General features: G+C 55.8%; 56 protein-coding genes, 2 tRNA genes and 1 pseudogene (1 of these 59 cut by a window edge). 19 read left to right on the forward strand and 40 right to left on the reverse strand.

What is annotated here, in order from left to right; translation table 11 throughout:
- Positions 1-217 precede the first annotated feature (217 nt).
- The 3 genes from LKO31_RS07175 to LKO31_RS07185 form a co-directional block, all read right to left on the reverse strand.
- A tRNA-Thr gene (locus LKO31_RS07175) sits at positions 218-293 on the reverse strand.
- A 144-nt stretch (positions 294-437) separates the two neighbouring features.
- Positions 438-1,988 (reverse strand): hypothetical protein, encoded by a 1,551-nt coding sequence (locus tag LKO31_RS07180; RefSeq protein WP_227689617.1) that lies wholly within the window; start codon positions 1,986-1,988, stop codon positions 438-440.
- A 418-nt stretch (positions 1,989-2,406) separates the two neighbouring features.
- The gene (locus tag LKO31_RS07185) at positions 2,407-5,157 is read right to left on the reverse strand and encodes a TonB-dependent receptor plug domain-containing protein (RefSeq protein WP_227689618.1); all 2,751 of its coding nucleotides are present in this window, start codon (positions 5,155-5,157) and stop codon (positions 2,407-2,409) included.
- A 179-nt stretch (positions 5,158-5,336) separates the two neighbouring features.
- Here LKO31_RS07185 and LKO31_RS07190 point away from each other — a divergent pair, with 179 nt between their 5' ends.
- Both LKO31_RS07190 and LKO31_RS07195 read left to right on the forward strand, forming a co-directional pair.
- A complete protein-coding gene (locus LKO31_RS07190) occupies positions 5,337-7,280 on the forward strand; it encodes an isoaspartyl peptidase/L-asparaginase (protein WP_227689619.1) in 1,944 nt (647 codons plus the stop codon).
- Between the two features lie 14 nt (positions 7,281-7,294).
- Positions 7,295-7,726, forward strand: coding sequence for an Lrp/AsnC family transcriptional regulator (locus LKO31_RS07195; protein WP_227689620.1), 432 nt, complete (start codon positions 7,295-7,297; stop codon positions 7,724-7,726).
- 121 nt (positions 7,727-7,847) lie between these two features.
- On the opposite strand, the gene LKO31_RS07200 is transcribed toward LKO31_RS07195, so the two are convergent.
- From LKO31_RS07200 to LKO31_RS07220, 5 genes are all read right to left on the reverse strand, one after another.
- The gene (locus tag LKO31_RS07200) at positions 7,848-8,291 is read right to left on the reverse strand and encodes a VOC family protein (RefSeq protein ID WP_227689621.1); all 444 of its coding nucleotides are present in this window, start codon (positions 8,289-8,291) and stop codon (positions 7,848-7,850) included.
- 21 nt (positions 8,292-8,312) lie between these two features.
- Positions 8,313-9,164, reverse strand: coding sequence for a class I mannose-6-phosphate isomerase (locus tag LKO31_RS07205; RefSeq protein ID WP_227689622.1), 852 nt, complete (start codon positions 9,162-9,164; stop codon positions 8,313-8,315).
- 1,124 nt (positions 9,165-10,288) lie between these two features.
- Entirely contained in the window at positions 10,289-10,492 is a 204-nt protein-coding gene (locus tag LKO31_RS07210) for a hypothetical protein (protein WP_227689623.1), read from the reverse strand.
- A gap of 338 nt (positions 10,493-10,830) precedes the next feature.
- Positions 10,831-11,037, reverse strand: a complete 207-nt coding sequence (locus tag LKO31_RS07215) for a cold-shock protein (protein WP_227689624.1) — start codon at positions 11,035-11,037, stop codon at positions 10,831-10,833.
- Positions 11,038-11,079: 42 nt separating this feature from the next.
- Positions 11,080-11,283, reverse strand: coding sequence for a hypothetical protein (locus LKO31_RS07220; protein WP_227689625.1), 204 nt, complete (start codon positions 11,281-11,283; stop codon positions 11,080-11,082).
- Positions 11,284-11,541: 258 nt separating this feature from the next.
- On the opposite strand from LKO31_RS07220, the gene LKO31_RS07225 reads away from it, so the two are divergent.
- Positions 11,542-12,402 carry a universal stress protein gene (locus tag LKO31_RS07225; protein ID WP_227689626.1) on the forward strand — a complete coding sequence of 287 codons (861 nt, stop codon included), beginning with the start codon at positions 11,542-11,544 and terminating at the stop codon, positions 12,400-12,402.
- 303 nt (positions 12,403-12,705) lie between these two features.
- Here the strand turns inward: LKO31_RS07225 and LKO31_RS07230 are convergent, their stop codons facing one another.
- Positions 12,706-16,182 carry a TonB-dependent receptor domain-containing protein gene (locus LKO31_RS07230; protein ID WP_227689627.1) on the reverse strand — a complete coding sequence of 1,159 codons (3,477 nt, stop codon included), beginning with the start codon at positions 16,180-16,182 and terminating at the stop codon, positions 12,706-12,708.
- Between LKO31_RS07230 and LKO31_RS07235 the strand changes: the two genes are divergently transcribed.
- Both LKO31_RS07235 and LKO31_RS07240 read left to right on the forward strand, forming a co-directional pair.
- Positions 16,168-16,944, forward strand: a complete 777-nt coding sequence (locus LKO31_RS07235; protein ID WP_227689628.1) for an RNA polymerase sigma factor — start codon at positions 16,168-16,170, stop codon at positions 16,942-16,944. The genes LKO31_RS07230 and LKO31_RS07235 overlap by 15 nt on opposite strands.
- Positions 16,941-17,915, forward strand: a complete 975-nt coding sequence (locus LKO31_RS07240; RefSeq protein ID WP_227689629.1) for a FecR family protein — start codon at positions 16,941-16,943, stop codon at positions 17,913-17,915. The genes LKO31_RS07235 and LKO31_RS07240 overlap by 4 nt, the downstream gene beginning before the upstream one ends.
- A 317-nt stretch (positions 17,916-18,232) precedes the next feature.
- On the opposite strand, the gene LKO31_RS07245 is transcribed toward LKO31_RS07240, so the two are convergent.
- The 4 genes from LKO31_RS07245 to LKO31_RS07260 all read right to left on the reverse strand — a co-directional run bounded on the left by LKO31_RS07245 (position 18,233) and on the right by LKO31_RS07260 (position 22,937).
- Complete coding sequence (locus LKO31_RS07245; protein WP_227689630.1) at positions 18,233-19,972, reverse strand: amidohydrolase; 1,740 nt, start codon at positions 19,970-19,972, stop codon at positions 18,233-18,235.
- Between the two features lie 13 nt (positions 19,973-19,985).
- Positions 19,986-21,428, reverse strand: a complete 1,443-nt coding sequence (locus tag LKO31_RS07250) for an alginate export family protein (protein ID WP_227689631.1) — start codon at positions 21,426-21,428, stop codon at positions 19,986-19,988.
- A gap of 1,016 nt (positions 21,429-22,444) precedes the next feature.
- On the reverse strand, positions 22,445-22,621 hold the full coding sequence (locus LKO31_RS07255; protein ID WP_227689632.1) for a helix-turn-helix transcriptional regulator: 177 nt from the start codon (positions 22,619-22,621) through the stop codon (positions 22,445-22,447).
- Between the two features lie 100 nt (positions 22,622-22,721).
- Positions 22,722-22,937: a hypothetical protein gene (locus LKO31_RS07260; protein ID WP_227689633.1), complete on the reverse strand. Its 216-nt coding sequence runs from the start codon at positions 22,935-22,937 to the stop codon at positions 22,722-22,724.
- Between the two features lie 195 nt (positions 22,938-23,132).
- On the opposite strand from LKO31_RS07260, the gene LKO31_RS07265 reads away from it, so the two are divergent.
- Both LKO31_RS07265 and LKO31_RS07270 read left to right on the forward strand, forming a co-directional pair.
- The gene (locus tag LKO31_RS07265) at positions 23,133-23,594 is read left to right on the forward strand and encodes a class I SAM-dependent methyltransferase (RefSeq protein ID WP_227689634.1); all 462 of its coding nucleotides are present in this window, start codon (positions 23,133-23,135) and stop codon (positions 23,592-23,594) included.
- The gene (locus LKO31_RS07270) at positions 23,591-23,863 is read left to right on the forward strand and encodes a hypothetical protein (RefSeq protein WP_227689635.1); all 273 of its coding nucleotides are present in this window, start codon (positions 23,591-23,593) and stop codon (positions 23,861-23,863) included. Before LKO31_RS07265 ends, LKO31_RS07270 begins: the two co-directional genes overlap by 4 nt.
- A 464-nt stretch (positions 23,864-24,327) precedes the next feature.
- Here the strand turns inward: LKO31_RS07270 and LKO31_RS07275 are convergent, their stop codons facing one another.
- Positions 24,328-24,507, reverse strand: a complete 180-nt coding sequence (locus tag LKO31_RS07275; protein ID WP_227689636.1) for a DUF1328 domain-containing protein — start codon at positions 24,505-24,507, stop codon at positions 24,328-24,330.
- Between the two features lie 164 nt (positions 24,508-24,671).
- On the opposite strand from LKO31_RS07275, the gene LKO31_RS07280 reads away from it, so the two are divergent.
- Both LKO31_RS07280 and LKO31_RS07285 read left to right on the forward strand, forming a co-directional pair.
- On the forward strand, positions 24,672-24,956 hold the full coding sequence (locus LKO31_RS07280; RefSeq protein WP_227689637.1) for a hypothetical protein: 285 nt from the start codon (positions 24,672-24,674) through the stop codon (positions 24,954-24,956).
- Between the two features lie 58 nt (positions 24,957-25,014).
- Positions 25,015-25,413: a hypothetical protein gene (locus LKO31_RS07285; RefSeq protein WP_227689638.1), complete on the forward strand. Its 399-nt coding sequence runs from the start codon at positions 25,015-25,017 to the stop codon at positions 25,411-25,413.
- Between the two features lie 405 nt (positions 25,414-25,818).
- On the opposite strand, the gene LKO31_RS07290 is transcribed toward LKO31_RS07285, so the two are convergent.
- Positions 25,819-26,433 (reverse strand): hypothetical protein, encoded by a 615-nt coding sequence (locus tag LKO31_RS07290; RefSeq protein WP_227689639.1) that lies wholly within the window; start codon positions 26,431-26,433, stop codon positions 25,819-25,821.
- Between the two features lie 356 nt (positions 26,434-26,789).
- Between LKO31_RS07290 and LKO31_RS07295 the strand changes: the two genes are divergently transcribed.
- On the forward strand, positions 26,790-27,206 hold the full coding sequence (locus tag LKO31_RS07295) for a hypothetical protein (RefSeq protein WP_227689640.1): 417 nt from the start codon (positions 26,790-26,792) through the stop codon (positions 27,204-27,206).
- 144 nt (positions 27,207-27,350) lie between these two features.
- On the opposite strand, the gene LKO31_RS07300 is transcribed toward LKO31_RS07295, so the two are convergent.
- On the reverse strand, positions 27,351-27,584 hold the full coding sequence (locus LKO31_RS07300) for a hypothetical protein (protein WP_227689641.1): 234 nt from the start codon (positions 27,582-27,584) through the stop codon (positions 27,351-27,353).
- 169 nt (positions 27,585-27,753) lie between these two features.
- Between LKO31_RS07300 and LKO31_RS07305 the strand changes: the two genes are divergently transcribed.
- Positions 27,754-27,927, forward strand: a complete 174-nt coding sequence (locus tag LKO31_RS07305) for a hypothetical protein (RefSeq protein ID WP_227689642.1) — start codon at positions 27,754-27,756, stop codon at positions 27,925-27,927.
- The gene (locus LKO31_RS07310) at positions 27,924-28,193 is read left to right on the forward strand and encodes a hypothetical protein (protein ID WP_227689643.1); all 270 of its coding nucleotides are present in this window, start codon (positions 27,924-27,926) and stop codon (positions 28,191-28,193) included. Before LKO31_RS07305 ends, LKO31_RS07310 begins: the two co-directional genes overlap by 4 nt.
- A 370-nt stretch (positions 28,194-28,563) precedes the next feature.
- Here LKO31_RS07310 and LKO31_RS07315 read toward each other — a convergent pair whose 3' ends face one another.
- The 3 genes and pseudogenes from LKO31_RS07315 to LKO31_RS07325 all read right to left on the reverse strand — a co-directional run bounded on the left by LKO31_RS07315 (position 28,564) and on the right by LKO31_RS07325 (position 30,006).
- On the reverse strand, positions 28,564-29,340 hold the full coding sequence (locus tag LKO31_RS07315) for a tyrosine-type recombinase/integrase (RefSeq protein ID WP_227689644.1): 777 nt from the start codon (positions 29,338-29,340) through the stop codon (positions 28,564-28,566).
- A gap of 3 nt (positions 29,341-29,343) precedes the next feature.
- Positions 29,344-29,664 (reverse strand): annotated as a pseudogene (locus LKO31_RS07320) (integrase arm-type DNA-binding domain-containing protein); the annotation flags it as partial.
- Positions 29,665-29,916: 252 nt separating this feature from the next.
- Positions 29,917-30,006: transfer RNA gene (locus tag LKO31_RS07325), tRNA-Ser, on the reverse strand.
- 235 nt (positions 30,007-30,241) lie between these two features.
- On the opposite strand from LKO31_RS07325, the gene LKO31_RS07330 reads away from it, so the two are divergent.
- Complete coding sequence (locus tag LKO31_RS07330) at positions 30,242-31,018, forward strand: DUF1134 domain-containing protein (RefSeq protein ID WP_227689645.1); 777 nt, start codon at positions 30,242-30,244, stop codon at positions 31,016-31,018.
- 99 nt (positions 31,019-31,117) lie between these two features.
- Here the strand turns inward: LKO31_RS07330 and LKO31_RS07335 are convergent, their stop codons facing one another.
- Genes LKO31_RS07335 through petA form a run of 4 tightly spaced genes read right to left on the reverse strand, consistent with a single transcriptional unit; the run spans position 31,118 to position 34,418 of the window.
- Positions 31,118-31,672: an adenine phosphoribosyltransferase gene (locus LKO31_RS07335; protein WP_227689646.1), complete on the reverse strand. Its 555-nt coding sequence runs from the start codon at positions 31,670-31,672 to the stop codon at positions 31,118-31,120.
- 58 nt (positions 31,673-31,730) lie between these two features.
- Positions 31,731-32,540 carry a cytochrome c1 gene (locus LKO31_RS07340; RefSeq protein ID WP_227689647.1) on the reverse strand — a complete coding sequence of 270 codons (810 nt, stop codon included), beginning with the start codon at positions 32,538-32,540 and terminating at the stop codon, positions 31,731-31,733.
- Between the two features lie 31 nt (positions 32,541-32,571).
- Entirely contained in the window at positions 32,572-33,849 is a 1,278-nt protein-coding gene (locus LKO31_RS07345) for a cytochrome b (protein WP_227689648.1), read from the reverse strand.
- 11 nt (positions 33,850-33,860) lie between these two features.
- On the reverse strand, positions 33,861-34,418 hold the full coding sequence (gene petA / locus LKO31_RS07350) for a ubiquinol-cytochrome c reductase iron-sulfur subunit (RefSeq protein ID WP_227689649.1): 558 nt from the start codon (positions 34,416-34,418) through the stop codon (positions 33,861-33,863).
- Positions 34,419-34,642: 224 nt separating this feature from the next.
- Here petA and LKO31_RS07355 point away from each other — a divergent pair, with 224 nt between their 5' ends.
- Both LKO31_RS07355 and hemF read left to right on the forward strand, forming a co-directional pair.
- Positions 34,643-35,101, forward strand: coding sequence for a tRNA (cytidine(34)-2'-O)-methyltransferase (locus tag LKO31_RS07355; RefSeq protein ID WP_227689650.1), 459 nt, complete (start codon positions 34,643-34,645; stop codon positions 35,099-35,101).
- Positions 35,098-35,958 carry an oxygen-dependent coproporphyrinogen oxidase gene (gene hemF / locus LKO31_RS07360; protein WP_227689651.1) on the forward strand — a complete coding sequence of 287 codons (861 nt, stop codon included), beginning with the start codon at positions 35,098-35,100 and terminating at the stop codon, positions 35,956-35,958. Before LKO31_RS07355 ends, hemF begins: the two co-directional genes overlap by 4 nt.
- A gap of 135 nt (positions 35,959-36,093) precedes the next feature.
- Here hemF and LKO31_RS07365 read toward each other — a convergent pair whose 3' ends face one another.
- The gene (locus tag LKO31_RS07365; protein ID WP_227689652.1) at positions 36,094-36,816 is read right to left on the reverse strand and encodes a hypothetical protein; all 723 of its coding nucleotides are present in this window, start codon (positions 36,814-36,816) and stop codon (positions 36,094-36,096) included.
- Positions 36,817-36,948: 132 nt separating this feature from the next.
- Here LKO31_RS07365 and lipB point away from each other — a divergent pair, with 132 nt between their 5' ends.
- Both lipB and LKO31_RS07375 read left to right on the forward strand, forming a co-directional pair.
- On the forward strand, positions 36,949-37,617 hold the full coding sequence (gene lipB / locus LKO31_RS07370) for a lipoyl(octanoyl) transferase LipB (protein WP_227689653.1): 669 nt from the start codon (positions 36,949-36,951) through the stop codon (positions 37,615-37,617).
- 10 nt (positions 37,618-37,627) lie between these two features.
- Positions 37,628-37,954, forward strand: coding sequence for a hypothetical protein (locus LKO31_RS07375; RefSeq protein WP_227689654.1), 327 nt, complete (start codon positions 37,628-37,630; stop codon positions 37,952-37,954).
- A gap of 111 nt (positions 37,955-38,065) precedes the next feature.
- Here LKO31_RS07375 and queE read toward each other — a convergent pair whose 3' ends face one another.
- The 7 genes from queE to LKO31_RS07410 all read right to left on the reverse strand — a co-directional run bounded on the left by queE (position 38,066) and on the right by LKO31_RS07410 (position 44,453).
- Positions 38,066-38,695, reverse strand: a complete 630-nt coding sequence (gene queE, locus LKO31_RS07380) for a 7-carboxy-7-deazaguanine synthase (RefSeq protein WP_227689655.1) — start codon at positions 38,693-38,695, stop codon at positions 38,066-38,068.
- Complete coding sequence (gene queC / locus LKO31_RS07385) at positions 38,692-39,390, reverse strand: 7-cyano-7-deazaguanine synthase QueC (RefSeq protein ID WP_227689733.1); 699 nt, start codon at positions 39,388-39,390, stop codon at positions 38,692-38,694. Before queC ends, queE begins: the two co-directional genes overlap by 4 nt.
- A gap of 225 nt (positions 39,391-39,615) precedes the next feature.
- Positions 39,616-40,047 carry a hypothetical protein gene (locus tag LKO31_RS07390; protein ID WP_227689656.1) on the reverse strand — a complete coding sequence of 144 codons (432 nt, stop codon included), beginning with the start codon at positions 40,045-40,047 and terminating at the stop codon, positions 39,616-39,618.
- A gap of 161 nt (positions 40,048-40,208) precedes the next feature.
- Positions 40,209-41,123 carry an Hsp33 family molecular chaperone HslO gene (hslO, locus tag LKO31_RS07395; RefSeq protein ID WP_227689657.1) on the reverse strand — a complete coding sequence of 305 codons (915 nt, stop codon included), beginning with the start codon at positions 41,121-41,123 and terminating at the stop codon, positions 40,209-40,211.
- The gene (gene argF / locus LKO31_RS07400) at positions 41,120-42,046 is read right to left on the reverse strand and encodes an ornithine carbamoyltransferase (protein ID WP_227689658.1); all 927 of its coding nucleotides are present in this window, start codon (positions 42,044-42,046) and stop codon (positions 41,120-41,122) included. Before argF ends, hslO begins: the two co-directional genes overlap by 4 nt.
- Entirely contained in the window at positions 42,043-43,230 is a 1,188-nt protein-coding gene (locus LKO31_RS07405) for an aspartate aminotransferase family protein (protein WP_227689659.1), read from the reverse strand. Before LKO31_RS07405 ends, argF begins: the two co-directional genes overlap by 4 nt.
- A 233-nt stretch (positions 43,231-43,463) precedes the next feature.
- Positions 43,464-44,453, reverse strand: coding sequence for an LLM class flavin-dependent oxidoreductase (locus LKO31_RS07410; RefSeq protein ID WP_227689660.1), 990 nt, complete (start codon positions 44,451-44,453; stop codon positions 43,464-43,466).
- Positions 44,454-44,633: 180 nt separating this feature from the next.
- Here LKO31_RS07410 and LKO31_RS07415 point away from each other — a divergent pair, with 180 nt between their 5' ends.
- Complete coding sequence (locus LKO31_RS07415; RefSeq protein WP_227689661.1) at positions 44,634-45,650, forward strand: aldo/keto reductase; 1,017 nt, start codon at positions 44,634-44,636, stop codon at positions 45,648-45,650.
- A gap of 55 nt (positions 45,651-45,705) precedes the next feature.
- Here the strand turns inward: LKO31_RS07415 and LKO31_RS07420 are convergent, their stop codons facing one another.
- The 4 genes from LKO31_RS07420 to glmU form a co-directional block, all read right to left on the reverse strand.
- Positions 45,706-46,584 carry a dienelactone hydrolase family protein gene (locus tag LKO31_RS07420; RefSeq protein ID WP_227689662.1) on the reverse strand — a complete coding sequence of 293 codons (879 nt, stop codon included), beginning with the start codon at positions 46,582-46,584 and terminating at the stop codon, positions 45,706-45,708.
- Positions 46,585-46,653: 69 nt separating this feature from the next.
- The gene (locus LKO31_RS07425) at positions 46,654-47,319 is read right to left on the reverse strand and encodes an HAD family hydrolase (protein ID WP_227689663.1); all 666 of its coding nucleotides are present in this window, start codon (positions 47,317-47,319) and stop codon (positions 46,654-46,656) included.
- A gap of 10 nt (positions 47,320-47,329) precedes the next feature.
- Complete coding sequence (glmS, locus tag LKO31_RS07430; protein WP_227689664.1) at positions 47,330-49,153, reverse strand: glutamine--fructose-6-phosphate transaminase (isomerizing); 1,824 nt, start codon at positions 49,151-49,153, stop codon at positions 47,330-47,332.
- Between the two features lie 192 nt (positions 49,154-49,345).
- A complete protein-coding gene (gene glmU / locus LKO31_RS07435; protein WP_227689665.1) occupies positions 49,346-50,725 on the reverse strand; it encodes a bifunctional UDP-N-acetylglucosamine diphosphorylase/glucosamine-1-phosphate N-acetyltransferase GlmU in 1,380 nt (459 codons plus the stop codon).
- Positions 50,726-50,784: 59 nt separating this feature from the next.
- Here glmU and LKO31_RS07440 point away from each other — a divergent pair, with 59 nt between their 5' ends.
- Positions 50,785-51,507, forward strand: a complete 723-nt coding sequence (locus tag LKO31_RS07440) for an HAD family hydrolase (RefSeq protein WP_227689666.1) — start codon at positions 50,785-50,787, stop codon at positions 51,505-51,507.
- On the opposite strand, the gene LKO31_RS07445 is transcribed toward LKO31_RS07440, so the two are convergent.
- From LKO31_RS07445 to LKO31_RS07465, 5 genes are all read right to left on the reverse strand, one after another.
- A complete protein-coding gene (locus LKO31_RS07445; RefSeq protein ID WP_227689667.1) occupies positions 51,504-51,968 on the reverse strand; it encodes a MarR family winged helix-turn-helix transcriptional regulator in 465 nt (154 codons plus the stop codon). The two genes, LKO31_RS07440 and LKO31_RS07445, sit on opposite strands and share 4 nt — an antisense overlap.
- A gap of 79 nt (positions 51,969-52,047) precedes the next feature.
- Complete coding sequence (locus LKO31_RS07450) at positions 52,048-54,165, reverse strand: TonB-dependent receptor (protein WP_227689668.1); 2,118 nt, start codon at positions 54,163-54,165, stop codon at positions 52,048-52,050.
- Complete coding sequence (maiA, locus tag LKO31_RS07455) at positions 54,165-54,809, reverse strand: maleylacetoacetate isomerase (RefSeq protein ID WP_227689669.1); 645 nt, start codon at positions 54,807-54,809, stop codon at positions 54,165-54,167. The genes LKO31_RS07450 and maiA overlap by 1 nt, the downstream gene beginning before the upstream one ends.
- A 93-nt stretch (positions 54,810-54,902) precedes the next feature.
- The gene (locus LKO31_RS07460) at positions 54,903-55,601 is read right to left on the reverse strand and encodes an aspartate/glutamate racemase family protein (RefSeq protein WP_227689734.1); all 699 of its coding nucleotides are present in this window, start codon (positions 55,599-55,601) and stop codon (positions 54,903-54,905) included.
- Positions 55,602-55,832: 231 nt separating this feature from the next.
- A protein-coding gene (locus LKO31_RS07465; RefSeq protein ID WP_227689670.1) for an NAD(P)(+) transhydrogenase (Re/Si-specific) subunit beta crosses the window boundary here: on the reverse strand, positions 55,833-56,422 show its final stretch. 838 nt of this gene lie beyond the right edge of the window; the window shows 590 of its 1,428 coding nt (coding positions 839-1,428); its start codon lies beyond the right edge, outside the window; the stop codon is at positions 55,833-55,835.

The following is a 56,422-nucleotide window of genomic DNA, read 5'->3' on the forward strand; positions in this document are numbered from 1 at the left end:
GTATTGCTGCTCGGACAGCGTGCGTGGTCGTGGCGCTCCCATGACGAACTTGTCCCATATGGCTTCCTTCCATAACTGAATGGATAATGCACCATCAAATGCTGGGACCAAACACCTAGCAAATGGCCATTCCACAAATAACCCACGCCAGACCCACTGGGAAGGCACTCTAGCCTGATACGTTAGCGATGTTGGGAGTTATGCACCTTAAGGAAGGTGGTGCCGCTTACAGGACTCGAACCTGTGACCCCATCATTACGAATGATGTGCTCTACCATCTGAGCTAAAGCGGCGTTGATGGGGCCTCTAACAGCGCATGGGGATTCTGACAAGCGGTCATGCAGTTTTTTTTCACCCCTCCCTCACCTCTCTGAAATTACGGCCTATTCCGGCCTGACCCTATCCGCGATACCATAGCAAAATGGACCGCCCTGACCTTAGCTACCCATTGCGGGGTTGGCCTCAGCGCTTGCTCGCAACTTACGCATACCGGCGAATTGCACGGCCAACATCCGGCCGCTGCCGCTGTCTTGCGGGTCAAATGCCATGATCTGCACAGCGCGCTCCGCGCCGGCTAAGTCGCCAGAGCGGGCCAAGGACCATGCGTAGGCCACACGCACCGCCGACAGTTCCGGAACCATGTCAAAAGCCTTGGCGATGGCCGATACGGCATTTTGGCTGGCAGGGCGGCGTTCGCCGATATAGCTGTCGTAATAGGCCTTCAGTGCCATGGGGTTATTGCCATTGGCGGCGATAGATTTTTGAATGGCGGCCCGCACCCGCTGCCACGCATAAGCGTCGGTGGACCCTTGATGGCGTAGTTGGTCCATCAGCAATTGCCCTTGCAACAAATTGGCATCGGCATGATCTGCGCGCAGGGCCAAGCTTTTATCCAATGCGTCCTGCATTTGTGCGCGAAGCACATCGATGCCCTCCCCGCGACTTTTGCGCGCGTTGATAAGGTCGCTGCCTGCTTGCGCCAATTCATATTGTACATCCGCGTCATCGCCATGCCCATGGGCCAGCGTCGCCAATTCGCCTTGCACCACGGCCAGACGGCCCGCATCGCGTCCCGCCGCTTTGCGTTCCAAGCGCAAATGCGTCAATTGCGCTTCGACACGCGTCATGACACGCAATGTGGTGGTGGGCGGCGCCGTTCCAGCCACCACAATCGTGCGGCTTTGGACGGGACGCTTGGCATATTGATCCAGCGCCGCATTCAGCGCCTTAAAATCACCAAAAGCATATGCAGCAGCCTGACGTGCTTCCATGTCATCGTTTAAGGCCGCCAAATATTGCAGCAGACGAGGCTTCCAAGCCGCGTCAAAGTGCAGCATGTGGGTTAACAGCCATGCGCGGTTATAAAATTGTTCGCGGTGCACATTGTTCGCGATTTGCATGGGGCTGGCGAACAGCAGTGTTTCGATGGGCAGTTGGTTCTTTTGCATCATGCTGATGGCGCGGATTTTCGGGAATTGACCGATCATGGCTTGGCCGTTGGCGTCGAACGTCATGGTGGAATAAAGTTCCGCTGTCCCTTCGGACAACCAAGCTGGCATAGCGATGGTGGCATAGCGGTTCAGCAGATGATGCGTATATTCGTGCAGCAACACCGAACGCGAAACGGATTTGGCGTTGGCCGCCCAGCCTTCCAAATTGGACACCGCAAAACCCCCTTCAGAATGGCGGTTATACCATCCGGCGATGTTGCTGGAGTTGCTGCCGCTGGCCAGACGGCCTGCTTCTTTTCTGGTGCCCACCAAATAGATGGTCAGCGGAGCCTTGTCGTTGCTGTAGCTGGCCCCCAGTTCCTGACGGAGCGCGGCATCATAGCGGGACAGGTCGTCTGACAGAGCGGAAATCAGCGCCTCGTTGCCCGCACCATAGACGGTGAATGCCGCATTTTTCGCTTCGATCCACCGAGCAGACACAGTAGCTGGGAGAGCAAGCAATGCGATCCCACATGCTGCGAACAGCATTTTCTTCATCTCAGATATTCCTTGGAAGGTTCGGCCGTTTTGCGGTTCAGGCGGCGATCACCATATCTTTCACTGGGGATGACGCAGGCGTTTCAAAACTCCACACCGGCCCCACGATATTTTTCAAAGGAAAAGGGAATTTCTCGGACGTTTTCGGTCATATTGCAGCTAGCCCAAACAAGTTAACAACCAAAATGGATGTTAATGCAGGGCAAATTCAGCCTAAATATTTGCAAATAATTCCTATAAGATACTGAATTATCAATATTCAAATATTTCACGACATGACGCCACCCTGAAGGGGGCCTCACATACATCCAAAATGGTTGCATTGCAAAATGGCGTCTAAAAAAGGCCGATCGCAATTGCTGCGACCGGCCTTTTAAAGCTTTGCAATGCCGACTGGCGCGAACCAGCCGATACTATCTTAAAGCGGCGAACCACCCAGTTTGTGCGTTAGTTGCAGGAACACGCTGCGCCCAATGCTGTCATACCAACTGGTGTTATAATAAGGATAGCCGCCCCACGTATCATCCTTCACCGGCATCTTGTCGAACAAGTTGCGCACGGTCAGTGACGCGCGCAGATGATCGCTGAAATCATATTGCAGCGTAGCATTGACCAGCGTGTAGGATGGCACATAGGCATCCTCATCATAATTGGGCAGCTTGCCCGTGCGGGTGGCCGACAGGGTGAACATCAGCCCATCCTTGTCCCAGCTAATGCTGCCGTTCGATTTATCACGCGGGATATAATAGCTGCTGTCGGCAGCCAGCTTGTTGATCGCATCATCACCCGCATATTGGGTATATTGATGCCTAAAGGTGTGGCTGTGCGCCAGCGACAGGGTGAAATCACCAAAGTTGGTCGGCACGCTGCCACGGAAGGCCACGTCGATGCCGCTGACCTTTTCTTTTGCGACGTTGATCGGGTTCACAATCACCGTGGAAATTTGGCCGACCTTGGCACCGCTGGTGAAACGCTGAATACGCGCAAAAGCATCACGGCACATCCCGCTATTCGGGTCGAGCACGGGGGCCCTGCCAGGCTCTAACTCGCTGCAATCCGCTTCTGTTCGCGCCAGCGTGTCGGCGCGCAAATCATTGACCTGATTGGTCAGTGACACACGATAATAATCGACCGACAAGGACAAGCGGCTCGACGGAGAAAACACGAGGCCCGCCGTTAATGTGCGGCCCGTTTCAGCCTTGAGGTCGCGATTACCAGTCCGGCTGATCACCGCTCCTTCTTCAATATCGCAGTCGCTAATCGGAGCGTCGGCGTCCAAAAGGCCGCAGCGATAATAATCGATAACGGAGCTTTCGCTATTGCCGGGACCGCTGAACAAATAATGCAAATCGGGCGCACGGAAAGCCGTGCCATAAGCCGCACGGAACAACAGCGCATCGACCGGACGCACTTCCAAGCCCGCATTATAGGTGAATTTGCTCACATCGCGGCCAGCAAAACCGAAATTGTCAAAACGGGCAGCCCCCGTCACCGTTGCAAATGGCAACACGGGCACCCGTACTTCGCCGCCGATGGCCGCATGGCTGCGCGTGCCCGCGCCGTCTGCATCCTTCCAGCTGTAATAATAGTCGGTCAGCGCCAGCGGGTCGGGGCGCAGGTCATATCCCTGCTTGCCATATTCCGCGACCGCCGCGAAGCCAACAGGGCCAGCAGGCAATTGGAACAATTCGCCATTGCTGACCGTCGCCTGCAAATTGCTGGTCCAGCTATAGGGGCGATAAACCGTATCCGCCGAAATGCTTTCATATTCCGCGCGGGTTAATTGGCGATAGAGCTTTTGTGCAGGATCAGCATTGAAGATTGGATAGTCGGTGATCGACGGATCATCGGGCAAACGATCACCAAGAAACAATGCATTGGCCTTGCTGCCGATAATCTGCGGCCAACTTACCCGCGATTGATAGCGACTGTAATTAAAGCTCAGCTCATAATCCCAGCCGCCATTCAGCTTGCCGCGCAGACCTGGTGTGATGCTATAGGTCGTCTGCTTGCTGCGGCGCATTTCAAAGCCGCCCGTTTCTTCAAGGGTGAAGATACGCCCCCAATCCTCAAACTGATCGGTGAAGGCGTTATAAAAACCCGTATCCGCGCTGCTCGACGATGGCTCGTAGAACCACGATGTGTGGTCATAATGCAGGGCTACTTTGCTGATCCCCAACTGGAAATCAGTAAAGAATTTTGCCTGGTCGCTGAATTCATAGCTCAGTGAACCAAAGCTGTTAAACCCCTTGCGCTTGCTGATGATCGTTCCGTTGGCGATATCGGTCTTGCTACCACAGAACTCGCCATAACCGGGGCGGTTATAAAGACCGATGGATCCACCGGCCAAATTGGATAGGGAATCGCACGCCCCTGTTGGCGGCGAAATATAATCGACATCTTCGTCCGCACGATAAAAGTTGCGGCGCGCGACTTTCCGGAACGGATGATCGTCAGTGCTATCCTGAATGTTGCGCTGATAACCCCACAGCGGGCGCTGGTCCAAATATTCCACGCCCGCAATGATGTTGAACGCGCCCGACGACCAACCGCCAGCGGCTGTGAAACGATGGCTATCACCGCCACCGTGCTGGGTGCGGCCATGGCGATAATCGAGCGTCACGCCGTCCAGCTTTTCTTTCATTTTAAAGTTCACAACACCAGCAATGGCGTCCGAACCATAAATGGCAGACCCTGCACCGCTAAGAATTTCCACGCGCTCAATCAAGCTGACGGGAATGTTGCTAATGTCCGTAAAATTACTGCGCCCCACATAAGGCAGCGGGAAATCGGCAATGCGGCGGCCATTGACCAGCACCAATGTGTGATTGGGACCAAGGCCGCGCAAATCCACTTGCTGTGCGCCGGGCGTAAAGTCCGCGCTGCTACCCGATTGCGGGCTTTGCGTTTGGCCGCTGTTCTGGGTCATCGCAGCCAGCAACTCGGGAACGCTGGTGTAACCATTGGCGCGGATTGTGTCAGAGGTGATGGCGGTGACGGGCGAAGGGCCTTCATCGCGGATCGTCGGAATGCGCGACCCTGTCACGATAATTTCTTGTGCGCCCCCGCTGTCATCGTTGCTTTGCGCGAAGGCCGGAACCATCAACGCTGGCATACAGACGCTCAGCCCCAACAATCCGCGAAACGACGCCTTGCCAATGAATGTCATGTTGAACCCCTTTTTTGGATCGGGCGCGACTCAGCCGCCCCAATCGCCCCATGGCGCCAGATATTCCAAAGGCATCTTAAATTACAAACATTATGCAAATTTGTGAAAGCATATTGTCATATGCTGTGATCATTATGTAACATCATATGGTTATTGAGCATATTTTCAGGGGCTTCGTCATGACAGGTTGGACCGCGCGATATTTTTCCAAAGCGCGAATTTCGTCGGTTTTCCTACTGGTTGCGCTGGCCGCTACGCCGGTTTCCGCCAAAGACAAAGCGCATGAACATTATGTCTTTGGCAAATTGAACACGCCGACACCGCAACATGTGTCCGGCGGTTTGTTGATGATGGGCGGCGGCGACCGCAATAAAGATGCGCTGAAATGGTTTTTCCAAAAGGCTGGCAATGGACATATTGTCGTGCTGAGCGCATCCTATGGTCAGGAAATTGGCCAAGAATTTTTCCATGACATTGGCGGCGTGCAATCCGTCGAGATTTTCGTGATGCACAGCCGCAACCAATCCACCAACCGCAAAATCTTGGACCGCCTGAAAAAAGCTGACGGCATTTTCATCGCTGGCGGCGATCAGGCTCGCTATGTTCGCTATTGGCGTGACACCCCCATTGCGGCGTTGATCAATGACCATGTGGCGTCTGGCAAGCCTTTGGCGGGTACCAGTGCGGGCCTCGCCATCCAAGGCGAAAAGCTTTATGGCGCGATGGACGATGGCAGCCTCACCAGCAGCGAAGCCCTTGCCGCCCCCTTTGGCCCCGCCAACACCATAGAGGGAAATTTCCTGCGCCTGCCCAATTTGCAAGGCGTTATCACCGACAGCCATTTTGCCGAGCGCGACCGCTTGGGCCGCTTATTTGCCTTTGTCGCCAAAGCGCAGTTGGACCGCCCCGCCGATGCCCCCGCCATGCTTGGCTTGGGTATTGACGAAAGCGCCGCCTTGGCCGTCGAACCCGATGGAACAGGCCGCATCCATGCGACATCACCCAATGGCTATGCTTGGCTCGTCGATGGCGCGGGCCTGCGCCTGCCCGCCACATCCGGCGCGTTGGACGCACCGCGGGTTACTGTCACAGGCATTGGCTCGGGCAGCGTCGTTCACCTGCCATCCGGCAAGGTCGACGCCCCCATTTTCGTCCGCCACTATGCCGCCCGTGCGGGTGAAATCACACAGGTTCCACGCTGGTCGCTGGCCATTCATGGCGGTGCAGGCGTGATTGAACGCGGCGACTTAACCCCTGAAAAAGAAAGCGCCTATCGGGCAGGTCTGAACGCGGCCTTGGCGGCGGGCGGCCAGATATTGGACGCTGGCGGCACATCCTTGGATGCCGTCGCTGCGGCCGTTCGGGTCCTAGAGGATGATCTGTTGTTCAACGCAGGGCGCGGCGCGGTCTTTACCGCTGACGGCGTGAATGAATTGGACGCCGCGATCATGGACGGGGCAACCCAAAAAGCAGGCGCGGTCGCTGGCGTCACGCGCACCCGCAACCCGATTGATCTGGCCCGCGCCGTCATGGACAACAGCCGCCATGTCATGCTGTCCGGCGCAGGCGCTAACCGATTTTCCGTGGAACAAGGCCTGCCCCAAGTGGAACCCAAATGGTTTTACAGCGACGAACGCTGGCAGCAACTTCAGGCATGGAAACGTAAAAATAGCGCGGCGGTGGATCGCACCCATTTGTTCGGCACAGTCGGCGCCGTAGCGCTGGACAGCGATGGTAATTTGGCCGCCGCAACATCGACAGGCGGCATGACGGGCAAACGCTGGGGCCGCGTGGGCGACAGCCCGATTATCGGCGCGGGCACCTATGCCAAAAATGGTCAATGCGCGGTCTCCGCCACGGGGTCGGGTGAATATTTCATCCGTGAAAGCGCCGCCCGCCAAATTTGCGACCGTGTGGCATGGAAAGGCGAAAGCCTGAAGGACGCTGCCCAAGCCACCATCATGGCCGTTGGCGCGATTGGCGGCGACGGCGGCCTGATCGCGATGGGCCCCGACGGCCGCCCCGCCTTTGCGATTAACGATCTGGGCATGTATCGTGGCAGCATCAGCGCCGACACGGGCGCTCGCACCGGCATTTACGCCGACGAGACACGGACCGAATGATGCCAAACTTCAGCATGACGCTCGATGAAATGGACGAACGTCTGCTAACGCTGCTGCGCGATGATGCCCGCCAAACCATCGCGCAGCTTGCCAAGGAATTGGGCACATCACGCGGTCAGATTTATTCGCGTTTGGCCCGTCTTGAGGAAGCCAATGTAGTGGCGGGCTATACAGTGCGGCTGGGCGATGCCTTTATCGCCAGCCGCATCCGCGCCCATCTGATGATCAAAAGCCAGCCACGCCTGCACCGCGACGTGGAACAAGCTTTGGCCCATTTCCCGCAAGTTCAGGCCATTCACGCGATCAGCGGTGAATATGATATGATCATCATGATAGAGGCGGACGACACCGTCCAACTGAACGAATTGCTTGATGAAATCGGCATGATCGACGGTGTGCAGCACACTGTCACCTCGCTCATTCTCGCGACGAAGCTGGAACGATAGCAAGATCCAGCGCGTGCAGCGATGAAGCCGCACAACCAAAACAGCGCCATGTCTAACTGCCCTGATTCATCTTGCCCGTGCATCCGGAAAGCGCTCCGGTTCAAACAAGGTTACGCCAACGTCAGAAATATGGCTCGGCGGTCGTCCGTTGCGACACCCACCAGATATTGCCCGCTGGATCTCGAACGCCGCCCTGCCTGTCGCCATAGGGCATGTCCGCGACATCCATGATTTTCTGAGCGCCGGCTTGCTCGGCCTTGGCCATCGCCGCATCGGCATCCGCGACATAGAGATAATAGGCAGCGCGGGTCGCGGGAAATTGTTCGGACGCCTCGCTGATCATGATAGTCGTCGTGGAGAATAAGAGCTGACAGTTGGCAATGCGCCCATGTGCATCTGTGCTACGGCCGATCTCATGCGCGCCAAACGCAGCTTCAAGAAAGCGCGCATAGGCCTCGGCTCCATCCGCGAAGATATAGGGCGTCACGACACCAAAACCGTCGGGCACGTGCATCGCGCGTCTCCAATCAGCAATGACTTTCCGGCGAAAGCTGCGCGCCGTCATGCGCTTGATTTTACCCGCCCCCTAAGCCTTGGACCAAGCGACCAAAATATGGGCATCTTTTTCCAGCCTTAGCTGACAATCCGTCCCAACCAGCACACATTCCCCCGCGCCAACGACCATATCATCCACCCAGATCGCCCCCTCCACGGGAATGATGATAATTTGCGTTCCATCTGTTGGGGTTAGGTCCGCGTAGCGGGGGTCCGGCTTATTCCACGGCCATGTGGTTCCGCTACTCATTTGCGCCAGCGCAAAATGATCATTGGCCAACAATATCCGGTCCGCACCGCGCGCCACATGCTGAATATGATGATGCGCAAACGGCTCCGCGCGGGACACGGCCACGCCATCCGCCAAATGCAAATCCCGCGTCCGGCCAAAATCATATAATCGATAGGTCACATCGACATTTTGCTGCAACTCGATCAACGACACCCCGGCCCCGATGCAATGAATTGTTCCTGCCGGAATATGAAAAAGCATCCCTTTTTGAACGGGATACCATGTCATATGTCGCGCAAGATCGCCGTCCAACGCCGCCCGATGCAAGGCGTCCGCGTCCAATTCCTGTACCGTGCCAATACCAACCACGGCATCAGGCTCTGCATCCAAAATATACCAGCACTCATCCTTGCCCCCCACAAAGCCGCGCGCCTGCGCCTGTTCGTCATTGGGGTGTACTTGAATGGACAGATTTTCGCGGGTGAACAAATATTTAACCAGCAAATCCATGTCGCGGTGCGCAGGCGCGGGAAACCAAATTTCCCCAATCGGCTGCGCCAAGTCGCGGTTCAATGATGCTGAAAATGGCGCGGGCAGCGCCCTAACGCCCCACGGTTTGTCCACTAGCACCATGTCCAGCTTTTCAGCCATATACGCTGCGCCTCATTTCCATCTGCTTAGGTCATCACCAGATCAGCTCGTCACCATCTGATATCGTCCGCAGCAGTCCCGAATACAAAGTTGCATAGCGAAAGAAAAGTAAAGTCTTCGCTATCCCCCATCGCGTGACGGCCATTGTGAACGGACATCAAACAGCGCCTGAAACCATATATGCGATCAAGTTTGGCGGACTTCGGTTCAAAGCGCAGGTCAAGACCGCTTGCCTACAATTAGACAACGGCGTCCGCTTGCTCCGCTCCCGCGCCTAACACGCACTGCCGTCTGGCCCGATGATTCACCCAAAATATGATGATCACCATGCGACGGAGTAGGCTGGCCGGATCGGCCTAATCGGCAATGGCACCGTCCGCTATCAATCTTAATCTTTGGCAAGACAGCGAATGATCGACCACAGTAAAAGACTGATGACACCAATCCATCAAAAATTTCAGAAACCCACGCTAATCCGCTAAAAACATCATCATATTTCGGGTTTAGAAATAGCTTTGACCCACAAATTTTTCGCCAGCGCTGCACGGCCGTAATAGAGTGGGAAATGGACAGTTTTTGTCGGTTCCAATCCTATAATATAGTTTTCAATTCATCGCCAATAAAAGTCAGAACATCTCAAATCAGTTATCATTCTGAAAATGCGTGCAATGTTGAAGATGCATGTTGAGAAAAATTTGAAAATCTAAGCAAGACTCATTTTTTCAAATTCAACAATATAATATATACTATATTATCTAAATAAAAGATTGGATATTTATGCGTAAAACTGCACTTCTGGCCGCGACAACTGCTGCATTCCTTATTGCACCTGTTTCTTTTGCACAAGAAACCCAACCGGAAGCTCCGGCTCCCACCGAACAGCCTACAAATGAAGAACCTGCAGCACCACCTGCGGAAGAACCCGCCCCTGCCCCGACCGATGCTCCGGCCCCTGAAGCGCCTGAAGCAGCATAATCAGACCGACATTTTCCGATACCAAAGGAGCGGCAGAGTTAATTTCTGTCGCTCTTTTTCTGCGCCAACATCATGACATATCATTGCGCTCATATGGTATCACGGGGGCACCCCTGCCCGCGAAACCCAAGGCCCCGTGGCCGAATATCTCAGGCAGACAACTCGGGGCCCGACGGCGTACGATCTTCACGATTGGCGCGATTCTTCTCGCTATCCCGCAGCCGCTCCCCCATCGTGCGCCAAGCCTTTTCCGCCCGCAAACAGCGATCCCGTACATTGGGCAGCGAGGCCGCCTTAGCGTCACGCGCACTTTCCACGGCTCGCTCGAAATAAAATTCGCTCGTGAACGCCATGGAATATTCCTTTTTAGTAAATGCTGCGGGCAACGGACCTCAATTCAGTCCAGCTCTCGCCAATGATCGCGGCCAAAAACGCGTAATAAGTACGTTTTCGCAACGACGGCTGCTTTATTCCAGCTTTCTGCAGGGCCTCCGAGGTGAGGCATCCAACCCATAAGGCTCGGCCTTGGTTGGAACGCCAGCGGGGCATCATAGCTCACCACCCAAAGCGACGACGCCCTAGGAGCGGTGTTCCCGTCATTTCCAGATGAACAGCCAAGCGTCCATCTGGAAACATCTTACCGACTAAGCCACCAAGAACAGTTTATCGCCTTGCTGACCACAGATCGGGATCAGGCCTGAGCCAGATTAACGGCGGACGATTTTCCGCGCTGATCCGTTTCAACGTCATAACTGACGCGCTGTTCCTTTTGGAGCGTCGCAAAGCCTGCACGTTCGACAGCACTGATATGAACGAAGCTATCGGTTCCGCCGTCTTCTGGTGCAATAAAGCCATAGCCCTTGTCGGCATTGAAAAATTTTACGGTGCCAATTGGCATAAGCATTTCCTTTCAAGAAAACACGAGTATCCACCGGCAAAATCACCGGTAGAGCTGGTAGCGCAATACGAGAAAAGGAAGATCAGCCCGAAAGCATTCAAGTCCGTCGAAGGCGACGTTAGCATCAACAAGATGAACGTTATTATAAAATAAGTCAAGCACAGCGCCAACCAGCCAGCAAAAAATGCCAGATGGATTGCCAACCCTCTCAGCATAACTACCATCTAAAACAATATTCTTGCGCATTTAACATCTTAGCCCTGCTTTCCGCGCAGCTAAAAATGACCCATCGCACAATTCATCGGTGCACCAGATGTTGCCGCGCCCTTCCACCATAATTGGCCCTTGCGGAACGATATCGGGGTGGCCACGGGCCGTCTGATGCATGGCACCATTGCCCGGGACCAACAGCCAACAGAAGCTCAACCAAAATTTGTCGTGACCCATCCATTATATGCTATTGTCATTTCCAAGGCCGCCCAGTTGAAACATTGATCAAAGTCAATGAAGCCGTGGATTTTTCAGTTAATCTGTTTGCCACATAGGAGGAACCCCATGCGTAATATTCTCATTCACGCCGACCAGACTTCCGCCATGACAGGTCGAACGGAGACTGCCCTTGAAATAGGGCGTCGCTGTGGATCGCATTTACACTTCTTAATCAGTTCGCCATATCAACATTTTATCGCCAGCGACCCGTTTGGCGGAATTTATCTGGCGCGCGAACAATTGGCGATGGCGCAAATGCGCGACGCAGAGCTTGAAAAGTCATTGAGCGCCCAGCTAAGCTTAAACGAAGTTCCATGGGATATTAGCATCGCCGAAGGAATGGCCCTTAGCAGCCTGTCCCAATATGCGTCGCTGTCCGACTTGGTTATCGTATCGCTGGGCGGCCGCGACCAACGCGGACGCGCCGAATGGACCCTTGCGGCGGATCTGACGATGACGGTGCCCGTACCGGTTCTGGCCTTGCCAAGTGAGAGCAAACTGATTGACCTCGACGCACCGATCATGATTGCCTGGAATGGAAGCCCTCAGGCCGCAAAAGCTCTACGCTCTGCGGTGCCATTAATCCGCCATTCTCAAAAAGTTGTTATGGTTCAAATAGGATCCGATGATCAGGGGATCGCAGCGGAGGACGCCCTGAAATATCTGTCTCGGCATGATATTCACGCCGAATTACGCCAAATTGACGCCAGCGATGACAAGGCCGCCGATCTGCTGACGAAGGCAGCGCAGGAGATCAAACCCGGACTGATCGTGATGGGTGTTTTTGGCCGATCCATGCTGCGTGAGACGCTGTTTGGCGGCGTGACACGCACCTTGCTGGAAGAGTCCCCCGCCCCCCTACTCTTGGCCCACTGATGGGAAGGGCGGGACATCACACCCGCCCCGTCCGACACTAAACCGCTCGTCAAGTCGGTGGGGCTATCCATGCGGCGCGTGCATTCGGCGGCGACCCATGTGCCGGTTTCACATCCAGCCTTACGCCCTGTCAGGCCGATGGGGCGTTCGGGGAAAATATCGGGGCAGCTATAGCTCAGTCGATCAGCAATATGGAATGCGTTTCACCGCATGTCCAAAAAAGTCTGGCAACCCGTTCCATTGTGGTTCGGCCTGCCAGACTTTTTGATATCCTTCACCAGAGGATTTATCTCTCGCGGCTCCTTAGAATTTCAACGCCCCGCTAAACCCGATGATGCGCGGGTCTGGCGTGAAGACATTGGTCGTCAGGCCATTATCGTCGCTGTTCACATGATAACCGGTGATCGGAACCTTGTTGAACAGGTTTTTCACATAAAGCTGAAATGCCACATCCGACTGCGGACGCGCCAGCGTGACGGCGACGTTGACATTGTCCCACGCCCGAAGCCTGTCAAATTCGCTATTATAGACGCGGCCAAAGCTTTTGGATTTGCGATAATAGTCGCCGCGAAATGTCAGTTCCCAATCCCCCTTGTCCAGCAAGAAGCTATATTGCGCGCCAATATTCACGGTCAGGCGCGGCGCATTGGGCATTTCATTGCCCTCAAGCGGCGCATAAAATCCGCGCCCACCGTTGGGAGCGCCGCTGGTTCCGCCAATCCAAGCATCAGGATTGGCTGGGTCGTAAGGCACCAATGCCCCGACCTTTGTCGGATCATAGGGAGCCAATGGATCATAAGTGAACATCCCATAAAGGCTCTGCGGGAATGGCTTCCAGTAATTAAGCGACGGAACCTTCGTCTCCCTACTCGGATTCCAACTGCCGTAACGATCGCCTCCGGGGCATAGGGTGCTGAGCACCAGCGCATCCCCTCCCTTGATCAATATCTGCTCAACCAAGGCCTTCGGCGCGATGCAATTGGACGGAACCTGCAACCAAGGCCGCAGCACCACCCAATCGGGGTTCCCCTGCGTGCGGTTCATCACGTCAATGGACTGCGCGCCCTTGCCCAGCCGTGTTTTGAGATAACCCAAATTGCCGTCCATCCGAAACGCGCGCGAGGGACGCCACGCGGCCTCTAGCTCTAGCCCCCAAGCCGTCGCATCAAAATTTTCGTTATAGGCAATGCGATCAACGATCTGAGAAACCTGAAAATCTTTATAATCATAGAAGAAGCCGGTGGTGTTCAATGTGAACCGTCCGCCGTTGAAGCTATGCTTCATACCCACTTCAAACGCATGGACATATTCTGGACGAAAAGTTTGCGGTAAGAATTGAAACTGCACCACGGCAGGATTAAAATCAATTCTCGGCGGGTTAACGCCGCCACCTTTATACCCACGGGATATCGATGTATAAATCAAGCTATCATCGGTAAAAGTGACGTCCGGCTTCCAATCCAACACCACTCTTCCGGTAAACTCACCCCAAGACAGGATAATATCATCCTGAGCGGGATAACCGCTGTTAACGCGTCCACCCGTTTTATCACCGATATATTGAGCCCCTTCTGGTGAATCGGGTCCACCATTTTTGTCGACATCGGGATTCTTACGTCCTCCGCCCAACAACAATTGACTGGGAACTTGATCGGCGCGCTTCTTATCCTTTGTATAGCGACCACCAATAGTTAACTTCAGCTCGTCGTTAATATTCCAATAAATCTCACCGAACAAAGCCCGTGATTTAATACGAACCCCATTTTGACTTAAAAAATAATTGTGCCCCTGATTGTTCACATTATCTATCGGGTTTGGATCAACATAGGGACATTCATGCCCCTCATATCCCAGCGTACTGCTGCACGGATGCAATGCGTGCCCATAAACAGGAAGAGACCCGAAAAATGGTGCCGTTCCGATAGTCGGAAGCCTCGCATACCCCCATTGCGTAATATAGGTAAACATATTATTAAACACATAATAATTATCTTGCGATTTAAAGTCGAGATAATTCGCGCCAGCTAGAAAATTCAACGCACCGTCAAAACTGGACTGCAAACGGAATTCCTGAGACCATTGCCGATTCCTCGAATGACTTAAGTCTGCTGAAACCATACGGTCCGAGCAGCCAAGCTGTGGATCACAATAAATTCCACCCGGAGTTGGCCCCGGATATTGTTCTGTATCAACCAGCCTAGTCCCGCTTATGTAAAATGGGTCATGAGTGGTATCCGTAAATATCCCTGCTTTGGTTAGAAATCGGTTATAATCCTGCGAGGAATAGAAGCGATCACTCGAATAGGCCGTCTGGGAAATAAATTGTAATGATTCAGATGGCTTAAATTCCCAGTTGAACTGAACGACATCATTTTGAGCGCGGAAGATCGGGTCCCAGTTAGATTCAATTTCTCGCAAATTTTTAGACTGCATACCATCGCTCATTGCATTGGTGATGATGGGAAATTTCATCGTTCCGCCAGCTATACTCGGCCTTGGAACATATCCGCCAAGTGATATCGAATTACTCGGATAGTATAGATAAACAAGCGCATTTCCATTCGGCTTTCCAAAGGCGGCATCATCATAGAGGGATCCCGGTAGGCATCCTTGACCAATACGCGCCCGAAGAGCCTTATCTGTGATTGTTACGCTTCCAACTTGCGATGCGCCCGGATCGGTGGTGCACAATTGCTTGGTGGACCGCGCCCGATTGTCATCCTCTTCAAAATGCTGCCAAATCACATTGGCCTTAAATCTCTCGCTCGGTTCCCATGCCAGCGTGGCGCGGGTCGACCACAGGTCACGGCCATTGATGCGCGTTCCAAAAAAGCTGTTATAATCAAACCCATCGCGCTTGGTCATCGTTCCCGCGACGCGGAAACCCAAAGTGTCGCCAAGGGGAATGTTCAGCATCCCGCTCAATCGTCGGGTTTTATAACTGCCCGTCTCTCCTTTGACGGAACCCTTGAATTCCGGCTCCGGCATCGCGGGCAATATATTCACCACACCCGCCGTTGCGTTGCGGCCATAAAGTGTGCCTTGCGGCCCGCGCAGTATCTCCACGCGGTTGAGGTCAAAAAATTCCGCTTCAAACAAACGGTTACGGACCAACGGCGTGGAGTTAAAGCTGATCGCCACGGCGGGGTCGCTGGACGCCGAAATGGACTGTGTACCAATGCCGCGAATGGTGAAATTATACATAGAAAAATTGGTTTTGCTGAAACTGACATTCGGCACAGCGCGCAGCAATTCTGATCCACCCTCAATCTTCAAATCATCCATCGCCCGTGCCGACAGCGCCGTCATCGCAATGGGCACGTCGATCATCTTTTCTTCTTTTCGCTGGGCCGTGACGATGATTTCATCATACACTGGCGCGCGCGCCTCTGGCTCCGTTGCCACCGCTTGAACGGCCGCGAATGCGACAGGCGCAGCGGATGTCACGGCGCCAGCAGCCTGAACCTTGATCACAAAGGTTTCCGGCCCGCTTTTACTGAAGGTTAACCCCGTATCACGCAGCATTTCCCGCAAGGCTTGCTCGACGGTATATTCCCCAACCAACCGGTTGGATTTTCGCCCCTTTGCGGCACGATCTGTTACCAAAACTTGCACATGCGCCGTCCGCGCCAATTGCGATGCAGCATCCTTCACGGCCATGGACGGAACATTAAAGGACCGAGCCTGCTGCGCCATAGCGGGCATGGCGGCCATCGATGATATCACCGCTACGCTCGACAATAATATAGTGCGCGCATCGCGCAGATGGTAACTCGACATAGTGGCCCCCTACCCTTGATATTCGGTAATTTTCCGAATTTTCAGCTTTCACCACTCAAGACAATCCAATTCACCATTTCCTTATTTAACTCTTTCCAAAAACAATTCATAAAATTTAATAAGGAAAGATGTTCGTCGATTGTCTTTATTGAAAACAGCAATTTTAATTGGGGGCCGACATTGCAAGATGTTCGGAAATATCATGAGGTGGCGACATGGGTTGCGCAGGAAATTCTGCCCTTCGAACCCCTTGTCCGCCTTTGGTTAGCACGAGCGGGAGCAAACCCCGCCGATGCTGATGATTTGATTCAAGAGGCTTATTGCAAAATAATGGATGCTTTCCCCACCACGCAAATTGACAGGCCGCCGGCCTTTTTCTTTCAAATCACGCGCAATTTGTTTCGAAACCAGCGCCATCGCAACCGGATTATACGCATTGAATCCGGCGTCGATTTCGAGCAATTATTGTTAATCGACGATGCACCCAGCGCCGAAAATATGATCGCCGACCGACAAGAATTTGCGCGGCTCCGCGCGCTGATCGCCACAATGCCCCACAGATGCAGGCAGATTTTCGAAATGCGCAAGATCGAGGGTTTATCACAAAAGGAGATTGCGGCCCGTCTGAACATCTCAGAAAATATTGTGGAAAATGATAGCGTGAAAGCTATTCGCTTTCTGGTGTCCGCTCTTCGCGACCAAGGCAGCCAATTCGCTCAAAATTATGAAGCCAAGCGCCAAGCCCGCGCAGGAACGAAATGATGCGCGAGACAGCCCAAGCCATTGAAGCAGAAGCCGCCCGATGGGCTGCGCAATGCCAGATCAATCCCGAAAACACCGACAACGCCGAACTGGCCGCGTGGTTGGCTGGCGACAGCCGGCGTCGCGGTGCTTTTTTGCAAGCACAGGCCGCCGCCATCGCCATAAGCCAGACCGCAGAAGCCGATCCCAAGCTGGCCCGCCAAGCCCAGCCGTGGCGCCGTGCCGCCATCGCTAGTGCCGCCGCTTTATGCCTGTTGATCAGCGGCACGGTGGCGATGTCGCTGTGGCCAAACAGCCAAAATGTAGCCACCAACACGGGCGAAATTCGCCGCCTTCCGCTTGCTGATGGTTCCATGGCCATCATCAATACACAAAGTGAAGTGCAGCTTAAAATTACCGACGAACGACGCGAGATTGCTCTGCGGAAAGGCGAAGCTTGGTTTAAGGTCGCGCATGATCGCAATCGCCCATTCACGGTCATCAGCGGCGACGTGCGGGTTCGCGCGATCGGCACGGCCTTTTCTGTGCGCCGCATCAACACCGACACACAGGTTTTGGTGAATGAAGGGGTCGTTGAAATCTGGGTTGAAGGCTCTGCGGCCGCTCCGCAGCGCTTGTACGCGGGCGAATTTCTGGCCATCAACCAAAATCGGCCCGCCAGCCCCAAAGCGGTCAAAACCAATGCAGCCCTTGACCTGCTGTGGCGAGAAGGCAAAATCGATCTGGCTGGCCGCAGCCTGAGCTTCGCTATTGCAGAATTCAACCGCTATAATGACCGAAAAATTCTACTGGCGGATGCGAGCATCGCCAATGAACGACTACACGGCATTTTCAACGTCAATGATCCGGTGCAATTCGCAATGGCACTGCGCGACGGGCTCGACATCGACATCGAACTGGCGGGGAATAGTGACATTATCTTGGGCTGTTGCAGTGGTGGCGCGGCGCCGAAGGGTATAGCCGATGAATAGCGCAGAAAGACAGCAACCACTGCGAAAGCGACGTTGCACATTAGTGATTTCGACCATCCATCATAAGATCGCGCCGCCCATCCTCAACATAGGAACCGACAGCCCCGACGCGCGGCCGACCGCCGTCCATCCTGACCTTTTCCGCTACCGAACGGCATCGATCTTAGCGCTTAGACATGCCGCATAACCATCGCATCACTGTAAATATCGCCCCAATCATCGCTGGCGGTAAGCGGTATATGAAGAACCGTCCGGTCGTTCATAACAGAGCAACGATAGCGCCCCTCTTGGATAGCCGAGACGATTTCGTTCCACGCTCAGGTCGCGTGCGAAACAAGCCGGCCTTCCTTGAAGGTGTTGGTGACGGTGATATTCGCCAGCCGATCGGGGCTGATGGTCATCGGGTTGTCCGATAAAATGGTCAGGTCGGCAAGCTTACCGGGGGTCAGCGATCCCTTTCGGCTGTCCTCATAATGCTGCCAAGCGGCCCATAGCGTCATCGCTTTCAAAGCGACATCAACCGGTACACGCTGGTCAGGCCCCAATATATCGCCCGAACGCGTGCGACGGGTGACCGTTGCCGACAGCACGCGCATAGCGTTCGGATGAGCGACGGGGGCATCGTGGTGCGAGGTGAAGCGCATACCGCGTTGCAACGCCCAGCCGCATGGCGAGATATTTTCGGCGCGGCGCGGCCCCAGCACTGAATCCCTGTGCCAGTCACCCCAATAGAAAGTGTGCATCGGAAAAAAGGACGGGACGATGCCGAGCGCCTTCAACTGGTCAACCTGATCCTCGCGCGTCACCTGTCCGTGGATCAATATTGGGCGGCGGTCGCCAGCGCCATATTTTTTTACCGCCTCGCGGACTGCCGCAATCAGCATGTCGACTGCGGCGTCGCCATTGGCGTGAACTTGGATCTGCCAGTTTCGCGCAAAGGCGAGATCAACCGAATCCATCGCCTGTTTCTCGCTAATCGCGGGATAGCCGGAATAGTCCGCCGACTGGCCATCGGGTGGGATATAATAGGGCTGAGACATCCACGCTGTTTTCGCTTGCGGCGATCCGTCGATGGTCAATTTGACCCCGCCGATGCGGAAGCGTCCGACATAGTCGCGCCGATAGATCGGCAGTTCCATTGCATCGGTCGACGTCAAAATATCAGGAAAGGACAGCACATCGATCGGAAGCCCGCCCTGCGCCGCGACGGCTGCGATCAGCTTGCACGTATCCGTCGATGAACGCCCGTCCTGACAGGTCGTATAGCCAAAACTGGCATAGAAAGCCGCACCCTCGCGGATCATCTCCATATTCGCCTGCGCATCAAGGCGCGCCAAAAGCACGCCCATCATTGCGAACAGCGCCGTTTCTTCCAGCACGCCGTTCGGTTCTCTCGACCCCGCCTCGCGGCGATAGACGCCTCCATCGGGGTCAGCGGTCGCGGCGGAGACACCCGCAGCGGCCAGCGCCGCGCTGTTCACCGCCCCCATATGGCTCGACTGGTGCAGGAACAGGATCGGGACGTCCTTTGAAATCGCATCAAGCTCGGCGCGGGTTGGATGGCGCTGTTCTTGCAATTGAGAATCGTCGTAACCAAAGCCAATCACCAACTGGGTCTTGCGCACCAAATCGGCATGCCCCCGCATCCACTCGCGGGTGATTTTCTGAAGCGCTGGAATTGAATCGCCCTCTCCATCGGGGGCGGGGAGCAGATTGGCGTAGCGCGCTTGCAACCCGACCATCACGACATGGCCATGCGGGTCAAAGAAACCGGGCAGCAACGTCCGCCCTTGAAGATCGAAACGCCGAGCGCCACGGCCAGCAACCGCATTGGCCGCATCAAGCGTTCCCGCAGCGATGATCAGACCATTGCGCACGGCGATTGCCTCAACGCTCGGCGCCGCATCATCCATCGTCAAGACCGGACCGCCATAGAATATCGTCGCCACGCCGGCATCCTGCGCCATTACCCGTTCACCGGTCGCTAAAAGGCTGGCGGCTAGGCCTCCCTGCGCAAGCAACCGGCGGCGATCAATAGCAATGTCGGTCCGTATCATGATGTTTCCCCCATCAGAAGTTGGCGACCACATTCGCAAAACCGCCAGTCCAAAGCGGCGCCTTTAGGTCGTTCGAAATCGAATCCACACCCTTCCCCGGTGAGGAAATCGAGAGGCCCGCAGTAAAATAGAGATTAGGAGTCACTACGCGCCGATATTCTAAGTAGAAATCGTCCGAGAGATGCTTGCGCGTCACCCCAGTGATGGGCTGAGCGATGCCATCTTCAAATTCGACGCGGGTCGCTTGGCCGAACTGAATTGGGCTGCGCAATTTATTCGCGCTGATCCGCGCCGCGCGAAAGGAAATCGTATCCCGTGCGCTCGGCGCAATGCTCAACACCAGTTGGTGCGCGTTGACGTTCGAGTTGATGAACATCATCGATGATTTCGTTCCTGTCGACCAAGCGCTGGGATTACCCTCATAATAAAGCGGATCGAAGCGTTCGAGCGCTGGCGTGTCAGGATCATCTCCTGAAAAGGTCTGATAAACATAGGATATCGATGGCCGGCACGCTTGGCTGGCGAACGTGTAGCCAAGCTGCGCACGTCCGGCCCACGCCTTCATGTCGATCCGCTGATTGCGTTCGATTGCAAGGTCTAGCCCGATCCATGCATTTTCAAGCGGCCCGCTCGTCGGGGCGATCCGGCCATAAGCGGACAGGAAGCGCAGGCCGTCACGCCCGCCGATAATGAAATTCGGCACACCAATCCCTCCCGGCGGGGCCTGTGGATAGGGCGAGGACGAATTCAGCACTTTGCCCAGCGTCACCCCGATGAAGCTGCCACCATGGGCATCGTAACGCATGTCGACGCCCGCGATGTGGGTGCCGGTATCATTGTCGGGCGCCTCATTGGGGTCGAGATAAAAGGCGGTGCCCTGCACCCCGCCGCTCGCGGCCGTCACCAACCCCGCGACCCGCCACGCACGGCGCGGACCGAGCTTTAATGCGCCGCGTGAAAAACCGTTCGACCCACCATTGGAGAGCAGCATTCCGGTCCCCGCCTTCCACTCTCGGGCGCCGAAAGACGCATCAAATCGGCTTCCATTTTCATCACCGCGGCGCACCCCTAGATATAGTTCCTCGACGGTGGCCTGACCTGTATCTTTGGCGGCAAAGGCATCGGTTCCTGCGGTCGTCGAAACAACGACCGATGCCGCACCATAAATGGTCATACGCTCTTCGGGCCGGTACTGAAACGCAATGCCGGGTTTCACATAGAATTCGAGCCATTTGGCGTCGGAATCAAATTCGCTGTTACCGGCTACAGTCTCGGCAAATTCCCAAAAGAGATTGCGTTCAGCAACCAGATTGAGACCCGCTTCGACGCGCGCACGAACTTCCAGATCATCACTCTTCGCTAGCAAGAAGGGATCATTTTCCTGAGCCTGAGCCGAGCCGACTGCCGAGAAAGCGACCCATAGGAAAGCAAATGTTGGATAGGCTAATTGGCGCATGCTCAACCCCTCCTAAGAGGATAATCTATCACATCCATTCAGTAGATGATAGAAAGCTGTTCACATTATTGTCTATAATTTTGCGGCCCTTATTTATTTTTATATAATAACAACGCCTATGGCCCGAAAATATCGAAGATAATTCTTAATGTTAGGCAAAAATTGAAAGTAAACCACCTGGATAGCAATTGACCGAAATTGGCGCATCATCATAGTGTACTCAAAAGGTTAGTTGATCTGTACCAGCAACAGGCTACGCCGCTGCGGCACGTGAGATAAAATCATTAGCGCCAGCGGCAAGGCCTGCTTCATCAACGACCTCAAACTCATTCGCATTCTTGGCCACCTTTTCGCCTACCGCCTCGCGTCTTTTGACCTCACGGTAGATGCCATTGCCCAACAGGGCCTCTTATTCGTCGAATTTAGCGCCCACTTCAACGAGGCAGAGAACAAGATATGAAGGCGAAGATGCACATTTTGGGGCGGTTTTGCTACCAGCAGTGGTCCCAAAATATAATTCATCCGCAACAGTTTACACTCTGCAACCGTGACGAGAAGATGGAATCGCCAGTCATATAGGGCTTGGCGGCTTCGCATAGATACAAATATTCCCACTTCCATATGCCATGGACGCAAGAGATGATAGCAGGCTCAATAGCATGAAATCGGGCGTACGCCGGAGGCTTCTTCCAATGTCAAAAATGGGATAAAGCCAAGCCTTGCGAACGATTATGAACAGTGACGGAAGGAAAGTGGCGGAGACGGTGCCCGCCAATTCAAGCGATTATCCTATTAAAATTACGTTATGTTTTAATGACCATTATCTGCAATACCATATCCGATACCATGGATTTATTTTCCATCCATAATTGCCGGTGAGCTGGATTCCCGAAGGCAGAAACACCAAAGACGTGCTGAACCCTGCTAAGGCGGCGAGCTAGGCCACCCCGAAAAAGAAGCCCGCCAACGGCAATAACGTGTCGGTAGGCTCCAACGGGGGCAAAAGGTAATCAGGGTCATCTAGCGTCGCGGCGGCGTATCACTTCATCGCGCCATGCCTTCACTTCGTTTTCGCTCCAGCGAGATGCGCTTCCGCCGGGCTTGCAGTGTTTAGGGAATTCGCCAGCGCGCACTATGTTATAGATCTTGGCGCGACCCAAGCCGGTCAGCTGCATGACGGCATCGATCGGCAAAAGGCGTCATCTAAGCCAAAGTCGATTTCTGGCGCCAGCAAGCGCGCCCCTGCTCGGCTCACCCGCTCCCTTGGCCTAGCTGATATGGCTGATTGCACAGTCAATTTCTTTCCTCCTTCCATTTGCTCAGCCGCTGCCAAAATGACGGGCGCGGCGTGGTTTCGAGGCAGTGCGCCGCGAGGGGTGGCACGGTGCGGATGTGGTGGCCGCCGATGACGTAGCCGGTGCTGGTCATGATGACGGCATCGGGTGTTTCGAGCAGGCGTTGGACTGGGGCCCAATAGCGACGCGCGGGGGCTGGTTGACGATCGGTCATTCCCCGTCCTCCGGCTGATCGGGCCAAGGTATGCGGCTGGCAAAGGCTTCGCTGGCGTCGTCCAGTTGCTTGCGCGCGACTTCGCAACCTTCGCCTTCGCCGCACTAATCACCGAAGGCAATAGTGCGCGCCGCGATCACAAGGCGTTGCACGTCTTGCGGTACAACCTCCGCGCTGGTCTGGGTGGGTAGCCGCATGATGTGGCTTGATCGGCAGCATCCATCTGTAATGTTCGGGGATGCTCGCCACGAGACGCTGAGCGTTACAGATCGCAGTCATGGCAAAAAGGACGGCACCCGAACATTGCGCATCGAGCCTGATTGCGTGATGGACTTTCGCGCACTGCCTTTTGATGATGGTCAGTTCAAGTTGGTGGCATTTGACCCCCCGCACCTTGTGCGGGCTGGCCCTAAAAGCTGGTTGGCTGCGAAATATGGCAAGCTCTCAGCGAATTGGCGAGACGATCTGCGCGCGGGATTTGCGGAGTGCTTTCGGGTGCTGGAACCAGAAGGAGTTCTGATTTTCAAATGGAATGAAGTGCAGGTCAAGCTCCGCGAAGTTCTGGAGCTAACGCCTCATCCACCGTTATTTGGGCAAGTTTCCGATCGCAGTGGGATGACGCATTGGCTGGTCTTTATGAAGCCGGTGACGGCATGACCGCGCCTGACGATATCGCGCCAAACTCTGCGATCCGTACCGTGCTGCGGGCGCATGGGCTGGATACGCTCTATCACGCGAAGGCTGTGGTGCTGGGCCGCAAGGATGGCGCGGCGGTGTTGCGGCTGGCCCATGCCATGGCGTTGCAATTGGCAGAGCTGAATGCGCTGCGCGCGCGGGATGCGGCGTCCATCCCCATGATCTTGCATTGCCCCGTCTGCCATATGAAGCACATTGATGAGGTGGACGAGGTCAGCAATCCGGGCTGAGCGAACCCAGAACATATATCCCACATATGTTTGGGCTGTGGCAGCGTGTGGCGGCCTTGTGACCGGCCGACCGAGGGTGTCGCGATATTGGACCGCCATGGGCGCAGCGATACATGGCCCGCGCGCGGCCGGAAACCAACGAACAGCCATGACACTGGCGGGGTCTTGGCGCCGCTGGCGCCGCATTTGGAGGCACAGGCGGTTACGGCGGCGAAGGCTGCGAAAACACCATCACCGGCCGGAAAGGTGCCGCCGCCCAATTGCCGCGACCGGATGCGGGCCGAGAGCACAGCCTATCCGCGCATTGGCTGTGCGGGGTGCAGCCCCAAGAACAAGCACCGTTTTACGTGTCCTTATTTGGGAGAGAAGTGATGACGGATACGGCATCCAAAATAGTAACGGCCGGTCACTCACATATGGATGGTGAGTGACCGGCCGGTTGGGACGTCATGTGGCTGGCGGGGTTATCCGCCTGAAATTTTCTTACCAGCAGTCACTGCTAGAATGAGGAACAGCACAACAAATGCCAGACCAACGAAAAAGAGGATTTTCGCAATGCCAGCAAACGCACCGGCCATTCCACCAAAACCCAACAGGCCCGCAACCAACGCAAGGATTGCGAATATTAGCGCCCATTTGAACATATTATCTCTCCTGTTTGCTTAGGCATCTATTGAACAGGGTGCAGCGGCATATGGTTCCATATGATCAGGATTTGATCTGGCCCAGCGGGCTGATCAGGCCCTTCCAGTGCAGCATGTATTTGTTATATGTTCCCCATATGTTCTTATTGATTTGGGGAATTGCAATGCACCGGTTGGAAGAATTTGAAGCGGTTGGTGAGGTTCATGATGTGGAGCAATTGCGCGGGATGGTGCGCAAAGCGGCGGCGCTGGCGCGAGAGGCGATGCAGGAACGGGATGCGTGGCGAAAACAGCATAAGGATGTGACGTCCGATCTGGTGCGCATCCCCGAAATGTCGCTGAACGATTTGGCGAAGATGGTAATCAACAGGGATAAACATGGGCAAGGCAACAAATCCTGCTTCGGCACGCCGCCAACGAGCGAGCAAAGAGGTTCGGCAGCACGGTGATGTTGAGAGCGTCAACGGGGTTGATTACAACCATGGGGCATCGCCGCTGACGCGGTGGATGTCATCTGGTGATCTGGAAGATTTTGAGATGGCGGCGATCAGTTGGTGTCAACGATTGTGGGCATTGGTTGGCTTGGAGCAGCGCACCACCGCCAGCTATGATGAACGCACAGCCGTGGGCACCACCGATGGCGAGAGCGGCGCCATGATGCTGATGCGCGCCGATACCCGCGATGACCTTAAGCGCGTCAGTGGTGGGCTTGGGCCAGATGGGGAATATCATGCCGGATATATCCCGAAGGCCTATTGGGAGATATTCGAGAACTGCATTCGCTTTGATGAGCCAGCGGGCGCTATGGGATCGCGGCTGGGTCGCTCTGCCCCCAGCGTGCGGGCGTTGATGACCGTGAAGCTGGTTGCGGCGTTTATCGCGCAGCAAGAGGGGTTGCAGTGTTGAAAGGGCTTGACGTGCTCGCGAGCACATAGTTGCAAATCAGTTACCTTGGGAACTGCGCCCGAAATCAAAGGCTACCGACATAAGCGGGTGGCCTTTTTTTATGACTGGTATCGGCTCCACCCATGAATGGCGGGCCGTCAGAGGCACACTCCTGCGAGCGAGGCCGATGTGTAGACTCTCGCGGGCGGAGTATCGGGAGGCGCAACCTGACACCGGCAGACGGCAGACGGCAGACGGCAGACGAAAGCGGTGAGTAGGACGGCAACCCTGTTGCGGGGCAACGCTATCCAAAAGCTCGGCCATTATTGCAACGGGACGGCGTTACTGCCGCGCCAAACCCAATTGCCGTACTCAGAATGTGCAGAGCAATTGGGACAATGGACGCGCCGCTTTCTTGCGAGGCAATTATCGGGGCAGTTGCCAAAAGACACTAAATTCATAATCACGGCCAGCAACGTCCTGACCGTTCATATCTTTAGGTTTCAACCGCATGGTCGAAGCCAACTGATATGTAGCGAGACGAACATCTTCAATCATTCGCGCTTCATCGCGATTGGAATACACCCTAGTATATTCCAATTTGCCGGTATCTCTGCACAGCAATCCGAGGTCTTGTTTGATATTGCAGAGCATATTTACTCTGACTGGGGCTCCCCATAGCATCGCCGCAGGCGGGTAGAGATCCGAAAGAAGCTTCGGATCCAAAGGCACCGCGAATTCTACGCTCTCTGAATTCAGCGCGTTCTCGCCAGCACTGGTAAAAGGCGCTCGTTCATCCGTCGGGGACAGCGTTACTTCAAACAATCTAATCGTGAACATACCTTGGTCATCAACCGAGGCAATTCGAGTTGAACGCAGACGACTGGCGGCGACTGCGATTTTATTGCGTTCTTGTTCGCTGACCGTCGGATCAGGAGTCGCATTAGGATTTCCGACGATCGCCCAATCAACCGTTTTCTGCCCAGTGGGTATTTGGGATGCTGGTACACAATTCACGGGCACACCCGAATGTGCAACCATTAGGCATGCCATCTGCATTTTAACTGGTTCTGTAGGCTTTACTACGAGCGCGTCCCACGTTGCTGCGAGAACAGAATCCCCGACAGGGACAACATAATCACTAGGTGAGACCGTCTCATAGTCGACAGGGACATGAATAGATCTAGTTGGCGGCGACGCAGCCGACATTGCCAAAGTCAAACCCAGTAAAAGCATTGATTTCCCCATCCCCGATTTCAGCGATCCGTTACGCTTTGGTGACTGCCTTATGAATAGAAGGGAAGCAACAAGGAACAAACAAAATGGATAAGCGGCGGTTGGATTTTATGGTGGGTGGACGCTGATTGCTGTTATAAGATCTGCAACGGAGCTTATTCATGCTGACTTTACTCTTCGCCATGCAAGTGGCAGCCTTGAGCGACAGCGAGTTGGAATTTCACCAACGGCGTGAGAACCACGCCCGCATGGATACGGCTTGGTCTCTGATGCAGGAAGTGAACCGTAGGACGGGATCTTTGCTCGGGGCGTCGATGGGGTGGACACTCTGCTTGACCTCTAGCGCACAGACATTGGCGAAAGGTAATTTGCAACCTACCGATGTTATCGTGGCCGCTGCGATGGAGAATTGCCTGGAGCAGGAGAACAAGGCCGGCAAGGCTTTGGAGGCGATGAAAGCTTCGCAGCAAATGTTGGCGGATTACTCTGGCCAGAATGAAATTACAGACTTGACCATGGCTATATTGAGGGACCGTAATACCAAAGACCTTGAGGCCGTGGTCAATAGTAACAGATAGTGAAAATGGGAGGTGGGTCCCTTGGCCTCCCATTGATTGTTTATCATTTGGCATGGTGTCCCTTTCATGCTGTAGCGCGCGAAATGTTACTAGGGTTATTCCGTCTGTGACACAGGGCTACCAGCATAAGCGGGTGGCCCTTTTTTATTGGGTGCGGGAGATGAGGCGATGCCCCTGCCCCATTATAAGCGCTGGTATAAGACCGCCCGCTGGCAGGCTCTTCGCCGCCGTGTTCTTGCCGAACAACCATTGTGCGTTATGTGCGAAGCGATTGATCGTATCGACGTCGCGGTGATCTGTGACCACATCGAGCCTCATCGCGGCGATGAAGCAAAGTTTTGGACTGGCCCGTTCCAAGGCCTTTGCAAACCCTGTCATGACAGTGCCAAGCAGCGGATGGAGAAGTCCGGACGCCCTACCCTGACGTTCGGAACCGATGGCTGGCCGATTGAGACCAGACCCCGGGGGGGTGGTCGAAAGTTGAGCCTTTTCGGTTCCCAGACCGACACCGGACCCTAATTTTTATTCTAATAAAGGAATTTTTGTCATGGCGAGGCGGCGGCGGATTGATAGCGCGGCGGCTGGGGTTGAGGTCATGCAAGATGTTTTACGTGGTGAGCTGGCCCCGCCGGACCATGCCAAGCTTCACAAAGATGCCCTGCCATTTTGGACCAACATCATGCGCGGGCGCGCGCGCGAGGAATGGGAGGCTACGCCATGACGGCTTCCAGCCTTGCGTGGACGCAGTGGCAGATTTCGCGATTGCGGACGGCGATTGAAAAGAAGGCCTTGCCTGACACCAAGGAAGTGCAGCGCCTTTCTGACTTACAGCGGTTGGAAATGGGTTATTTGCGAGTGCTGCAACAACATGGCCGTGGTGCCCAAGGGGAAGCGCGAGACGTGAAATCCCGCCGAGAGCTGACGGCGGGTATCGCGGCGGACAATCCTCTGGAAGATGATCTGATCGCGCGGCCAATGATGAATTGATTTTACGCGGGGGAAGCTATGCCGAAGAAGGCAACGCGGACCCTGCGGGCCATTGTGAAACAGGCTATAAAGTGCGGCCCTGTTCCCAAGTTGAGAGACTGGAGATCACTGCCAACGGCCGAGTTGACCCGAGCCGAACGCAACATGCGGTTTATCGAGCGATATTGCCTGGTGCCGGAAGGGCCGCTCATTGGACGGCCTATTGTGATCGCCGATTTTCAAGAAGCATTTTACTACGCCATTTATGACAATAAGGTGGTCACGAAAAAGGCCACCTTGTCCATTGCTAGAAAGAATTCAAAAACGGCGACCATTGCCTGTTTGGTGTTGGTCCATGTTGCGGGACCGGAGGCCAAGCTCAACAGCCACATCAACAGCGGCGCACGGTCCCGAAAACAGGCCGCCGAGGTTTATAATTACGCATCCAAAATGATAAACCTGTGGAATTTGAGGCGCTGTCAGCGGACGGGAAAACGCCCATGGCGGCAGTCCCATAGTGGCGATTGGGGATGAGGCTGGTGGACATCGCAGCGCGGAATCCATGCAGCACATGGCGTTTATAATAGCCTGCGCGCATCAGCAGCTGGCGCAGCGTATTTTCGGACATGAGATCGTGCGGGTTGCGTTCGCTGGGAAACATCAGGGCGTAATTGCCCGTCAGCATCCGCAGTGCATTGTGGATTTCATTCGGACGAACGGCAGTGAGGGCAATAAGCCTGAGCGCAAATTTCGTGGTCGCTCGGCATCGTTCAGCATCGCAATCTGCCAGCAATTTCCGAACCAAGGCAATCTGCGTATCATGGTCTCGGACGCGGTCTATGATAGACGGCTGCTTTTTCACCCGCGGCCTCTTCGGCAGCGTCTTGTTCATGCTGGCAGCGGGGTTGCGGGTCGCCACCCCAGCAGGGATTGCGTAAACATAGACATCGTTAATCCGCTGGCATGCGCGGTGGGCAGTTTCAATGGCGCCACGCGACACGATCTGGTCCCATACCTCCAAGATTTTGGGGCTTTCGATTCCATCTATGGGAAGTGTCCCCAAATCTGGGAGCACGTCGCGCTCAAGGGAACGCAGCACGTCGCCCGAATGGACGATTGACCAGCCCGCGTTCGGCCGGTTGATCCAATGGGAGGCGTCCTTCTTCAACCATTAGCCATCATGAGCTGCACGCCATGACCGGGACAACTCAACGGACCACCCGCTCTTTAATTCGAACCACAGTATCGCCACGCTCTCAAAGGTCTGAGTCGCCCGCTCATCTTTGGCGGACGCCTTTTCCTGTTTTACAGCGGAAGGATCGCGACCATCGCGAAGCAGGGCCTTGGATTCATCGCGCGCGGCCCGCGCCTCCAGCAATGTCACGACCGGATAGCCGCCAATGGCCAGTGTTTTTTGAGAGGACTTGCCTTGGGCATTCCGGCCGAATGTGTAATTCATCCGCCAAATCTTTTGTCCGCTTTCGACACCAGCAAATAGAGCTGGCCGTGATCCCCCAGCTTGTAATCTTTGTCTGCGGGCTTCGCGCCCTAATCTTCGCGTCGGTTAGCACGCACCCCTCCCCTATGCAGGCGGCAACTATGGATACCATGGAATTTGACCATGGTACCATGGATTAAGCCGAACGCGGAAAGACAGCCGTGGGCACCATGGGCGAATGTGATCGCGAAATTTAGCGGAAATGAAAGGGTTTTAGACAGGAATGGATGGTCATAGACGGTAAAATGGCGGAGACGGTGGGATTCGAACCCACGGTACGGTTACCCGTACGACGCTTTAGCAAAGCGTTGGTTTCAGCCACTCACCCACATCTCCGCATGGTCCGTCAGGTCACCCTGTCGTTTGGCTGTGAGGGCGCTATAACCACGCCTTTCACAGCTTGCAATGACAAAGATCAACAGTTTGGAATTTTACCGAAGTTTTTCCGAGCGAAGGGATATCATGCCAGAAAAGATTGATTAAGGTCATCTGCTGTTCATGCGCAGATTCGCATGCTTTGCGCATCCTGTTATTCATTCTGGCGTCATGCCAGCAACCCTTGGGGAAATTTATGAAATTGGCCCTGCCACGCATTGCCCTTAGCGCCATTGGCGCGATTGGATTGATGCTATCCCCCGTTTCGGCCCAAATGACATCCATTGATCCCAATTCGGCGATTGACTCGGATCTCGATTATCCCGCCCCTCCCCCACCATCGAGCAGCACCGCCGCTCCGTCATCCAATGATTATGACAGCGACCTTGCCATTGGAAACGACGCCTATGGCCCTGTCGGCAGTGCAGCCCAAACGGGCGCGGTGACGAGCGGCACCACGGGCACCAACGCGGCCGACGCCACTGCTGGCAATACCTATAAGCAAGACGATTTGATCGGCGCGGCCGAAGGCGTCTTCGGTAAAGGCGCGCAAGGCTTGGCCGGTATCATCGAAGACATATTGAAGAAACAGGGCGAGCCCAATGCCTATATCGTCGGCCGCGAGGCTGGCGGCGCTTTGGGCGTTGGCCTGCGCTATGGCTCCGGCACGCTGTATCACCGCGTCGAAGGGGAAAAGCCCGCTTATTGGACCGGGCCTTCCATCGGATTTGATGCGGGTGCCAATGCTGGCAATACCTTTGTGTTGGTTTACAACCTGTTCGACAGCCAAGACCTGTATAAACGCTTTGCCGCTGGTGAAGGTGCCGCCTATCTGATCGGCGGATTTAACGTCAGCTATTTGCGGCGCGGCGATGTGGTCCTGATCCCCATTCGTGTCGGCGTTGGTGCACGCCTTGGGGCCAATATTGGCTATATGAAATTCCGCCAGAAACAAAGCTGGGTGCCCTTTTAACGGCCAAGCATAGGATCAAAAAAAGCCCGCGCCAACAGTGATTGGCGCGGGCTTTTTCATGCCCATTATGCGGGCGTGGCCATATGCTTGGCGGCGACCCTATTCGCCGTCAAAGGCAATCAAAGCTTCATAGGGGATGGATGCAGCGCTCAGGCGAGCGCCGCCGCCCAGATCGGGCAGATCAATCACGAACAATGCGGCACCAACATCGGCGCCAATGGAACGCAGCAAGTCCGCCGCCGCCGTGACGGTGCCGCCGGTCGCCAACAAATCATCGACCAAAACCACCCGCGCACCCGATGGCACCGACCCCATGTGCAATTCCAATCGGTCGTGCCCATATTCCAAATCATAGGTGATGCCGACGGTGTCCCCCGGCAATTTGCCTGCCTTGCGAACCAGCGCCAGACCCAGCCCCATTTGCACCGCCATCGCAGCCCCAAACAGAAAGCCTCTCGCTTCAACCGCGACAATCATATCTGGTGAATGTCGCGCTGCCCGCGCGCACAAGCGGCGGACCGTTTCAGCAAAACCGTCGGCATCGCCGATCAAAGTGGTAATATCGCGAAATTGAATTCCCGCCTTGGGAAAATCAGCGATGGTGCGAACCAATGATGCCAGATCCAAGTCCGGCAAAGGAGAAAGGGCGGTCATGCCTTTGCATAACCGCCCTTTCGATAAATTCAATATGGCTGATACGCCGACTGGAAACTCAATGTTCCTTATTGGCCCAAATGGTCCGGTAAGACAGGAAGGTCAGCGCCGTAAAGCCCAACAGATAAAGCAGAACAGCCCAGCCCACCTGAACACGCTTCACCAGCTTGGGTTCTGCGGTCCAGACCAGAAACGCCGTAACGTCCGAAGCCATTTGATCGACAGTCGCCTTGGTGCCATCAGCATAGGTGACCTGATCATTTTGCAAAGGCTGCGCCATCGCCAGATTCAGGTTGGGGAAATAAGGGTTAAAGTGCAGGCCGGGTCCGGGATGCAATTCCTTGGGCATATTAGCAGGCGGATTTTGATAACCCGTCAGCAAGCTATAGATATAATTTTTGCCGCCTTCACGCGCCTTGGTGATCAAGGACAAATCTGGCGGAATGGCGTTGCCATTGGCCGCAGCAGCCGCAACATCATTGGCATAAGGTGATGGGAAGTAATCCGAGCTCAGGCCATCACGGGTCGCCGGTTCACCCGTGTCGGGGTTGATCGACGGAACCTGAAAGCCCTTTGCAAAGCTCTTCACTTGACCCTCGGTATAACCAAAAGCCTGAATATCGCGGAATGCGACCAGTTTCAGACTGTGGCAAGCCGAGCATACTTCTTTGTAGACCTGCATACCACGCTGCAACTGGGCGATATCCCAATGCGGCGCGATACCATCGCTAGCCAAAGCCAGCTTGCGAGGCTCTTTATGAAAAGCCTTGGAGGCATTGGGTTCATTGCCAAGGGGCGTGGTGAGGATTGCCATCACCAGCGCCGCAATAAAGCCAAGCCCTACGAGAAAACCGAGCGGACGAACCATGGCTGTTTCAGCTCCTTATCTAGTCCGGCGCTCAGGCCGTCGCCGACGATTTGTCGGCATGTTTTGCAAGAACCGCCTCGGTAATCGAGCCCGGCATCGGCAGGGGACGCTCAATCCGCGAGATGATCGGCAGGATGATCAGGAAATGGGCGAAGTAATAAATCGCACCGATTTGGCTGAAAATCACCCATGGCTGTTCAGCAGGCATCATGCCGCAAACACCCAGCAAGCCGATATCGAACAGCAAGATCCAGAAAAAGATCTTGTTGAGCGGGCGATAGGTCGACGACTTCACCGGCGAACCATCCAACCAAGGCAGGAAGAACAGCAAAGCAATGGCCGCGAACATCGCGATCACGCCCCACAGCTTGGCGTCAATCCACAGGAAATTGAACGTGAACGCGCGCAAAATGGCGTAGAATGGCCAGAAATACCACTCAGGCACAATGTGCGCTGGCGTCGACAGCGGGTTGGCCTGAATATAGTTATCGGCATGGCCCAACAGGTTCGGCGTGAAGAAGGTCAGCACAGCAAAGATCATCAGGAACACGCCCAGACCAACGCCGTCCTTTGCGGTATAATAAGGGTGGAATGGAACAGTATCCTGTTCATCCTTCACCTCAATACCCGTAGGGTTCGACGAACCGGGGATGTGCAGCGCCCAAATATGCAGGATGACCACACCCAAAATCACGAACGGCAGCAAATAGTGCAGCGAGAAGAAGCGGTTCAGCGCCGCATTGTCCGGCGCAAATCCACCCAGCAACCATTGGCGCATGGGTTCACCAACGCCCGGTATAGCCGAGAAGAAGCCCGTGATAACCTGCGCGCCCCAGAAACTCATTTGGCCCCAAGGCAGAACATAGCCCATGAACGCAGTCGCCATCATCAGCAAGAAAATGACAACGCCCAGCAACCACACCATTTCACGCGGTGCTTTATAGCTGCCATAATATAGGCCACGGAAAATGTGCAGATAGACAACAATGAAGAACATGCTGGCGCCGTTCATATGCGCATAGCGGATAAACCAGCCAGCATTCACGTCGCGCATGATATGCTCGACAGAGTTAAAGGCAACGCCAGCGTTGGCGGCGTAATGCATCGCCAGCACAATGCCGGTCACGATCTGGATGGCCAAAGCCGCACCGGCCAAAACGCCGAAGTTCCAGAAATAGTTCAAATTGCGTGGCACAGGATAGCCAGCACCGACGGCGTTGTAGACGAAACGCGGCAAAGGCAAGCGATCGTCCACCCACTTCATCACGGGGTGCTTTGGCTGATACTGGTTGGCCCAGGGAAAGCTCATTTTTTCGCTCCTCAGCCGATCATCACGACAGTGTCGCTGGAGAATTCATAAGGCGGCACAACCAAGTTGGTCGGTGCAGGGCCTTTGCGGATACGGGCTGCCGTGTCATAGTGCGAGCCGTGGCAAGGGCAGAAATATCCGCCAAAGTCCCCACGATTTTCGCCTTCGGCCGCGCCCAAGGGCACACAGCCCAAATGGGTACAGACGCCCAATGTCACCAGCCAATTTTCTTTCCCAGGCTTGGTCCGTTCGGCCAAAGTCTGGGGCTGACGCAGATCACTGAGCGGAACCTTATTGGCTTCGTCAATTTCTGCGCTGGTCAGATTGCGAATAAACACAGGCTGTTTGCGCCATGTCGTTTTGATCGCCTGACCAGTTTGGATCTGGGAGATGTCGATTTCGGTCGAGGACAACGCAAGAACGTCTGCCGATGGGTTCATCTGATTAATCAGGGGAAGTACAACAGCACCCGCACCAACACCGGCGAAGCTGACAGCCGCAATGTTGATGAAATCTCGGCGACGAACGCCATCCTCTACACCCGCTTTCAGTTCGGATTCACTAGCCATAGGATTGCTACTTTCCCCTGGTAAATTATTATGTGTTTCCAAGAGTTGGCAGACCCCCAATGCTCGCGCATAGCATCGCAAAGCCCGGCGGCCCCTCCGGGAATTGGGGTGCTGATAGCCCGAGTGTCCAATATTGCCAACAGACAATTTCTGATTATGCGCAGTTCGGGCCACGCAAATTCTTCAAGCTCGCCTTGGCGACGGGTTCAGATTAAGGGTAAATAATGGATATTGCATTGTTTCAACCAGAGATCGCTGGGAATGTCGGGACCAGTTTACGAACCGCTGCTTGTTTCGGGGTCGCCGCGCATATCATTGAACCATGTGGCTTTCCTTTCTCCCTGCAAGCGTTGAAGCGTGCCGGAATGGACTATGCCGAACAAGCCGAGATCCATCGCCACGCCAATTGGGACATGTTTGATGACTGGCGCCGCAGCCGGCAAAAAAAATTAATTCTTTTCACCACAAAAGGGGCGACCCCCCTGCCCGATTTTACATTCACGCCCGATGACATATTGTTATTCGGTGCAGAGTCGTCTGGCGTGCCCGATCATGTGCATGACGCGGCGGATGCAAGAGTGATGATTCCCATGCTGGCCAATTTTCGATCCTTGAATGTCGCGGTGTCCGCTGGCATCGCATTGGCCGAAGCATTAAGGCAAACGAAAGGCTTTCCCGCATGACACCGCTTGATCCGCAGCAACAGGCCGCCCGCATTTGGTTCGAAACCCTGCGCGATCGGATCTGCGCCGAATTTGAAGCCATTGAAGCCGAAGCGGGAAGCGACGCGAAATTCCAATATATTCCGTGGGACCGCGAAGCCGACGGATTGCAAGTGGGCGAAGGCGGTGGCGGCGTGCGCGGCGTGATGAAGGGCAAGATATTTGAAAAGGTCGGGGTCAATGTGTCGACCGTTGGCGGTCAATTCGCGCCAGACTTTGCCCACACCATCAATGGCGCCGCCGAAGACCCCAATTTCTTTGCCACGGGAATCAGCTTGGTGGCCCATATGGCCAATCCCCATGTGCCCGCCGTGCATTTCAACACCCGCTTTTTAGTGACCACCAAACGCTGGTTCGGCGGCGGTGCGGACCTGAACCCGCCCCTGCCCTATGCCGAGGACACAGACGCCTTTCACGCCCGCCTACGGGCGGCCTGCGCGCCATTTGGGCCAGATGCTTATGCGCGCTATGCCAAATGGGCTGAGGAATATTTCTTCATCCCGCACCGCGATGTCGCGCGGGGCGTGGGCGGCATTTTTTATGATCATCTGGAATGCCATGACGACCCCGAATTTGACCGCAATTTTGAATTCACGCGCGCAGTGGGCGAAGCCTTTTTGGATATATTCCCCGTGATCGTGCGCCGCCGCATGGGCATGGCCGCGACACCCGAACAATATGAAGCGATGTATGAATGGCGGGGCCGCTATGTTGAATTTAACTTGGTCCATGATCGCGGCACCTTGTTCGGCCTGAAAACCGGCGGCAATATTGATGCGATCCTCATGAGCCTGCCGCCCATGGCGAAATGGTCCTGACCAGCTGATCCGCGCCGTCATCAAGCTGATCACCGCCCATAGCGCGGCATAAAAAAGGGCGGCCCGAACAGCCGCCCTTTTGTTCATGATTTCGTCTGTCCAGCGGCTTCACGCGCGCCGCCCTAGCTTCGCAGCTTAACGCGCCAATTGGCGATAAACAGCGGTAGAAATCGCCAGAAACACCACAGTAAAAATGGTGGTCAAGGCGGCGTCGATCATCACACCCAATGTCGGCCCGACCACGGGAATGAAGGCAGCAATCGTACCCAGTACCAGGCCAATTATCGTATAAATGACGATGACAGCCACCAGCACCAGACAATAATAAAGGGTCAGCGACAAAGCATGGCCCTTGGTGATCGCCCAACTCGCAGAGATCAGCCCGCCGATACCGCTGGCGCGATGATCAGCAGCCACCGGCCCCAACAGCGAAAAACGCACAGCCAGATAAATGCCCGGCACAATCAACAGGAAAAATCCAATCCCCGTCAAAATGCCCGTCAACAATTGTGCAAAAAATACGGGGATCAGCAGCGTCAGCGCGCTTTTAATCGCGTCCCCCACGCTCAGGCTGGTCCGTGTCAGCCACAACCGCATGATCGCCAAGGTGCCAACCAACACAAATATGCCGCCAATGATCTGATAAGGCAGCATTTGCTGGAACCATGGCTGATATGCCGCCAGCCATTCCGCCATGGTCGCGGTTTCGGCAACCTGCGGCGGAGCCCCAATGCTCAAGCCCATGATGAATTGCGGCAGGAATAAAAATACACCCGCGACCGCCCATACCAGCGTGCCATAGGATGACAGAAGCAAGCGGGCATCGCCCCACGCCGCGCTCATATCAAATTTCTGCATAGGATCTCCGATTTTTCGCCCAGCCACTTTGCGTTGCGGGCGAATATGTTTCCTTTATGCCTTATAGTCCAGCCGGTTGAAACTCCTATTCAACACTTGCACATCGCGCCCCAGCGGTGCAGGAAATTCCCTATGACCAGTCCGTCCCCATATTCGCCGCCCGCGCCAGATATTACCGTCTCCGCTGGCCTCACCGATTATGCCGAGGCGCTGCAATCCATGGAAGATCGCGCGGCCGCCATCTATGCGGGCACAGCGGACGAACGCATTTGGTTTTTGGAACATCCCCCACTCTATACCGCCGGAACCAGCGCGGATCCTGCGGAGCTGTTGGACCCACGCTTCCCAGTCTATGAGGCGGGACGCGGCGGGCGCTATACCTATCATGGTCCAGGGCAACGCATTGGCTATGTGCAATTGGACCTAACCAAGCGTGGCCGCGATGTCCGCTGCTATGTCTCTGCGCTCGAAGGCTGGGTGATTGCCGCTTTGGCGCAATTTGGCGTTTCCGCACGCCGTGCTGACGGACGCATTGGCATTTGGACGGATGACCCAACGGGCCGCGAAGCCAAAATTGGTGCCATTGGCGTGCGTGTTCGCCGCTGGGTAACATTGCATGGTTTTTCGCTGAACATCGCCCCTGACCTTAGCCATTTTGGCGGGATTGTACCCTGCGGCATTTCTGAATTTCCGGTGACCAGCCTGCAAGCCTTGGGCGTGAACGCCAGCTTCGCGGATGTGGATGACGCACTGCGGGCAACATTGCCAGATTTTCTATCCCATGTTCAGGGCTGCAAATAGGATGATCGATATGACAAGCCGGACATTGACCCTTTGCGCATCTGCCATGCTCTTGATTCTGTCCGCCTGTGGCAGTGAGCCAAAAAGCGACAGCAAAACCACACGCTTGGACGCGATTGAGGTTCAATCCGGCAGCATTAGCGACGCGATGATTACGCTGGATCAGGTCGCATCCGACGGCACAGCGATTGATTCTACTGTTCCCGCCGATTCTACCAAAAAAGCCGAAACCAAAAACGACGAAGCAGCGCCCACCACCCCAAGCGACAGTAGCAATTTGGCAACCAACCCCGGCGATGTCGTGGTGACGCCCAACGGCCCTGACGCCAGCAATTAAGTCGCACCGCCAGCGGCCCCTCGCGCCGCTGCTCTAACGCCGCAATGCAAATAGGCGGGCCTCATCAGCCCGCCTGTTTTGACCATTATGACAGGACTGGGCCCGTGCGGCCTAGCGCAATCCCACAATCTTATGGGTTTGCAGCGACAAGCGCCAACGCGGGTCAGCCAAGGCCACATCCATACATTCCGCGATATTGCCCGCCTGATGCGCGTCATCGAGTGGCTGCAACAAATGATGGGTAAAATTGAGCCCCACCAAATAATCGCGGTCGCTGCCCGCCTGCGGCCAAACCAATTTCAGTTCATCGCCATGTGTTTGCACCAATTCGCTGCCCGCTTTTGGGCTGACGCAAATCCAATCAATCGCATCGATCACTGGCAAGGTGCCATTGGTTTCCATCGCAATGGTAAAGCCGCGTTCATGCAGCGCATCGGCCAAAGCCTGATCCACCTGCAACATCGGCTCGCCGCCGGTCAGGACAACATAGCGATGGTCGGGCTGATCGCCCCATATTTCCGCTATTTTGTCGGCCAACCCTTGGGCGTCATATTTGCCGCCCGCTGTGCCATCGGTCCCGACAAAATCTGTGTCACAAAATTGGCAAATGGCCTTGGCGCGGTCTTGCTCGCGCCCCGTCCACAAATTGCAGCCCGCAAAGCGGCAAAACACCGCGCGGCAACCGGATTGCGCGCCTTCCCCCTGCAACGTCAGGAAAATTTCTTTGACGCTATAGGTCATATACGCGGCTTTACGGCATAGACGGTGGGGTCTGGCAATCCAGCCTCCGCATAGCCTTTGCTGCGCAAATAGCAGCTATCGCATTCGCCGCAATGCTTGCCATCTGGCGTCGGGTCATAACAAGACCAGCTCATACCGGCATCCAAGCCCAAACGCGCTGCTTCCTTGGCGATATCGGCCTTGGACATATATTGCAGCGGCGCATGGATTTTGAATTCCACGCCCTTGTCCCCGTCCCGCGTAGCCAGCGCGGCCAATTTCTCAAAACCAGCGATAAAATCGGGGCGGCAGTCGGGATAGCCGCTATAATCCAGCGCGTTGACGCCGATGACAATATCTTTGGCTTGCCGCGCTTCGGCCAAACCCAGCGTCAGCGACAGGAAAATTAAATTGCGGGCGGGCACATAGGTCACGGGAACATCACCGCCAACATCGGCCTTGGGCACATCAATATCCGCCGTCAAAGCGGACCCACCAAAACGGCGCAAATCCAGCGGCAAAACAATATGTTCCGCCGCACCCACAGCTTTGGCGATACGCGCCGCCGATTCCAATTCCACACGGTGGCGTTGATTATAATCCACCGTCAGCGCCACAATCCGGCACCCAGCTTCGCGCGCCAATCCGGCACAGACCATCGAGTCGAGCCCGCCCGAAAGCAGCACGATCATATTTTTTCCGCTCAAATCCTTCATGCGCGGGGAAATAGGCCCGTTCAGGGCGCTGCGCAAGGGTGTGATGCTGCACTGCAAAACAGCATCGGCAAAAAAACGGGCCGTCGTCCCAGCAGGAACGACGGCCCAGTTTGGCAAGTTGCCATTGGAGAAGGACACAAAAAAATTCGTGCCTCACCCCAAGCCCTAGCCAAAGAGGGTTAACAAATGATTTGGATTGTCAGGAATATCGTCCGTTGACGCAATTTAGCGTGCACAGCTTCCCACTCGGCGCGCTTCATAACGATCATCGAACAAGCGGCCCTTGTGCACACCTTGCGTTTCAATCTGCGCCAAACGATTGGTTTCTCGCCTAACGGTCGTGCGGCCATATCCCGTGCCATCACAGCTATAATGGACAGTCAGCAGGCGGGGCGTATTTTCAATAATATATTGCGTACAGGCTTTGGGACCATGTTCCACCTGCACCAATTGCTGGGGATCCCCCAAACATATACGCCGATCAGCTTGGGCAGCGCCTCGGCCGACCAAGGTCCAACGACCCTTTTCCAATTGGCTGGGAACCAGCAAGGTCGGCGATTTCGCCAAGGCTGCAACATTCCCGACCGCCATCATGGCCACCATAGCCAACGCCAATCCAGCCATGCCAAAAATTTGAAGACGGCGACTTTCCATCATGCCCATTCCCTCGCTTTTACAACAAAGCGCGGCCCATATTTCCTATTACATCATTATCAATATCAGGCAGGACCGACAGAGTGTGTAAACTCCTTTGGCCCTGCCCCTATCGATTATCATGAAAACAGCGATCAAATCCAGTTTGATCCCATCGACGCACCTTAATGACGCGTAACGATTTCGCTCAATTCAATCGGCAAAATCTTGGAACAAAAAGCACAATCCACGCGAATCATGCCATCCTCTTCGGCCATATCCAGCCGTTCGCTTTCGGGGAATTGCGCAAGAACCGACTTATAATGTTCCACGCTGCAACGGCATCCCCGCGTCACCGCATCACCCGCATTCACGCGCACTTCGTCTTCATGGAACAAGCGCCAAGCCAGGGTCTGCAAAGACACCGACCCATCGGTCAATTCCTCGTCCTTGATCGTCGAACCAATGGCGCTGACATGCTCCCATTCCGGTCGATCGCGGCGCGTTTCCAAACGTTCACGGCCCACTTCGCCTTCGGGCAGATATTGCAGCATCACGCCGCCCGCAATGCAGCCATCTTCGTCGCTGTGCCCAGCCGCCAAGCGGATCAAGCTGGGGATTTGCTCCGACTGTTCGAAATAATGTTCCGCAGCCGACGCAATGGACGCGCCTTCCATGGGGACAATGCCCTGATAGCGTTCCTTGGTCGCTTGCTGGTCGAACGTAATCGCCAGAAAGCCTTCGCCGAACAATTCTTGCAACGTGGCATCCATCGCCAGACCTGCGATACGCTCGGCATCAAATTTCAAATAGCCACGCAATTCGCCGCCACGATAATCGCAGACCAGCAATTCGATGGGACCGCCACCATTTTGGGCCTGCAACGTCATCTGCCCGCTCTCATCCTTCAGCGTCGATCCCAACAACACCGTCAGGACCAAAGCTTCGGACAGCAATTTTTCCGCAACCGGCGGATAATTATGCGCGGAAATAATTTCATTCAGCACAGGGCCCAACCGCACAAAGCGCCCGCGCACATCGCGTTTGCTGATGGTGAACACCAACGGCTGGTCGAAACAAATATCTTGGTTGTCAGTCACAATTTACCCAAAGCCCAAAGAAGCACAGATTTCTGTGCGTGCAAACGGTTCTCGGCTTCATCCCAAATGCGCGATTGCGGACCATCAATGACCGATGCCGTCACTTCTTCCTCGCGGTGGGCGGGCAAGCAGTGCAGGAAAATCGCGTCATCTTTGGCCGCTGCCATCACCGCATCATTCACCTGAAATGGCATCATAGCGGCAATTTTTTCATCGGCATGGGCTTGGCCCATCGAAACCCACGTATCGGTTATGATCACGTCCGCACCCTTTGCGGCTGCCATGGCGTCGCGCATGATGTCGATGCGCGCACCGCGTTCGCGGGCCTGTGCCACAAATGCTGGGTCGGGATCATATCCTTCGGGAGATGCGATCGCGACGTTAAATTTCAAGAGGCCAGCCGCTTCGATGATCGAAGACGTCACATTATTGCCGTCCCCCAAATAGGCGATTTGCAAACCCGGCAAGGCCTTGCCGCTTTCCAAAATGGTCAGCAAATCGGCCAATATTTGGCAGGGGTGCGATTGGTCGGTCAGGCCGTTAATCACCGGCACGCTGGCATTGGCGGCCAAGGCCTCAATCTTGGCATGATCGTCGGTGCGGATCATGATCGCGTCCACAAAACGCGACAAAACCTGCGCCGTATCCTCGATGGTTTCGCCGCGCCCCAATTGCATTTGGTCGGACGTCATCATCATCGGCTGCCCGCCCAATTGGCGAATGGCCATTTCAAAGCTGGTGCGCGTGCGCGTGCTGTTCTTTTCAAAGATCATCGCCAGCACATGACCCGCCAAGGGTGCGTCCGCATCCGCCAGCCCCTTGGGCAAGCCTTTGCGCGCAGCTTTCCGGTCCATCGCATCATTCAGCATCGCGGCCAGCACATTGCCGCCTGCATCCGATAAATTCAGAAAATGATTCATCATGCCTCCGGCAGCTGATAGCTCGCCGCCCCTTCCGACAATTTCTGGATAAATTCATCCACATGGGCTTGTTCAATGTTCAGCGGTGGCAAAATGCGAATGACATTGTCGCCCGCCCCCACCGTCAACAATCCATGATTGTCACGCAAATGCGCAACAAAATCACGTGGATCCGACTTGATCTTCAGACCCAACATCAAGCCCAAGCCGCGCACGCTTTCAAACAAATGATCATGATTGGGGATCAATTGTTCCAGCGCCCCGCGCAAGCGGTCCGAAATGCTGTTCACATGGTCCAGAAACCCGTCTTCCAAAATGACATCCAGCACGGCCTGACCCGCCGCCATCGCCAGAGGGTTGCCGCCATAGGTGCTGCCATGGGTGCCAAACACCATGCCGCGCGCGGCCTTTTCGGTGGCAAGGCAAGCCCCCATGGGGAAACCGCCGCCGATGCCCTTGGCCGACGCCATGATGTCCGGCGTGATGCCATAATGTTCATAGGCATAGAATTTGCCCGTACGCCCAACGCCGCATTGCACTTCGTCAAAAGTCAGCATCAAGTCGCGCTTGTCGCAAATATCCCGCAGTGCCTGCAAGAAAGGTTGCGATGCCGGACGAAGCCCCCCCTCGCCCTGCACAGGCTCGATCAAGAAGCCAGCAGTGCTGTCATTCACCAAATCCAATGTCGCGTTCAAATCGTCGAACGGCGCATAGGCAAAACCGGGCAGCAAAGGTTCAAAACCCTTGCGCAGCTTTTCCTGATTGGTCGCCGAAATGGTGCCCAATGTCCGGCCATGAAATGCGTTGTTAAAGGTAATGATGGTGTTTTTATGGTTATTGCCCACGCTGCTATGATAAGCGCGCGCGGTTTTGATGGCGCATTCCACCGCTTCGGCGCCGCTGTTCGTAAAAAATACGGTGTCGGCAAAGCTGTTATCCACCAAACGCTGGGCAAAGGCCTCACCCTGCGGGCTGCCATATAGGTTGGACACATGCATCAAAGTGGCGGCTTGTTCTTGAATCGCCTTGGTCAGATGCGGGTGACCATGGCCCAATGCATTGACCGCAATACCGCTGGCAAAGTCCAAATATCGCTCGCCGCGCTCGCCGATCAGATAGGCTCCCTCACCGCGCACCGGACGAACATCATTCCGGGGGTAAACGGGCATCAGCGGCGAAATCGACATGGCCAAAGCACCTTTCAAAATGCAAAAATAAAAAAGCGGCCCGGTATTCTGGGCCGCCTGAGATGGGTTGTCATATCATTGGCCCGTAAAAAAGCCAACAAAAGCTTGATGCTGCCCCATCAAATTTTGCGCGCAAACGCTCGATTCAGATGGATGGTGGCGGCGCTTATGCCATTCGCCGCCACGCCATAATGCGTCACGTGTTCGCCCAGATCAGGGCAGTTCAAGGCAGGTCAGCCCAATTCATCCCACGCCGCTTTGGCAATCGCGACCGACGTCTTGCGGGCCTGATGGTCGAACATCGAACTGGTCAAAATCACTTCATCCACCCCGGTTCGCTGAACAAAGCCATGTAATCCCTTACGAATATCATCCTGATCGCCAATCGCCGAACATTGCAGCACATGCCCCAATGTCGCCCGCGCGGTCAGTGGCAGGCTTTCCAAATAGCCAGCAACCGGTGGCGGCAATCGCCCAGGATTACCGGTCCGCAGCGCAACAAAGGCTTGCTGCTGCGACGTCGCCAGAAACTTCGCCTCATCCTTGGTCGGCGCGGCAAAAACATTAAAAGCCGCAGCAGCATAAGGTTCGGCCAAATGCTCTGATGGCTCAAATTGACGGCGATAGAGAGACAAAGCCTCGTCCAACGCATCCGGCGCAAAATGGCTGGCAAAGGCATAGGGCAAACCCAGCATCGCGGCCAATTGCGCGCCAAACAGGCTCGACCCCAAAATCCACAAGGGCACATGGCTGCCTTCACCCGGTACAGCGCGAATGGACAAACGCTCGTCCCCCGCCAAAAAGGCCTGAAGCTCGATCACATCTTGGGGGAATTGACGCTCATCACTGTTTAAATTGCGGCGCAGCGCTTGTGCCACCCGCTGGTCCGACCCCGGCGCACGCCCCAAGCCCAAATCGACACGCCCCGGAAACAGAGCCTCTAGCGTACCAAATTGTTCGGCTATCACCAAGGGCGCATGATTGGGCAACATAATGCCCCCTGCGCCGATGCGAATGGTTGACGTCGCATGGCCAACATGGGCCAAAACCACCGCCGTCGCGGCGCTGGCAATGCCTTCCATGCCATGATGCTCTGCCACCCAATATCGGTGATAGCCCAATTGTTCGACATGCTGCGCCAAATCGGCAGCATGGGCCAAAGATTGTGCCACGCTGCCGCCTTGGGTCACGGGGACAAGATCAAGAAAGGATAATTTGGTCATAGCCCGAATATGTGCACCTGCTGCGATCACCGCAAGCCTGCAACCCGACGATCCCTTCTTTGGCGGGGCCATGCGAAACTATGCACGCCAGCGTTGACCATGGCGTTTCGGCCCGTCATGACAAAGGCCAAAGCAGAAAAGCGATCAGCAATATGATCCCTATCTAGGAGAGAATCCGCCATGCAGCATCGCCGTTTGGGCAAAAGCGCCGTCTATGTCTCGGATATTTGTATGGGCACCATGACCTTTGGCAGTCAGACCGACGAAGCAGAGGCCCACCGCATCTTGGACCATTGCTATGATCATGGCATCAACTTCTATGACACCGCCGAAGGATATCCCGTCCCGCCCGACACAAAATATGTCGGCCGGACAGAGGAAATCGTCGGTCGCTGGCTGAAAACCAAGCCCCGCGATGCCATTATTTTGGCCACCAAAGTGTCGGGGCCCAGCCATGCTTGGTTTCGCAGCCCTTGCCGCAATGGCATGACCGCGCTGGATCGGCACAATATCATGACCGCCATCGACGGCAGCCTGCGCCGCCTGCAAGTGGATTATATCGACCTATATCAAACCCATTGGCCCGACCATGACGCTCCTTATGAAGAAGTGATGGAGGTGCTGGACGATCTGGTCCGCATAGGCAAAGTGCGGGTGCTGGGCTGTTCCAACGAAAGCAGTTGGGGACTGATGAAATCACTGGCGGTGTCCGACAAAATCAGCGGCGCACGCTATCAAACCATCCAGAATAATTTCAGCCTGAACAACCGCCGCTTTGCCGATGAACTGGCGCAGGTGTGCCGCCAAGAAGGCGTCAGCCTGATCCCTTATTCCCCGCTGGGCGGCGGTGTTTTATCCGGCAAATATCAAGGCGGTGCCTTCCCCGACGGCGCGCGTTTCTCGAACTACCGCCAACTGGGCGAACGCCAGCGTCAAATGATTGGGCGCTTTGTCAACGACCGCAGCTTGGCCGCGACAGCCCGCTATCTGGAATTGGCCGAGCAAGCCGGTATGCACCCCGTCACCTTGGCCACCGCATGGTCGAAACAGCATGATTTTGTGGCGTCCACCATCGTCGGCGTCACCAGCCTAGACCAAGTCGCCCCCATCCTCGCCGCCGCTGATCTAAGCTTGGACGACAGCCTGATGAAGGCCCTGCGTCAGGTCGACCGCGACATCCCCTATCCCATGGGTTAAAAATGGATCAGGCGCTGCGACCATGCCGCAGCGCCAGCCCTGTTCATCGCCAGCGTTACAGCGCCGCCGCCATCATCGCCAACATTCGGCCCCATGCTTTTTCCGCCTGCACTTCGTCATAGGCAAAGCCATCGGGCGGGCACCAACCATGGTTGGCGGGGTAAACCTCTACCTCATGCCATTGCGGACGCGGCTTCAAAGCGTCGTTCAACCGGACCTTTTCTTGCGGTTCCTTGGCGTCATCATCTTGCGCAATGGCGAATAAATAGGCGGCCTTGGTGCCACCGATCAACAGATGCGGACTGTCGGCCTTGTCCGTTCCCACGCCGCCGCCATGGAAGCTGGCCACCGCGCCAACGCGGTCAGGCAAAGCGGCGGCGCTGTAAATCGCCATTGCCCCGCCCATGCAATATCCCGTCACCGCCATTTTGCGGCTGCTATCGACGGCGTCTTGCCCATCCAAAAAGGCGATAAAGTCGCGTGTATCCGCATCAATCAACGGACGGGTCAAGGCATGCATCCAACCGAACAGCCGTTCGCGCACCGTCGCGTCCGAAAAAGCCTCACCCTCCACCATCGCGGGTCCGGCTTGCCACCGATAAAAGGGGTTCACGCACAGCACGGCATAGCCTTCTGCGGCCAATCGGTCCGCCATTGCCGTAAAAGTGGGGCGCAGCCCGCGAATATCGGGCCAAATCAGCACGGCGGGATGCTTGCCGCTGCTCGGCGCGGTGAAATAAGCATCAACACTGCCCGCCGACGTTGTTATGGTCACATCGCGGCGGCTCAACGCATCCATCGCCGCCGCCGATGCGGGCCACAAGCTGGCCGCAAAAGCCGCCGCGGCCACGGTGCCAGTTCCAAGCACCGCAAATTCGCGCCGTCCCATGGTTTCGCCCTGCCCCTTGCCGTGGACTGTATCTGCATCACACATCGCCTATCCCCTCACCATGGCCGCCGGCCAAAATTCAATATATCAGTAATTTTGCGCGCTATTTCGGCGCTATAGCCCCATGATTTTACGCACATCATCATAGTCATGCGCAACATGCTGCACGCCAACCGCTTGCAATGTTTCGCCATGCGCAGCGGCGTCCAAAATATGCCCGCCGCCGCAAAAGCCGATCACCGTCATACCCGCCGCGACCGCTGCACGGGCCCCTATCGGACTATCCTCCAGCGCCAGACATGATACAGGGTCCACGCCCAGCCCCTCTGCCGCCGCCAGATAAATGTCGGGATAGGGTTTCCCCCGTGCCCATCCATCGGCGCTATAGATATGCGGACCAAAATGGGTAGCCAGCCCAAATCCATCCAAGGACCGCTGGATATAATCGGGCTGGCTGGACGACGCGATGGCGCGCGGCACGGCGACCAATTGCGCCAGAAAATCCGCCACCCCTGCCACCGCGCAAAAACCATCCGCGAATTTCAGCTTGGCTCGTTCGCGGTGCTGCTGCCGAAAATCATCCGGCAAGGGCGCGCCCAATTGCTGAACAATCCGGCGCTCCGTTTCTTGCCAATTATGGCCACAATAGCGGCGCAAACTATCTTCATAGCTGGTCGGCAGGCCAATCGCCGTCAGGCTTTCGGCCAAACATTCATTGGCCCGAACCTCGCTATCCGCGACCACACCGTCAAAATCGAATATCACGGCTTGAAAGGTCATGACCGGTCCGTCACTCCACGGTCACCGATTTCGCCAAATTGCGCGGCTGGTCGACATCGGTGCCTTTGGCAACCGCGACATGATAGGCCAGCAATTGCACCGGCACGGCATAGACCAAAGGCGCGATCAGCGGATGAACCTTGGGCATTTCAATGGTCGCCATGCAGCCATCGCCCGCTTCGGCCAAACCAGCGGCATCGGAAATCAGCACGACTTTTCCGCCGCGTGCCATTACCTCTTGCATATTGCTGACGGTTTTTTCGAACAACGGCCCCGATGGCGCCAGAACGATGACAGGCACGGCTTCGTCGATCAAGGCAATCGGGCCATGCTTCATTTCACCCGATGCATAGCCTTCGGCGTGTATATAGCTGATTTCTTTTAACTTTAACGCCCCTTCCAGCGCCAAAGGATAATCCGCCCCGCGCCCCAAATAGAGCACATCACGGGCCGGCGCGATCAACGGAGCGATCTGGGCAATCGCGTCATCAAAGGCCAAGGCCGCATTCAGCGCGGCGGGCGTCTCCACCAATTGCCGAACAATATCCCGCTCTTCTTCGGCGCTTAACCGGCCCTTGGCGATCGCCAAATGCGCGGCCAGCGCCGCCAGCACCGCCAATTGACAGGTAAAGGCTTTGGTCGATGCCACGCCAATCTCGGGCCCTGCATGGGTTGGCAACAGCAAATCTGCTTCACGTGCCATGCTGCTGGTCGGAACATTCACCACCACCGCGATGGTCTGTCCATTGGCTTTGCAATGGCGCAGCGCCGCCAGCGTATCCGCCGTCTCGCCCGATTGCGAAATGAACAGCGCCAATCCACCCGGTTGCAACACAGGGTCGCGATAGCGAAACTCCGACGCCACATCGATATCGACTGGCACACGGGCGAATTGCTCAATCCAATATTTGGCGACCATGCCCGCGTAAAAACTGGTGCCGCAGGCCACAATGGTGATGCGATCAATGGCGGACAGATTAAAATCCATCTGCGGCAGCGCGACACTTTGCTCCAACGGCCGGATATAGGATGACAAGGTTTGCGCCACCACGGTCGGCTGTTCAAAAATCTCTTTTTGCATGAAGTGGCGATAAGGCCCCTTCTCTACCGCTGCTGCGGTTACGCCCGACGCCACAATATCACGCGACATTTGCTGATTGTCGGCGTCAAAAATCTGGGCCCCATCCCGCGTGATGACCACCCAGTCGCCTTCTTCCAAATAGCTGATTTTCTGGGTGAGCGGTGCCAACGCCAGCGCGTCCGACCCCAAATAGGTTTCGCCGTCGCCATAACCCACCACCAAGGGCGAACCCAAGCGCGCGCCGATCAGCAAATCGGGATGCTGGCGAAACGCAATGGCCAGCGCAAAGGCCCCGCGCAACTGCGGCAACACCGCTTTGACCGCGTCACGGGGCGATGCCCCCGCCTCAATCTGTTCCGACAATAAATGCGCCACAACTTCGGTGTCGGTTTCGCTTTCAAACACACGACCCCGCGCCGTCAGGGCCTCGCGCAAAGGCTTGAAATTTTCGATGATACCATTGTGCACCAAGGCCACTTCGCCCGTGGCATGGGGGTGGGCATTGCTGGTTGTCGGCGCGCCGTGCGTGGCCCAGCGGGTATGGGCAATGCCCACGGTGCCCGCTGCGGGATTGCTGGCCAATTCCGTCACCAAATTGTTCAGCTTGCCTTCGGCGCGGCGGCGGACCAACTGCCCGCCTTCGATGGTGCAGATGCCCGCGCTGTCATATCCGCGATATTCCATGCGGCGCAGACCGTCCACCAAGCGGTCTGCCACCTGATCCTTGCCAATAATCCCGATAATTCCGCACATAAAACGCGCTTTCGTCTCTCTGATGGACTTTCGTCTCTATGATGGAAAAGAGCGCCCACCCACGCCCGATATGCCTTGATGACCCAATATTAAACTGACCTCAAGTCGCATAGCTTTGCGAAATGGCCAACTTCGCCAATGGCCCGCAACAGTGGATCCGCCTTCATGGCTTTTCCACCCCGCACATGATGGTTACTTCGCGGCTTTTTCGGCCTTTTTACGGCGCATGGCATCATGAAAACGGTCCGCCCAACCAGGTTTGACCAATTGTTCGCCGCGCACCAGACGCAAATCTCCGTCCGCTACATCGCGGGTCACCGCGCTGCCCGCCGCAACAATCGCATCACAGCCAATTTTCACCGGCGCGACCAGCGAACTGTTGGACCCAATAAAGGCCCGTTCGCCAATCACCGTCTGATATTTGAAATAGCCATCATAATTGCAGGTGATCGTTCCCGCGCCAATATTGGCTGCTGCACCCACAACCGCATCGCCCAAATAGGTCAAATGATTGGCCTTGGCCCCCTTGCCCAAATGCGCCTTTTTGGTTTCGACAAAATTACCAATCTTGGCCTTTTCCTCCAAAATGGTTCCGGTCCGCAGGCGCGCAAATGGCCCGACTTCACATCCCGTGTCGATCCGCGCCCCTTCAATATGGCAATTGGCGCGAATGCGAACATGGTCGCCCACTTGCACCCCCACGCCAAAAAACACATTGGGTTCAATCACCACATCGCGGCCAATTTCGGTATCATGGGCAAACCACACGGTTTCCGGCGCAATTAAGGTCGCGCCATCCGCCATCGCCTTGGCACGGCGGCGCTGTTGCCATGCCCCCTCCATCACCGCCAATTCGGCGCGGCTGTTGATGCCCGCCACGTCAAAGGGATCGGTCGTCACCACCACACAATGCCGTCCATCAGCATTGGCGATATTCACAATATCGACCAGATAATATTCCCCAGCCGCATTATCATTGCCAACACGGGCCAACAGGTTGAACAAATCCGCCGCCTTGGCCGCCATCAACCCGCTGTTACACAAACGCACGGCGCGCTCTGCTTCGCTGGCATCCTTATGTTCGACCATTTTCGTCACACGGTCGCCATCCGCAATCACACGGCCATATTGCAGCGCGTCATCGGGTTCAAAGGCCAGCACCACCACCGCGGGTGCATCATCGCCGTGCAAACGGTCGATCATCCGCCGCATCGTTTCCGCCGGAACAAAAGGCACATCGCCATATAGGATCAGCACGTCCCCCGAAAAATCTACCAAAGCCTGTTGGGCTTGCTGCACCGCATGGCCCGTACCCAATTGCGGTTCCTGCACCGCCAAGTCGGCGCTGCCCGCCAAGGCGGCCGCCAATTGTTCGGCCTTGTCGCCGACAATCACCACTTTGCGCGCAGGCGCCAGTTCGTCCACGCTGGCCATCAAATGACCCAGCATCGGCAGACCCGCAATCGGGTGCAGCACCTTGTGCAGGTCAGATTTCATACGCGTGCCCTTGCCCGCTGCCAAAATGACAGCAGCCAAAGGCGGGATGGACGAAGCGTTCAGGGTGTCAGTCATATATGCTGCCATGCCAGCAAAATATTGCGCTTTCCAGACCAAGCGGCCATTCCGGCAAAATGAACCTCAATTTTCGCTCCGCCCCGCGCCTCAACGACCGCCCTATCGACCTGATCGGCTTTGATCTGGATGGCACATTGGTCGACAGCAGCCGCGACATTGCCGCCGCCCTGAATCATATGTTGGGCAGTATTGGCCGTGCGCCCCTGCCGTTGGATGTCGTTCATGCCATGACCGGCGGCGGCGCGCGGCATTTAATCCTGACAGCTTGCGAGGCGACGGGCGGATTGGACGGGCTGGACATGGACGCCTTGCTCGACGTGCAGCTGCGCTATTATGCCGACCATGCCGCCGAACATAGCCGCTTGTTCGACGGCGTCGTCGCGGCGCTCGACGCTTTGGATGCCATGGGCGTCACATGCGCGGTGGCGACCAACAAACATGAACATTTGGCCCGTTTGCTGCTGGACCAATTGGGCATTGGTGACCGCATGGCCTTTGTGATTGGCGGCGACACATTGGGCCCTGGCCGCGCCAAACCCCATCCGGATATGCTGCTGGCGATGATGGATGATTGTGGCACGAAAAATGCCGCCTTTGTGGGCGACACGGCCTATGATGTGGGCGCCGCCGCCGCCGCTGGCATCCCCAGCATTTTTGTGGATTTCAGCGCGCAGCCCATCACCCCCTGCCCCCTAGGCGCGGATTTTCGCATTCATCATTTTGACGAACTGGTTCCGCTGCTGACCGCCAACAGCATGGCGGAATTTGCGGCGTTTTAATTCGCCGCTTCTTCCCCATCATGATGGGATGCCGCAACCAGCAATTTGGCCAATATCGCCATCAAGCTTGCGCGTTCGTCGCGGGTTAAGCTGCCCTCGATACGCGCTTCGGCCGCCAAAGCGATGGGAACGATTTCATGATATAGCGCCACACCTGCCGCGCTCAGCATGACATGATGGGACCGACCATCAACAGCATGGGCTTGCCGCTGAACCAATTTCCGCTCATCCAGCACTTTGACTGCACGGTTAACGGTCACCTTGTCCAGCCGCGTAATTTCCACCAATTGCCGCTGGGTCAACGCCTGACCCTCACCCAGCACCGCCATTAATCGCCATTCCGGAATGCGAAGGCCAAAACGCTGCTGATATTCCTCGGCAATACGACCCGACACCGCACCCGATGTCGTCGCCAATTTAAACGGCAGAAAATTTTCCAAATTCAACCGAATGTCGCTCATCGCGCCCAGCACCAATATATTGTCATCTCATCCTCCCACTGGCCCCAACATAGTGTTGCGGCCATCCCCATAGTGGCGGCTAACCCACGATGCGCAGGCCAACCCATAATGTGCGCGGCGTAGCCCGCTCTATGATGCCTGTCGATGAAATTGCCGCTGGCACCAATTCATCGAACATATTCTCGCCCCGCACCTCGACCGTCAAACGAGTGCCTAAGCGCCAATGCAATCCGGCATCCAAGGTCCATGCATCGCCCAATTGCAATTGGCCGATATCATCTTCCTGTTGCTTGCCGATATAACGCAAAGTTGTAAAACCACCCAGTGGCCCTGCGCTTTGGCTTTGCAAAGAAAAGCTTGCGCTGTGCCGCGCAATTTGGGCGGGATCTTTGCCATTCAGCGCCGCCGACGTGCCGCTGGCGCGAACTTCGGCATCCGTCAAAGCATAGCTAATGGCCGCCCGCATGATGCCAAAATCATAGGCCCCCGCCAATTCCACGCCCTTGCTGACAATAGCATTCAGATTTTCACGGCGGCTATATGTGGCCCCTGCAGCGACAAAACCGATACCGGGAAAATTCCCCGGTCCCGTACCCAAGGTGACATTGGCAATTGCCCCACTTAAACGATTAGAAAAGGCTGTAATTGACAGGCTGGCGCCATTTTTGGCCCATTCCACACCGACATCACCGCCCCACAATCGTTCCGGCGTCAGATTTTCATTGGCAGCAGTGGCATCGGGCCCCACGCGAAATGGGCGATACAGTTCGTTCAAGGTCGGCAAACGCCACCCGCGATAGGCCGCACCGCGCAAAGCCAGCGCACCGTCTTGCCAGCGCAGGCCCGCACGGCCGCTGCCTTCCCATCCGCTGCGCGCCGCGAAGGTCGCGTCGCTAATATTGGTCCCGCCAATATTATCCTCTTTGCGATATCCGCTGCCCAGCCACCAACGATCCACCCGCCCGCTCAGCGTCCATGACAAGCCATCGCCATCAGCCGCATCGCTAATTTCCGCAAAGGCCCCGATCACATCACTGCTGCCACCCGCCACGCGCTGGCGGCCCGCCACAGGCGGTGTAGCGGCGTTAAAGAAATAGCCTTCATCGGTGCGGCCAATAGTGCGCCGCCAATCCGCGCCCAAACGCAGCGGGTGTGCGCCGCCAATTAACGGGCGCAGTTCGGCCCGCAAACCAAGGCCGGTTGCGGGCACATGCTGTGCCAAGGCGGGGCCGACCGTGCCCCGCCCCGCCCCGACGCTGGCAAAGCCGCTGTCCATATCGCGCCATTGCACAAAGGCCAGCGCGGTCCATTGCGCCGCATCGGGGGCATCGCTCACCCAGCGCAGGCTGGCATCGGTCCCCGAAATCTTGCTTTCGCTATAATCCACGCCGCGATCGCGGGAATCGCGAAAGCCGCGCAGGCTGGCCTCGATGCGGCTGTGCGCGCCCGTATCAAAGCGCATCCGCACACCCAAACCACCCTGAATATATGGGGCCGCTCGGTCCACAGCCCCCCGCTGGCCCGCTATGGTCGGAACAAAGCCATCGCCTCGGCTATAACGGCCATCCACCGTCACCGCGCCGCTGCCCAATTTCGTGCCCATGCTGGCGGCCATGTCCCAGCTATTGCGGCTGCCATAAGCCAGGCTGGCGTCAAAACCGTCGGTCATCACAGATTGCATGGCAATGGTGCCCGCCAAGGCCCCCGCGCCATCAGCCCCGCTGCCACCACCGCGCGTCACGGCAATGCCGCCCAAGCGCACCGCGTCATAAGCGCTCCATGCGATCCAACCCCCAAAGGGGTCGGCCTGCGGCACACCGTCCAGCATCACCAAGGCCCGTGCACTGGCATTGCCGCCCAAACCGCGCAGGGTCATGCCTTGACTGGTGGGGTGCGCAGATCGGCTGTCAGAACGGCGAAATTGCACCAGTCCGGCGGCATCACGCAGGCGGTTTTCAACCCGCTCACCCAAGCCTTGGTCGATCAACAATATCTGCTGCGCTTGCACTTTATCGGATGCAGGCGGAGCCAAATTTCCGCCGCCCGTGACAATGATGCTGATGGGGTCAAATATGCCATCCTCGTCGATTTCTGCCGCGCTGGCTGCGGATGCGGCCCCAAGCATGACCGGCAAAATCAAGCTGGCCAGCAAGCCATAGGCCGCCATGCGCGATGCTTTTGTCCCTGCGCTAATCATTATAGCGACTTTACGGCGTCGGGATGCGCTTGTTGAAAGGCGGGCAAAGCCATGCAAGCTTCTTCAATTTCCAGCAATCGCGAAAAATCATCCAGCACCACGCCATAGCGGCGCGCATTATAGATTTGGGGTATCAAGCAACAATCCGCAATATTGGGCGCATCGCCCCCCAAAAATCGGCCATCCCCCGCCATGGCGTCCAAGGCGTCAAAGCCTTGCACGATCCAATGGGCAATCCAGCGATCCTTTACCTGATCGTTCAGCCCCAAATCATGGCCCAAATATTTCAGCACCCGCATATTGTTCAGCGGGTGAATATCGCACGCCACCACATTCGCTTGTGCCAGCGCCACGGCGCGCGGCATCGGCGCATCAGGGATCAGCGAGACATCGGGAAAGCGGCGATCCAACCAATCCATAATCGCCATGGATTGAATGATCACATCATCATCGGCCACCAGCATCGGCACAAAGCCTTGGGCGTTCATCGCCAAATAAGCATCGCTTTTCTGATCCCCCGCGATCAGGCTGATCTCCACCCGTTCGAAGGGAAGCTGTTTCAAATTCAGCGCAATCCGCACACGATAGCTGGCGGACGAACGAAAATAATCGTGCAGGACGAGTTTGGGCATCATGTCGGTCATAGCCGACTGTTGCGCCGTTTTTGACGCGGCGCAACCCCTGCTGCGGGGTACGCCGCGTCGGACCCGTCGACAAGGTCGACAAGGACGAGCGTGTTAATCCGTCTCGCCCAAAATCCATTTCACGCCCGCATCCACATGAATGCGCGCCGTGTCGTAAATGGGCAATATATTGGCCTTGGCATCCACCAACATCACCAATTCGGTGCAGCCCAAGACAATTGCATCAATATCTTGCTTCGCAATGTCGGTGATAAAGGTTTTCATCGTGCGGCGGCTGTCCTCCGTCACCTTCATCTGCATCAGTTCATCATAGATAATGGCATCAATCGCTTCCGCCCGCTTTTCATCATAGGGGGCCAATGTCATGCCATGGCTCACCAACCGCTGGCGGAACCATGCCTCGGTCATCACATTGCGGGTACCAATCACCGCTGCCGACTTAATGCCATCGGCGCGCATTTTAGCCCCCGTTTCGTCGACGATATGAATCAACGGAATGGAAATGGCCGCCGCGACATCCGCCGCCACCTTGTGCATGCTGTTGGCGGCAATCATTAACGCTGTCGCGCCTGCGGCTTCCAACCTTTGGGCCGATGCAATCAAAACATCACGCGCATGGTCCCATTGGGCATCGCTCGTCAGACGCGACAATTCGCAGTAATTCAGACTTTCCATGATAATCGGCGCGGAACAACTGCTGTTGATCCGGCTTTGCACACCTTGGTTCAAATAACGATAATATAGCTCGGTCGACGCCCAACTGACGCCGCCTATCAAACCCAGCTTACGCATATATCTGGTCCGCCCCTTCATATTTTCGGCGGTCATAATCGCCGCGCCTTTTGCCATGCCGCGCGATGCGCATTTCATGTCGGATATGTGTTCATTTGGTTCTTAACGGCTTGCCGCACCTTGTCACAAGAAAAATGGCGCGAAATGGTTCCATCCCACTTCGCGCCATTTTCAAAAACTTGGCTAGATCAGCCCCATCTCAGCAGGTCATCAATGACCGCCGCCGTGCGTTTAGTGGCCTCCGCCGTTCAGGGCCTTGACGATATCGTCCGCCATTTTCTTGGCGTCGCCCAGCAACATCATGGTCTGGTCCATATAGAATACGTCATTGTCGACACCAGCATAGCCGACGCCGCCCATTGAACGCTTGACGAACAAGACGGTCTTGGCCTTTTCCACGTCCAAAACGGGCATGCCGTAAATGGGCGAAGATTTGTCGGTTTTGGCCGATGGGTTGGTCACGTCATTTGCACCGATAACAAAAGCAACGTCGCACTGGGCGAATTCATTGTTAATGTCTTCCAGTTCAAACACTTCGTCATATGGCACATTGGCTTCGGCCAACAATACGTTCATATGCCCAGGCATACGGCCCGCCACAGGGTGGATGGCATATTTGACGTTCACGCCTTCTTTCTTCAGCAGGTCCGCCATTTCGCGCAGGGCGTGCTGGGCTTGCGCCACAGCCATACCATAGCCTGGAACGATGATGACATTTTCCGCTTGGCTCATCAAGAAAGCGGCGTCATCGGCGCTGCCCGGTTTCCAAGGACGCTGTTCCTTGCTGCCACCGCCAGCGGCACCCGCATCGTCCGCGCCAA

This window comes from Sphingopyxis yananensis, assembly GCF_020687785.1.
GTDB classification, from domain to species: Bacteria; Pseudomonadota; Alphaproteobacteria; order Sphingomonadales; family Sphingomonadaceae; genus Sphingopyxis; species Sphingopyxis yananensis.

Coding starts and splice junctions, on each gene's coding strand:
- LKO31_RS07180 (WP_227689617.1), bottom strand. CDS start 1,988: ATGAAGAAAATGCTGTTCGCAGCATGTGGGATCGCATTGCTTGCTCTC.
- LKO31_RS07185 (WP_227689618.1), bottom strand. CDS start 5,157: ATGACATTCATTGGCAAGGCGTCGTTTCGCGGATTGTTGGGGCTGAGC.
- LKO31_RS07190 (WP_227689619.1), top strand. CDS start 5,337: ATGACAGGTTGGACCGCGCGATATTTTTCCAAAGCGCGAATTTCGTCG.
- LKO31_RS07195 (WP_227689620.1), top strand. CDS start 7,295: ATGACGCTCGATGAAATGGACGAACGTCTGCTAACGCTGCTGCGCGAT.
- LKO31_RS07200 (WP_227689621.1), bottom strand. CDS start 8,291: ATGACGGCGCGCAGCTTTCGCCGGAAAGTCATTGCTGATTGGAGACGC.
- LKO31_RS07205 (WP_227689622.1), bottom strand. CDS start 9,164: ATGGCTGAAAAGCTGGACATGGTGCTAGTGGACAAACCGTGGGGCGTT.
- LKO31_RS07210 (WP_227689623.1), bottom strand. CDS start 10,492: ATGGCGTTCACGAGCGAATTTTATTTCGAGCGAGCCGTGGAAAGTGCG.
- LKO31_RS07215 (WP_227689624.1), bottom strand. CDS start 11,037: ATGCCAATTGGCACCGTAAAATTTTTCAATGCCGACAAGGGCTATGGC.
- LKO31_RS07220 (WP_227689625.1), bottom strand. CDS start 11,283: ATGCGCAAGAATATTGTTTTAGATGGTAGTTATGCTGAGAGGGTTGGC.
- LKO31_RS07225 (WP_227689626.1), top strand. CDS start 11,542: ATGAAGCCGTGGATTTTTCAGTTAATCTGTTTGCCACATAGGAGGAAC.
- LKO31_RS07235 (WP_227689628.1), top strand. CDS start 16,168: ATGGTAACTCGACATAGTGGCCCCCTACCCTTGATATTCGGTAATTTT.
- LKO31_RS07230 (WP_227689627.1), bottom strand. CDS start 16,182: ATGTCGAGTTACCATCTGCGCGATGCGCGCACTATATTATTGTCGAGC.
- LKO31_RS07240 (WP_227689629.1), top strand. CDS start 16,941: ATGATGCGCGAGACAGCCCAAGCCATTGAAGCAGAAGCCGCCCGATGG.
- LKO31_RS07245 (WP_227689630.1), bottom strand. CDS start 19,972: ATGATACGGACCGACATTGCTATTGATCGCCGCCGGTTGCTTGCGCAG.
- LKO31_RS07250 (WP_227689631.1), bottom strand. CDS start 21,428: ATGCGCCAATTAGCCTATCCAACATTTGCTTTCCTATGGGTCGCTTTC.
- LKO31_RS07260 (WP_227689633.1), bottom strand. CDS start 22,937: ATGACCGATCGTCAACCAGCCCCCGCGCGTCGCTATTGGGCCCCAGTC.
- LKO31_RS07265 (WP_227689634.1), top strand. CDS start 23,133: ATGATGTGGCTTGATCGGCAGCATCCATCTGTAATGTTCGGGGATGCT.
- LKO31_RS07270 (WP_227689635.1), top strand. CDS start 23,591: ATGACCGCGCCTGACGATATCGCGCCAAACTCTGCGATCCGTACCGTG.
- LKO31_RS07275 (WP_227689636.1), bottom strand. CDS start 24,507: ATGTTCAAATGGGCGCTAATATTCGCAATCCTTGCGTTGGTTGCGGGC.
- LKO31_RS07280 (WP_227689637.1), top strand. CDS start 24,672: ATGCACCGGTTGGAAGAATTTGAAGCGGTTGGTGAGGTTCATGATGTG.
- LKO31_RS07285 (WP_227689638.1), top strand. CDS start 25,015: ATGTCATCTGGTGATCTGGAAGATTTTGAGATGGCGGCGATCAGTTGG.
- LKO31_RS07290 (WP_227689639.1), bottom strand. CDS start 26,433: ATGGTTGCACATTCGGGTGTGCCCGTGAATTGTGTACCAGCATCCCAA.
- LKO31_RS07295 (WP_227689640.1), top strand. CDS start 26,790: ATGCTGACTTTACTCTTCGCCATGCAAGTGGCAGCCTTGAGCGACAGC.
- LKO31_RS07300 (WP_227689641.1), bottom strand. CDS start 27,584: ATGACAGGGTTTGCAAAGGCCTTGGAACGGGCCAGTCCAAAACTTTGC.
- LKO31_RS07305 (WP_227689642.1), top strand. CDS start 27,754: ATGGCGAGGCGGCGGCGGATTGATAGCGCGGCGGCTGGGGTTGAGGTC.
- LKO31_RS07310 (WP_227689643.1), top strand. CDS start 27,924: ATGACGGCTTCCAGCCTTGCGTGGACGCAGTGGCAGATTTCGCGATTG.
- LKO31_RS07330 (WP_227689645.1), top strand. CDS start 30,242: ATGAAATTGGCCCTGCCACGCATTGCCCTTAGCGCCATTGGCGCGATT.
- LKO31_RS07335 (WP_227689646.1), bottom strand. CDS start 31,672: ATGACCGCCCTTTCTCCTTTGCCGGACTTGGATCTGGCATCATTGGTT.
- LKO31_RS07340 (WP_227689647.1), bottom strand. CDS start 32,540: ATGGTTCGTCCGCTCGGTTTTCTCGTAGGGCTTGGCTTTATTGCGGCG.
- LKO31_RS07345 (WP_227689648.1), bottom strand. CDS start 33,849: ATGAGCTTTCCCTGGGCCAACCAGTATCAGCCAAAGCACCCCGTGATG.
- petA (WP_227689649.1), bottom strand. CDS start 34,418: ATGGCTAGTGAATCCGAACTGAAAGCGGGTGTAGAGGATGGCGTTCGT.
- LKO31_RS07355 (WP_227689650.1), top strand. CDS start 34,643: ATGGATATTGCATTGTTTCAACCAGAGATCGCTGGGAATGTCGGGACC.
- hemF (WP_227689651.1), top strand. CDS start 35,098: ATGACACCGCTTGATCCGCAGCAACAGGCCGCCCGCATTTGGTTCGAA.
- LKO31_RS07365 (WP_227689652.1), bottom strand. CDS start 36,816: ATGCAGAAATTTGATATGAGCGCGGCGTGGGGCGATGCCCGCTTGCTT.
- lipB (WP_227689653.1), top strand. CDS start 36,949: ATGACCAGTCCGTCCCCATATTCGCCGCCCGCGCCAGATATTACCGTC.
- LKO31_RS07375 (WP_227689654.1), top strand. CDS start 37,628: ATGACAAGCCGGACATTGACCCTTTGCGCATCTGCCATGCTCTTGATT.
- queE (WP_227689655.1), bottom strand. CDS start 38,695: ATGACCTATAGCGTCAAAGAAATTTTCCTGACGTTGCAGGGGGAAGGC.
- queC (WP_227689733.1), bottom strand. CDS start 39,390: ATGAAGGATTTGAGCGGAAAAAATATGATCGTGCTGCTTTCGGGCGGG.
- LKO31_RS07390 (WP_227689656.1), bottom strand. CDS start 40,047: ATGATGGAAAGTCGCCGTCTTCAAATTTTTGGCATGGCTGGATTGGCG.
- argF (WP_227689658.1), bottom strand. CDS start 42,046: ATGATGAATCATTTTCTGAATTTATCGGATGCAGGCGGCAATGTGCTG.
- LKO31_RS07405 (WP_227689659.1), bottom strand. CDS start 43,230: ATGTCGATTTCGCCGCTGATGCCCGTTTACCCCCGGAATGATGTTCGT.
- LKO31_RS07410 (WP_227689660.1), bottom strand. CDS start 44,453: ATGACCAAATTATCCTTTCTTGATCTTGTCCCCGTGACCCAAGGCGGC.
- LKO31_RS07415 (WP_227689661.1), top strand. CDS start 44,634: ATGCAGCATCGCCGTTTGGGCAAAAGCGCCGTCTATGTCTCGGATATT.
- LKO31_RS07420 (WP_227689662.1), bottom strand. CDS start 46,584: ATGTGTGATGCAGATACAGTCCACGGCAAGGGGCAGGGCGAAACCATG.
- LKO31_RS07425 (WP_227689663.1), bottom strand. CDS start 47,319: ATGACCTTTCAAGCCGTGATATTCGATTTTGACGGTGTGGTCGCGGAT.
- glmS (WP_227689664.1), bottom strand. CDS start 49,153: ATGTGCGGAATTATCGGGATTATTGGCAAGGATCAGGTGGCAGACCGC.
- glmU (WP_227689665.1), bottom strand. CDS start 50,725: ATGACTGACACCCTGAACGCTTCGTCCATCCCGCCTTTGGCTGCTGTC.
- LKO31_RS07440 (WP_227689666.1), top strand. CDS start 50,785: ATGAACCTCAATTTTCGCTCCGCCCCGCGCCTCAACGACCGCCCTATC.
- LKO31_RS07445 (WP_227689667.1), bottom strand. CDS start 51,968: ATGAGCGACATTCGGTTGAATTTGGAAAATTTTCTGCCGTTTAAATTG.
- LKO31_RS07450 (WP_227689668.1), bottom strand. CDS start 54,165: ATGATTAGCGCAGGGACAAAAGCATCGCGCATGGCGGCCTATGGCTTG.
- maiA (WP_227689669.1), bottom strand. CDS start 54,809: ATGACCGACATGATGCCCAAACTCGTCCTGCACGATTATTTTCGTTCG.
- LKO31_RS07460 (WP_227689734.1), bottom strand. CDS start 55,601: ATGCGTAAGCTGGGTTTGATAGGCGGCGTCAGTTGGGCGTCGACCGAG.